The organism is Mycoplasmopsis lipofaciens ATCC 35015, assembly GCF_000686585.1.
Classification (GTDB): Bacteria; Bacillota_I; Bacilli_A; order Mycoplasmatales; family Metamycoplasmataceae; genus Mycoplasmopsis; species Mycoplasmopsis lipofaciens.
In genome coordinates, this window is the sequence record NZ_JMKY01000006.1 from 1 (window position 1) to 57,671 (window position 57,671).

General features: G+C 25.5%; 55 protein-coding genes, 2 tRNA genes and 2 rRNA genes (1 of these 59 running past the window's edge). 25 read left to right on the forward strand and 34 right to left on the reverse strand.

Annotation, left to right across the window (positions count from 1 at the left end):
- Window positions 1-591 (reverse strand): 23S ribosomal RNA (locus T388_RS0102200); the annotation flags it as partial.
- Between the two features lie 304 nt (window positions 592-895).
- Window positions 896-2,408, reverse strand: a 16S ribosomal RNA gene (locus T388_RS0102205).
- 232 nt (window positions 2,409-2,640) lie between these two features.
- On the opposite strand from T388_RS0102205, the gene T388_RS0102210 reads away from it, so the two are divergent.
- Window positions 2,641-3,321, forward strand: coding sequence for a hypothetical protein (locus T388_RS0102210; protein ID WP_027120694.1), 681 nt, complete (start codon window positions 2,641-2,643; stop codon window positions 3,319-3,321).
- Window positions 3,322-3,330: 9 nt separating this feature from the next.
- Here the strand turns inward: T388_RS0102210 and gap are convergent, their stop codons facing one another.
- Complete coding sequence (gene gap / locus T388_RS0102215) at window positions 3,331-4,341, reverse strand: type I glyceraldehyde-3-phosphate dehydrogenase (protein ID WP_027120695.1); 1,011 nt, start codon at window positions 4,339-4,341, stop codon at window positions 3,331-3,333.
- 195 nt (window positions 4,342-4,536) lie between these two features.
- Complete coding sequence (locus T388_RS0102220) at window positions 4,537-6,906, reverse strand: phosphoketolase family protein (RefSeq protein WP_027120696.1); 2,370 nt, start codon at window positions 6,904-6,906, stop codon at window positions 4,537-4,539.
- Window positions 6,907-7,709: 803 nt separating this feature from the next.
- On the opposite strand from T388_RS0102220, the gene T388_RS03715 reads away from it, so the two are divergent.
- Genes T388_RS03715 through T388_RS0102285 form a run of 13 tightly spaced genes read left to right on the forward strand, consistent with a single transcriptional unit; the run spans window position 7,710 to window position 19,854 of the window.
- Window positions 7,710-8,579, forward strand: a complete 870-nt coding sequence (locus T388_RS03715) for a DnaB-like helicase C-terminal domain-containing protein (protein WP_051586197.1) — start codon at window positions 7,710-7,712, stop codon at window positions 8,577-8,579.
- On the forward strand, window positions 8,566-8,724 hold the full coding sequence (locus T388_RS03890; RefSeq protein ID WP_156930248.1) for a hypothetical protein: 159 nt from the start codon (window positions 8,566-8,568) through the stop codon (window positions 8,722-8,724). Before T388_RS03715 ends, T388_RS03890 begins: the two co-directional genes overlap by 14 nt.
- Window positions 8,717-9,430: a DNA adenine methylase gene (locus T388_RS0102235; RefSeq protein WP_027120697.1), complete on the forward strand. Its 714-nt coding sequence runs from the start codon at window positions 8,717-8,719 to the stop codon at window positions 9,428-9,430. The genes T388_RS03890 and T388_RS0102235 overlap by 8 nt, the downstream gene beginning before the upstream one ends.
- Window positions 9,423-9,749, forward strand: a complete 327-nt coding sequence (locus T388_RS0102240) for a hypothetical protein (RefSeq protein ID WP_027120698.1) — start codon at window positions 9,423-9,425, stop codon at window positions 9,747-9,749. Before T388_RS0102235 ends, T388_RS0102240 begins: the two co-directional genes overlap by 8 nt.
- Before the next feature lies 1 nt (window position 9,750).
- Window positions 9,751-11,415 carry a hypothetical protein gene (locus tag T388_RS0102245; RefSeq protein WP_027120699.1) on the forward strand — a complete coding sequence of 555 codons (1,665 nt, stop codon included), beginning with the start codon at window positions 9,751-9,753 and terminating at the stop codon, window positions 11,413-11,415.
- Window positions 11,399-12,604, forward strand: coding sequence for a hypothetical protein (locus T388_RS0102250; protein WP_027120700.1), 1,206 nt, complete (start codon window positions 11,399-11,401; stop codon window positions 12,602-12,604). The genes T388_RS0102245 and T388_RS0102250 overlap by 17 nt, the downstream gene beginning before the upstream one ends.
- A complete protein-coding gene (locus T388_RS0102255; RefSeq protein WP_156930249.1) occupies window positions 12,597-14,642 on the forward strand; it encodes a hypothetical protein in 2,046 nt (681 codons plus the stop codon). The genes T388_RS0102250 and T388_RS0102255 overlap by 8 nt, the downstream gene beginning before the upstream one ends.
- Before the next feature lie 59 nt (window positions 14,643-14,701).
- Window positions 14,702-15,214 (forward strand): hypothetical protein, encoded by a 513-nt coding sequence (locus tag T388_RS0102260; protein WP_027120702.1) that lies wholly within the window; start codon window positions 14,702-14,704, stop codon window positions 15,212-15,214.
- 11 nt (window positions 15,215-15,225) lie between these two features.
- Complete coding sequence (locus tag T388_RS0102265; protein ID WP_036456884.1) at window positions 15,226-16,152, forward strand: hypothetical protein; 927 nt, start codon at window positions 15,226-15,228, stop codon at window positions 16,150-16,152.
- 21 nt (window positions 16,153-16,173) lie between these two features.
- A complete protein-coding gene (locus T388_RS0102270) occupies window positions 16,174-17,535 on the forward strand; it encodes a hypothetical protein (RefSeq protein ID WP_027120704.1) in 1,362 nt (453 codons plus the stop codon).
- A 10-nt stretch (window positions 17,536-17,545) separates the two neighbouring features.
- Window positions 17,546-19,288: a coiled-coil domain-containing protein gene (locus tag T388_RS0102275; protein ID WP_027120705.1), complete on the forward strand. Its 1,743-nt coding sequence runs from the start codon at window positions 17,546-17,548 to the stop codon at window positions 19,286-19,288.
- A gap of 2 nt (window positions 19,289-19,290) precedes the next feature.
- A complete protein-coding gene (locus T388_RS03895) occupies window positions 19,291-19,434 on the forward strand; it encodes a hypothetical protein (RefSeq protein ID WP_156930250.1) in 144 nt (47 codons plus the stop codon).
- An 18-nt stretch (window positions 19,435-19,452) separates the two neighbouring features.
- Window positions 19,453-19,854 carry a hypothetical protein gene (locus T388_RS0102285; RefSeq protein WP_027120706.1) on the forward strand — a complete coding sequence of 134 codons (402 nt, stop codon included), beginning with the start codon at window positions 19,453-19,455 and terminating at the stop codon, window positions 19,852-19,854.
- Window positions 19,855-19,892: 38 nt separating this feature from the next.
- Here the strand turns inward: T388_RS0102285 and T388_RS0102290 are convergent, their stop codons facing one another.
- Window positions 19,893-20,618: a variable surface lipoprotein gene (locus tag T388_RS0102290; protein WP_027120707.1), complete on the reverse strand. Its 726-nt coding sequence runs from the start codon at window positions 20,616-20,618 to the stop codon at window positions 19,893-19,895.
- Window positions 20,619-20,897: 279 nt separating this feature from the next.
- On the opposite strand from T388_RS0102290, the gene T388_RS03940 reads away from it, so the two are divergent.
- The 4 genes from T388_RS03940 (at window position 20,898) to T388_RS0102310 (ending at window position 23,064) form a co-directional block, all read left to right on the forward strand.
- Window positions 20,898-22,001 carry a tyrosine-type recombinase/integrase gene (locus T388_RS03940; protein WP_027120708.1) on the forward strand — a complete coding sequence of 368 codons (1,104 nt, stop codon included), beginning with the start codon at window positions 20,898-20,900 and terminating at the stop codon, window positions 21,999-22,001.
- Complete coding sequence (locus tag T388_RS0102300) at window positions 21,988-22,356, forward strand: hypothetical protein (RefSeq protein WP_245598351.1); 369 nt, start codon at window positions 21,988-21,990, stop codon at window positions 22,354-22,356. Before T388_RS03940 ends, T388_RS0102300 begins: the two co-directional genes overlap by 14 nt.
- Before the next feature lie 550 nt (window positions 22,357-22,906).
- A tRNA-Cys gene (locus T388_RS0102305) sits at window positions 22,907-22,981 on the forward strand.
- 6 nt (window positions 22,982-22,987) lie between these two features.
- Window positions 22,988-23,064: transfer RNA gene (locus tag T388_RS0102310), tRNA-Arg, on the forward strand.
- A gap of 16 nt (window positions 23,065-23,080) precedes the next feature.
- Here the strand turns inward: T388_RS0102310 and T388_RS0102315 are convergent.
- From T388_RS0102315 to T388_RS03720, 3 genes are all read right to left on the reverse strand, one after another.
- Window positions 23,081-24,475: an MAG0480 family ComEC-like protein gene (locus tag T388_RS0102315; RefSeq protein ID WP_027120710.1), complete on the reverse strand. Its 1,395-nt coding sequence runs from the start codon at window positions 24,473-24,475 to the stop codon at window positions 23,081-23,083.
- Complete coding sequence (locus tag T388_RS0102320; RefSeq protein ID WP_027120711.1) at window positions 24,400-24,891, reverse strand: MAG0490 family ComEA-like DNA-binding protein; 492 nt, start codon at window positions 24,889-24,891, stop codon at window positions 24,400-24,402. Before T388_RS0102320 ends, T388_RS0102315 begins: the two co-directional genes overlap by 76 nt.
- A gap of 217 nt (window positions 24,892-25,108) precedes the next feature.
- Window positions 25,109-27,274 carry an ATP-dependent Clp protease ATP-binding subunit gene (locus T388_RS03720; RefSeq protein WP_051586198.1) on the reverse strand — a complete coding sequence of 722 codons (2,166 nt, stop codon included), beginning with the start codon at window positions 27,272-27,274 and terminating at the stop codon, window positions 25,109-25,111.
- 129 nt (window positions 27,275-27,403) lie between these two features.
- On the opposite strand from T388_RS03720, the gene trmB reads away from it, so the two are divergent.
- Window positions 27,404-28,024, forward strand: a complete 621-nt coding sequence (trmB, locus tag T388_RS0102330) for a tRNA (guanosine(46)-N7)-methyltransferase TrmB (protein WP_027120712.1) — start codon at window positions 27,404-27,406, stop codon at window positions 28,022-28,024.
- A 54-nt stretch (window positions 28,025-28,078) separates the two neighbouring features.
- On the opposite strand, the gene T388_RS0102335 is transcribed toward trmB, so the two are convergent.
- The 8 genes from T388_RS0102335 to T388_RS0102375 form a co-directional block, all read right to left on the reverse strand.
- Window positions 28,079-28,444, reverse strand: coding sequence for an MG284/MPN403 family protein (locus T388_RS0102335; protein WP_027120713.1), 366 nt, complete (start codon window positions 28,442-28,444; stop codon window positions 28,079-28,081).
- A 49-nt stretch (window positions 28,445-28,493) separates the two neighbouring features.
- Window positions 28,494-29,930 carry a proline--tRNA ligase gene (gene proS, locus T388_RS0102340; RefSeq protein ID WP_027120714.1) on the reverse strand — a complete coding sequence of 479 codons (1,437 nt, stop codon included), beginning with the start codon at window positions 29,928-29,930 and terminating at the stop codon, window positions 28,494-28,496.
- A gap of 658 nt (window positions 29,931-30,588) precedes the next feature.
- Window positions 30,589-31,662 (reverse strand): aminopeptidase P family protein, encoded by a 1,074-nt coding sequence (locus T388_RS0102350; RefSeq protein WP_027120715.1) that lies wholly within the window; start codon window positions 31,660-31,662, stop codon window positions 30,589-30,591.
- Window positions 31,663-31,673: 11 nt separating this feature from the next.
- The gene (gene era, locus T388_RS0102355; protein WP_027120716.1) at window positions 31,674-32,543 is read right to left on the reverse strand and encodes a GTPase Era; all 870 of its coding nucleotides are present in this window, start codon (window positions 32,541-32,543) and stop codon (window positions 31,674-31,676) included.
- Window positions 32,543-32,932 carry a cytidine deaminase gene (cdd, locus tag T388_RS0102360; protein WP_318023984.1) on the reverse strand — a complete coding sequence of 130 codons (390 nt, stop codon included), beginning with the start codon at window positions 32,930-32,932 and terminating at the stop codon, window positions 32,543-32,545. Before cdd ends, era begins: the two co-directional genes overlap by 1 nt.
- A gap of 2 nt (window positions 32,933-32,934) precedes the next feature.
- Window positions 32,935-33,390, reverse strand: a complete 456-nt coding sequence (gene ybeY / locus T388_RS0102365; protein WP_027120718.1) for an rRNA maturation RNase YbeY — start codon at window positions 33,388-33,390, stop codon at window positions 32,935-32,937.
- Window positions 33,391-33,405: 15 nt separating this feature from the next.
- On the reverse strand, window positions 33,406-33,792 hold the full coding sequence (locus T388_RS0102370) for an MAG1140 family protein (protein ID WP_027120719.1): 387 nt from the start codon (window positions 33,790-33,792) through the stop codon (window positions 33,406-33,408).
- Window positions 33,770-35,830 (reverse strand): Mbov_0121 family peptidase domain-containing ABC transporter, encoded by a 2,061-nt coding sequence (locus T388_RS0102375; protein ID WP_027120720.1) that lies wholly within the window; start codon window positions 35,828-35,830, stop codon window positions 33,770-33,772. Before T388_RS0102375 ends, T388_RS0102370 begins: the two co-directional genes overlap by 23 nt.
- A gap of 212 nt (window positions 35,831-36,042) precedes the next feature.
- Here T388_RS0102375 and T388_RS0102380 point away from each other — a divergent pair, with 212 nt between their 5' ends.
- The 3 genes from T388_RS0102380 to T388_RS0102390 are packed head-to-tail and all read left to right on the forward strand — an operon-like array spanning window position 36,043 to window position 38,884.
- Window positions 36,043-37,299, forward strand: a complete 1,257-nt coding sequence (locus T388_RS0102380) for an MnuA family membrane nuclease (RefSeq protein ID WP_027120721.1) — start codon at window positions 36,043-36,045, stop codon at window positions 37,297-37,299.
- Between the two features lie 31 nt (window positions 37,300-37,330).
- A complete protein-coding gene (locus T388_RS0102385) occupies window positions 37,331-37,777 on the forward strand; it encodes an RpiB/LacA/LacB family sugar-phosphate isomerase (protein WP_027120722.1) in 447 nt (148 codons plus the stop codon).
- 48 nt (window positions 37,778-37,825) lie between these two features.
- Window positions 37,826-38,884 carry a YihY/virulence factor BrkB family protein gene (locus T388_RS0102390; protein ID WP_027120723.1) on the forward strand — a complete coding sequence of 353 codons (1,059 nt, stop codon included), beginning with the start codon at window positions 37,826-37,828 and terminating at the stop codon, window positions 38,882-38,884.
- A gap of 27 nt (window positions 38,885-38,911) precedes the next feature.
- Here the strand turns inward: T388_RS0102390 and T388_RS0102395 are convergent, their stop codons facing one another.
- The 11 genes from T388_RS0102395 to T388_RS0102445 all read right to left on the reverse strand — a co-directional run bounded on the left by T388_RS0102395 (window position 38,912) and on the right by T388_RS0102445 (window position 49,836).
- Window positions 38,912-39,577: a hypothetical protein gene (locus T388_RS0102395; protein ID WP_036456887.1), complete on the reverse strand. Its 666-nt coding sequence runs from the start codon at window positions 39,575-39,577 to the stop codon at window positions 38,912-38,914.
- A gap of 39 nt (window positions 39,578-39,616) precedes the next feature.
- Window positions 39,617-40,357 (reverse strand): copper homeostasis protein CutC, encoded by a 741-nt coding sequence (locus tag T388_RS0102400; RefSeq protein ID WP_027120725.1) that lies wholly within the window; start codon window positions 40,355-40,357, stop codon window positions 39,617-39,619.
- Window positions 40,358-40,380: 23 nt separating this feature from the next.
- Entirely contained in the window at window positions 40,381-41,034 is a 654-nt protein-coding gene (locus T388_RS0102405; RefSeq protein ID WP_027120726.1) for a phosphate signaling complex PhoU family protein, read from the reverse strand.
- A 5-nt stretch (window positions 41,035-41,039) separates the two neighbouring features.
- On the reverse strand, window positions 41,040-41,894 hold the full coding sequence (locus T388_RS0102410; protein ID WP_456298982.1) for a phosphate ABC transporter ATP-binding protein: 855 nt from the start codon (window positions 41,892-41,894) through the stop codon (window positions 41,040-41,042).
- The gene (gene pstA, locus T388_RS0102415; protein ID WP_027120728.1) at window positions 41,848-43,821 is read right to left on the reverse strand and encodes a phosphate ABC transporter permease PstA; all 1,974 of its coding nucleotides are present in this window, start codon (window positions 43,819-43,821) and stop codon (window positions 41,848-41,850) included. The genes T388_RS0102410 and pstA overlap by 47 nt, the downstream gene beginning before the upstream one ends.
- A 50-nt stretch (window positions 43,822-43,871) precedes the next feature.
- Window positions 43,872-44,981, reverse strand: a complete 1,110-nt coding sequence (locus tag T388_RS0102420; protein ID WP_027120729.1) for a PstS family phosphate ABC transporter substrate-binding protein — start codon at window positions 44,979-44,981, stop codon at window positions 43,872-43,874.
- A 237-nt stretch (window positions 44,982-45,218) separates the two neighbouring features.
- Window positions 45,219-45,731, reverse strand: coding sequence for an adenine phosphoribosyltransferase (locus tag T388_RS0102425; protein ID WP_027120730.1), 513 nt, complete (start codon window positions 45,729-45,731; stop codon window positions 45,219-45,221).
- 18 nt (window positions 45,732-45,749) lie between these two features.
- Complete coding sequence (infB, locus tag T388_RS0102430; protein WP_027120731.1) at window positions 45,750-47,555, reverse strand: translation initiation factor IF-2; 1,806 nt, start codon at window positions 47,553-47,555, stop codon at window positions 45,750-45,752.
- On the reverse strand, window positions 47,534-47,824 hold the full coding sequence (locus T388_RS0102435) for a YlxR family protein (protein ID WP_027120732.1): 291 nt from the start codon (window positions 47,822-47,824) through the stop codon (window positions 47,534-47,536). Before T388_RS0102435 ends, infB begins: the two co-directional genes overlap by 22 nt.
- Window positions 47,811-49,373 (reverse strand): transcription termination/antitermination protein NusA, encoded by a 1,563-nt coding sequence (gene nusA, locus T388_RS0102440; protein WP_027120733.1) that lies wholly within the window; start codon window positions 49,371-49,373, stop codon window positions 47,811-47,813. The genes T388_RS0102435 and nusA overlap by 14 nt, the downstream gene beginning before the upstream one ends.
- A 19-nt stretch (window positions 49,374-49,392) precedes the next feature.
- A complete protein-coding gene (locus tag T388_RS0102445; protein ID WP_027120734.1) occupies window positions 49,393-49,836 on the reverse strand; it encodes a ribosome assembly cofactor RimP in 444 nt (147 codons plus the stop codon).
- Window positions 49,837-49,996: 160 nt separating this feature from the next.
- On the opposite strand from T388_RS0102445, the gene rpsT reads away from it, so the two are divergent.
- Window positions 49,997-50,272 (forward strand): 30S ribosomal protein S20, encoded by a 276-nt coding sequence (rpsT, locus tag T388_RS0102450; RefSeq protein ID WP_027120735.1) that lies wholly within the window; start codon window positions 49,997-49,999, stop codon window positions 50,270-50,272.
- Between the two features lie 97 nt (window positions 50,273-50,369).
- Window positions 50,370-50,855 carry a Holliday junction resolvase RecU gene (gene recU, locus T388_RS0102455; RefSeq protein WP_027120736.1) on the forward strand — a complete coding sequence of 162 codons (486 nt, stop codon included), beginning with the start codon at window positions 50,370-50,372 and terminating at the stop codon, window positions 50,853-50,855.
- Here recU and T388_RS0102460 read toward each other — a convergent pair.
- The 7 genes from T388_RS0102460 to T388_RS0102490 all read right to left on the reverse strand — a co-directional run bounded on the left by T388_RS0102460 (window position 50,852) and on the right by T388_RS0102490 (window position 57,070).
- Window positions 50,852-51,127 (reverse strand): HU family DNA-binding protein, encoded by a 276-nt coding sequence (locus tag T388_RS0102460; RefSeq protein WP_027120737.1) that lies wholly within the window; start codon window positions 51,125-51,127, stop codon window positions 50,852-50,854. The two genes, recU and T388_RS0102460, sit on opposite strands and share 4 nt — an antisense overlap.
- Before the next feature lie 125 nt (window positions 51,128-51,252).
- On the reverse strand, window positions 51,253-52,560 hold the full coding sequence (gene der / locus T388_RS0102465) for a ribosome biogenesis GTPase Der (RefSeq protein ID WP_027120738.1): 1,308 nt from the start codon (window positions 52,558-52,560) through the stop codon (window positions 51,253-51,255).
- A complete protein-coding gene (gene cmk, locus T388_RS0102470) occupies window positions 52,550-53,221 on the reverse strand; it encodes a (d)CMP kinase (RefSeq protein WP_027120739.1) in 672 nt (223 codons plus the stop codon). The genes der and cmk overlap by 11 nt, the downstream gene beginning before the upstream one ends.
- 67 nt (window positions 53,222-53,288) lie before the next feature.
- Window positions 53,289-53,759 carry a hypothetical protein gene (locus tag T388_RS0102475; RefSeq protein ID WP_027120740.1) on the reverse strand — a complete coding sequence of 157 codons (471 nt, stop codon included), beginning with the start codon at window positions 53,757-53,759 and terminating at the stop codon, window positions 53,289-53,291.
- 50 nt (window positions 53,760-53,809) lie between these two features.
- Window positions 53,810-54,919 (reverse strand): DnaJ C-terminal domain-containing protein, encoded by a 1,110-nt coding sequence (locus tag T388_RS0102480; RefSeq protein ID WP_027120741.1) that lies wholly within the window; start codon window positions 54,917-54,919, stop codon window positions 53,810-53,812.
- Window positions 54,920-55,043: 124 nt separating this feature from the next.
- Window positions 55,044-55,622 carry a thymidine kinase gene (locus tag T388_RS0102485; protein WP_027120742.1) on the reverse strand — a complete coding sequence of 193 codons (579 nt, stop codon included), beginning with the start codon at window positions 55,620-55,622 and terminating at the stop codon, window positions 55,044-55,046.
- A gap of 77 nt (window positions 55,623-55,699) precedes the next feature.
- Window positions 55,700-57,070, reverse strand: coding sequence for a M17 family metallopeptidase (locus T388_RS0102490; RefSeq protein WP_027120743.1), 1,371 nt, complete (start codon window positions 57,068-57,070; stop codon window positions 55,700-55,702).
- A gap of 225 nt (window positions 57,071-57,295) precedes the next feature.
- Here T388_RS0102490 and T388_RS0102495 point away from each other — a divergent pair, with 225 nt between their 5' ends.
- Window positions 57,296-57,671 carry the 5' portion of an ECF transporter S component gene (locus tag T388_RS0102495; RefSeq protein WP_027120744.1) on the forward strand. Its footprint extends 605 nt past the window's final position, so only the first 376 of its 981 coding nucleotides appear in the window; it begins with the start codon at window positions 57,296-57,298; its stop codon lies beyond the right edge, outside the window.

A 57,671-nucleotide genomic window follows, 5' to 3' on the forward strand; every position in this document is an offset into this window, starting at 1 on the left:
CCCATAAACGGGCTCTGACTAATTGTAAGTAAGTGGTTTCAGAATCTATTTCACTCCCCTCTCGGGGTTCTTTTCACCTTTCCCTCACGGTACTAGTTCACTATCGGTGTCTGGTTAGTATTTAGCCTTACCGGGTGGTCCCGGCAGATTCAGACAGGGTTTCACGTGCCCCGCCCTACTCAGGATACGATCAAGAGATTTAACAATTTTGCATACGGGGATATCACCCTCTATGTCACTTCTTCCCAAAAGCTTCTGCTATCATTAAATTTTGTAACTCTATGTAGATCGTCCTACAACCCCACTTAAAAGTGGTTTGGGCTCTTTCTCGTTCGCTCGCCGCTACTAAAGAAATCATTATTTATTTTCTGTTCCTCATGCTACTAAGATGTTTCAGTTCACATGGTGTCTCACTCTTAATCCTATGTATTCAGATTAAGGCAGCTAGGCATTACCCTAGCTAGGTTTCCCCATTCGGAAATCCCCGTTTCATAGCACATATCCGGCTCCACGAGGCTTATCGCAGGTAATCACGTCCTTCATCGACTTCCAGACCCAAGGCATCCACCACAAACTCTTCCTTATTTAAAAGTATTTTCCTATTGTTTTAGTTTTGTTGATGTGTATTTTAAGACATTTCAATGAATCATATGTGTTATATGATTACTCGATGAATCAAAACAAATTAACCAAAATTAATTTATTTGATGTCGTTGTAAATATTTTAAAATAATTTACTATTCAGTTTTCAAAGAACAATTTTGAGAGTTTTGTTCTCTCAAAACTAGATATAAAGCTTTTAGACCTAAAAAAGCACATGACAATTATTATATAAGTAGGTCTAGTAAATTAAGGTTAATGTCTTTTAAAATAAAAAGACTGTTGTACTCCGTAGAAAGGAGGTGATCCATCCCCACGTTCTCGTAGGGATACCTTGTTACGACTTAACCCCAGTCACCAGTCCTGCCTTAGGCAGTTTGTTAATAAACCGACTTCGGGCATTACCAGCTCCCATGGTTTGACGGGCGGTGTGTACAAGACCCGAGAACGTATTCACCGTAGCGTAGCTGATCTACGATTACTAGCGATTCCGACTTCATGTAGTCGAGTTGCAGACTACAATCCGAACTGAGAAAGGTTTTTTGAGGTTTGCTCCATGTCGCCATTTCGCTTCTCTTTGTACCTTCCATTGTAGCACGTGTGTTGCCCCACTTGTAAGAGGCATGATGATTTGACGTCGTCCCCACCTTCCTCCCAATTACTCGGGCAGTCTCCTTAGAGTGCTCAACTAAATGTTAGTAACTAAGGATAAGGGTTGCGCTCGTTGCAGGACTTAACCGAACATCTCACGACACGAGCTGACGACAACCATGCACCATCTGTCATTCCGTTAACCTCGACTATGTCTCCATAGCTTTGCGGAAGATGTCAAAAGTGGGTAAGGTTCTACGCGTATCTTCAAATTAAACCACATGCTCCACCGCTTGTGCGGATCCCCGTCAATTCCTTTAAGTTTTATTCTTGCGAACGTACTACTCAGGCGGATCATTTAATGCGTTAGCTGCGCCGATGAGTTCCCCATCAGCTAATGATCATCGTTTAGGGCGTGGACTACCAGGGTATCTAATCCTGTTTGCTCCCCACGCTTTCGTCTCTCAGTGTCAGTATATGTCCAGTAAGCTGCCTTCGCCAAATTGGTGTTCTTCCTTATATCTACGCATTTCACCGCTTCACAAGGAATTCCGCTTACCTCTACATAACTCTAGCTTGCCAGTATCCAACGCGGTTTGGGGTTGAGCCCCAAATTTTGACGCCAGACTTAACAAACAACCTACAGACGCTTTACGCCCAATAATTCCGGATAACGCTTGCAACCTATGTATTACCGCGGCTGCTGGCACATAGTTAGCCGTTGCTTTCTAATAAGGTACCGTCAGAACAATATCATTTCCTATACTGTTTTTTCTTCCCTTACCACAGCAGTTTACAATCCATAGGACCTTCATCCTGCACGCTGTGTCGCTCCATCAAGCTTTCGCTCATTGTGGAATATTCCCTACTGCTGCCTCCCGTAGGAGTCTGGGCCGTATCTCAGTCCCAGTGTGGCGGATCAGTCTCTCAACCCCGCTAAACATCATCGCCTTGGTGGGCCTTTACCTCACCAACTAGCTAATGTTGCGCACCCCGATCCTTTAGCGGTCCAAACGGACCTTTTGTATCATCTTCATGCGAAAATGATAGGTATTTGGTATTATCAAATGTTTCCACTTGCTATCCCAATCTAAAGGGTACGTTGAGTACGTGTTACTCACCCATTCGCCGCTAAGTTCCGAAGAACTTCGCTCGACATGCATGTATTAGGCACACAGCCAGCGTTCATCCTGAGCCAGGATCAAACTCTCGAAAAAATTGACTGTCATGTTTATATATATCTAGTTTTCAAAGAACAAATTGTGCGTAATGTTTGTAAAACGCTTAATTAGTATAACACATAAAATATCAAGACAAAACAAAAAAATAAAAATTTTTCTTATTTTTAAAAATATGAATTTTTTATTAAATTTAAATAATTTTTTCTTATTTTTTTTGCAATGCGTTTTTTCTTACAAATATATATAAAAGAATTAAGGAGAATAAAGCATGAAATGAAACAATAAAAAATTTAAAAAACTATTACTAAAATATTTTAAATTTTTAAATAATTTTAAATCCATTAGCGTTTATATGAATGAAAATGTAAACAAAATTAAACCAAGATTAAGAATAATATTTCCAAAAAATTTTATTTTTCATTCTTTAGGGATTCAGTATTGTACAAAATTAAGATATAGATATAAAAATAAAATAGAAGATTTTGTAAAAGATTTAATTAATGATCAAATTAATTTTGATGAAATATTTAAAAATATTAAAAAACCAAACATTAATAAATTTTTAAAAAAATTACTAGCTCTAAAAATATTTTTAGAAATTACAGACAATCATAATGCTAAGTATAATAATGTTTTTTCTGGTTTTGATTTTTTTAAAATAAAACCAAGTTTTGATATTAACGGAACATATAATCATTCACAACTTTTACTAGCAAGCAAATTGGATAAAAATAATAAGCGTTGCGTGATCTACGGAATATTAAATAATCTATATGGCCTAAATAATAAAAATGATTTTTTCTATAATGAAAATAAACAAATTATAAATTCCGTTTTTGTTCCTATAAGTTTGAAATATCAAAATGATAAAAGTATTAATAAAATGAATTCAATGAAAATTTCATATTGTTTTTTAAATAATAAAAATGGGGTACAACCCCATTATTAATAAAATGAATTATTTTGAAAGTTTTGCAAAATAGGTTAATGTTCTTACCAATTGTGCTGTATATGACATTTCATTGTCATATCATGCAAACACTTTGTATAATTTTTTGCCATTTGCTTCTTTAACTTTTGTTAATGTAGCATCAAAAATTGAACCATAGTGTGAATTAATAACATCTGATGAAACAATTGGATCTGTTTCATATTTTAATGTTTCATTAGCAGCTTTTTCAAATGCTTTGTTTAGTTCTTCAACTGTTGGTTCTTTTTCTAATTGAACTGTTAAGTCAACAAATGAACCTGTAATTGTAGGAACACGTAATGCAAATCCATCTAAAATACCGTCAGCTTCAGGAACAACTAAACCAATAGCTTTTGCAGCACCTGTTGATGATGGAACAATATTTTGTCCAGCTGCACGAGCACGACGCAAGTCACCTTTACGATGTGGACCATCTTGTAACATTTGATCACCTGTAAATGAGTGAACTGTTGTCATGTAACCATTTTGTAAACCAAAGTTGTCAACTAAAACCTTAACAACTGGTGCTAAACAGTTTGTTGTACATGAAGCACCTGAAATAACTGTATCATCTGCTTTTAAAATGTCGTGGTTAACATTGTAAACAACTGTTTTTACGTCTTTTCCAGCAGGAGCAGACACTATAACTTTCTTAGCACCTGCTTTAACATGTTTTGATGCAAGTTCTTTTTTTACAAAAAAACCTGTACATTCTAAAACAATGTCAATTCCTAATTCTTTTCATGGTAAGTTTTCAGGGTCTTTTTCTGAAAATACTTTAATTTCTTTTCCATTAACAAAAATTGAGTTTTCTTTAACTTCAACTTCTGCTTTTAATGGACCAAAAGCTGTATCATATTTTAATAAATGAGCTAACATTTTTGGATCTGTTAAGTCGTTAACTGCAACAAGTTCAACTTCTTTATTGTTTGTTTCTAGTAAGTAACGTAATGTTAAACGACCAATACGGCCAAAACCGTTAATTGCAATTTTTTTCATTCTTTCTCCTTAGATGTATAAAAAATTTTTGCGTTACTATATAAAATAGTGAAACGCTGTATTTTTTGCTAATACAATTTAATTATATATTTATTTTTATTTTCCATGTTTCTAATAGTAATTATATTGTTATAACTTTATGGTAATGTTTTTACATAAATAAAATAAAGATCAAAAAACTTGATCTTTAAATTTTTATTTTATATTTTCTCATTTTCAAGATTTAACTTCAGGGATATCGGTACCATATTCACGTATATATTGATTATGATATTCAATAGTTTTTTCCATTTTTTCAACAAATGATTTTGCTTTTGAACCATAAACTGCTTTAGCTGCACTAGCTGCCATATGGAAACGGTCCATTTGTGATAATTGACGAATATCAAACGAAGTTGTAATATCACCATTTTCTCTATAACCATGTGGAATTAATTTGTGATTATGACGATCAAAGAATATATCTCTTAAAAGTCCTTCATAAGCATGGAAAGCAAAAACAATTGGTTTATTTTTAGTAAATATTTTATCAAATTCAATATTTGTTAATCCACGAGGATCATGTTTTGGATGTCTTAATCTTAATAAATCATTCACATTGACAAATCTAATTTTTAAGTTTTTAAATTCCTTATTTAAAATAGTTATTGCTGCTAATGCTTCTAAGTTAGGTTCTGTACCTGCTGCAACCATAACAACATCTGGTTCTTCATCGTTTTTTACATTTGAAGCTCAATCAATAATTTTTAAACCTTTTTCGACTATTTCCTTAGCTTCCTCAACACTATAAAATTGATTTCTAGGTTGTTTTGAAGCAACAATTAAATTAATAACATTTCTTTCAGACAAAGCCTTATCCATAGTTGCTAATAATGTATTTGTATCAGCTGGTAAATATTCTCTAATTAAATCTGGTCTTTTGTCAGCTAAATGAGATAAAATTCCAGGATCTTGGTGTGTATAACCATTATGATCTTGTTGGAAAGCTGTTGAAGTTGCAATTAAATTTAATGATGGATAATCATTTCTTCAATCAATTTCTTTTGCTTTTCTTAATCATTTCATATGTTGTGTAACCATAGAATCAACAACTCTTAAAAATGATTCATATGAAGCAAAAATACCATGACGGCCTGTTAATACATAACCCTCTAAAAATCCTTCTGCTTGATGTTCTGAAAGTTGTGAATCAATAATTCTACCTGCAGGACTTAATGCTTCATCCAAATCATTATCAATTCTTTCCATTCATTGTCTATTTGTTACTTTGAATAAATTATATAGTCTATTTGATTTAGTTTCATCTGGTCCGAAAATTCTAAAATTATCTGGGTTTTTTTCAACAACTTCTGAAAGATAACTTCCTAGTTCTACCATATCTTGTGCGATTTTTTCGCCAGGTTTAGCAAAATCTAATGAATAATTAGTTCAATTTGGTAATAATAATTTTTTAGGATTAATTCCCCCATTAGTAATTGGATTTATGCCCATTCTTTTATCTCCAAGAGGTGAAATAAAGAACTCATCTTTTAATTTTCCGTTTTCATCAAATAATTCTTCTGGTTTATAAGATCTTAATCAATCTTCTAATTTATCTACATGTTCCATTTGTTCTGCACTAACAGGAATTGGAACTTGATGAGCTCTAAAACTTCCTTCAACTGCTTCATTATTTCAAGTTTTTGGTCCTGTTCAACCTTTTGGAGTTCTAAGAATAATCATTGGTCAAACTGGTCTTGTTGCTTTTTCAGCAGAATTTTGACGAGCTTTATTTTGAATAAATTTAATTTCTTCAATTACTTTATCTAAAGTTTTTGACATTTTAGCATGCATAACTTTAGGTTCATCGCCTTCAACAAAGTAAGGTTTTCACCCCATACCTTCAAAATATTTTGTTAATTCTTTGTTTGTTTTACGACACAAGATAGTAGGATTTGAAATTTTGCCACCATTTAAATGTAAAATAGGTAAAACAGCTCCGTCATTTACTGGGTTAATAAATGAATTTGAAAATCATGATGCTGCCAAAGGTCCAGTTTCACTTTCTCCATCCCCCACAACTGTTGCTGCTATAACGTCAGGATTATCTAAAATAGCTCCTGTTGCATGAGATAATGAATAACCTAATTCACCCCCTTCATGTATTGAACCTGGAGTTTCTGGTGCTGCATGACTAGCTGTACCGCCAGGAAATGAAAAGTACTTGAATAAATGTTTCATACCTTTTTCATCTTGAGTTACATTAGGAAATAGTTCAGTATATGAACCATCTAAGTATGAATTTGATGTCATAACTTGACCACCGTGCCCTGGTCCTTCAATATAAAACATGTTTAAATCATACTTATTAATAACTCTATTTAGATGTGCATAAATAAAATTTTGTCCACTTATTGTACCTCAATGTCCAATTGGATAAACTTTAACATCATCTTTTGATAACTTAGTTTTTAATAATGGGTTGTTTCTTAAATAAATTTGACCAACAGATAAATAGTTAGCCGCTCTTCACCAAGCATCTACTTTAGTCAAATATTCTTTAGAATCATATTGTGTTTTCTTCATATTTTTCCTCTCTAATAATATTAATAAAATAATAAAAATTTATACTCATAAGATCTTATTACTTATATAAATATGTGTTTCTATTATATATAGATTAAAAAAAACGACATATTGTAATTATATTTTTAACATAAATTAATGGTAATGTTTGCATTATGGTTAAATTTAATAAAAACTTTAAAAGTTCATAAAAATGAAATTAGATTAAAATTTAATTGTGGCTTTAAAAATGCTAATTTATCACGATAAAGGTTGAACTTATAGCGGGCCCAGCGTAGTCTTTTGGCTACGCACTTTTTTAATACATCATAAAACACATACTAAAAACAAAAAAATCATAAAATTTAAACTACTTTTTTGTTTTATTTATAGTGAAATTAAGGAGTTTATTTTTTTAATGTACTTTATTCAGTAATAGAGTACATTTTTTATTCTCTTACTTCATAAAGATCTTTCTGTATTAATTAAAAACTAAATCTGCTTATAAGTTTTATGTTTGAAACTTATATATATTTAAGCATTAAATATATATAAAAATTTGAAAACATTATCTTCGCTTCAACATTCGGTTGCTCCTTCGCTTCGATAACGCTTTTCAAATTTTTATTCTAATTTCAAAGGTAAACAATATATAAGTTTCAAACATTTACAAAGAAATACCAGCAAGAATGCAGGTATATTAAAAATGTAATATACTTTTTCGCTCAATTAATATACTTTTTTTCGAAATTAAAAGTTTGTTAGGGGGCGAAAAAAAATAGACCCTTTTTAGATTTAGTTAAAAGACAAAAAAGGAGTAGTTAATGGAAATCCAGAAAGAAAGTACATTGGGCTATCACTGACTTGATAGTCTTATAAAAAACAAAAATAAATTTATGATAAACAATGAAGACACATTTAAAACAAATGTTTTAGGATTAGATGAGAAAATTCATGGACTTGTTCAAGGCCAACTTTATGTTTTAGCTGCAAGACCAGCAGAAGGAAAAACGACATTAGCAATTAATTTAATATTAAGGTCTTTGAAAAACTTAAAAGAAAATGAAATAATCATTTTTATTTCGTTAGAGATGAGCGCTAAAGAGATATTGAATAGAATTCTTAAAATTTTAAATAATTACGAAATAGGTATCTCGTTGCAAGAATTAATGAATACTAAAAAACTTTTAATAATTGATTATTCACATTCAAACGTTTCAAATATTAAAAAAATTATTCAAGAACAGCAAAAAACAAAAATAGTTAAATCTGTTTTTATTGATCATTTACAATTGCTAGAAACCTCAAATATTAATTTGCCACGGTATGAAAAAATGACACAAATAACAAGAGAATTAAAAATAGTTGCAAGAGAAACAAACATTAATATTTTAGCTGTTTCACAATTAAGTAGAGATGTTGAAAAAAGAACAAACAAAAAAGAAAGTTATGAAATTCAACTTTCAGATTTAAGAGATTCAGGTTCTATAGAGCAAGATGCAGATATAGTTTTATTTTTATATAAACCGAAAACAATTAAAACAAAAGAAGGAAAAAGCATTCAAAATAAAAACCAACATATTATTCAAATAGGAAAAAATCGAAACGGTTCACTCGGAATGATTCCAACAATCTTTTTTAAGGATAAATGTTTATTTACTTTTTTGGAGGATTATAAAAATGAAAAGAAATAGAGGTAATTTTTGTGTTATCTGTGAAACTAATTTGAACGATGTTGAAAAAAAATATGAATGAAATAAATATAAAGTATGTTCAAAAGATTGTTTAAATATTGTTCAAAGTTGAGCTATGGAAATAGATTTACCAAATTATGAATAAAATTAAACCTATTTTTAGATTAGTTGGTTCTAAATACAGAATGCTCGACTGGCTTTTCGAAAAAATGAAAATAGAAAAGTATACAAAATTTATTGATTTGTTTGGTGGAACAGGAATAGTTGGAGTGAATGTAAAAAAATCGTTCAAAAACATTCAAACAGTTTTAATAAATGATTTTGATAATATTTTGGAACCATTAGATATAAAACATGCTGTTTTATCACAAGTTTGTTTTAATGGTTTTGGTTCAGTTACAGAGCGGGCTTTGAGTTTTTTTAGTACCAAAATAAATAACGGTTATTTTGAAAATATAAAAGCATATAAAAATGTTTTAAAAAACTGTAAAGTTACACATTACGAAGCAACAGATTTTTTAAATAGAAAAAAAGAATATTTAAAAGAACATCAAAATGAACTTTTAATTTATATGGACATTCCTTATTATGACAAAAAACACAAAAATTCTTGTTTTTATAAAAACAAATTAAATATAGATTATTTTTTAGAAGTTATAACTAAGCTAAATGAAGATATTCCAGGCTTATCGATGGCTTTAAGTATCGACGATAGTAATCAAAAAGTTTTAAATAAATTATCACATTGAACAAAACATACCAAACAAATTAGTAAAGTAAACGCTTCACGCTCGGGCGTTATTAAAAAAGGAAATGAATATTTATTGATATGAGGAGAAAAAAATGATTAAAATAATTTGTTCTAAATGTAATTATGAAATGATTTTTGAACCAAAAATAAATCATTTGTCCAATATAGAAAAAGAGTCCGAAATTGATAAAAAAATTGAATGTAAAGAATGCACTGAATTAAAAAAACAATGAACAATTAATTTTCAAAAATTTGTAAATTCAACAAATGAAAAAGAAAGAAAAGAGATAGAAAAATGGGAAAAAAATGTTTTTTGAAACCATAGAGTGAAAATTCATGGTGAAATCTCTGCTTATGACAATAAAAGATATGGATACCAAAAATCGTTAACAAAGAAAATAAAAACGAAAGAAAAATAAAATGGAGAAAAAAGTTTTTAAAGAAAAACCTCCTATTTTCACAGAAGAAAAATTAAAAGAGATTTTACATTATACAGATTGCAATGAAAACCCTGCTTGAAACAGTTTTTTATCAAAAACAGTTTTTGAATTACATTCAGGCGCTAAAGGAGTATCAAAATCTTTTGGTCAAGCTGTTATTACTATTTTTCGTTTAGTTAATGATATTCGTTTTTGCAGTATGTGAACTCGTAATCAATATAACCATATTAAAAAAACATTACGACCTACTTTTGAAAAAGTATTGAGTTTCTTAAAAAACGAACATAATCTGGATTTTACGCCTTACGTGTCAATATATGATTCGGGTGTTTATTGAGATTATGACGATGGAGGATTAGGAAGAGCAATTTATTTTGAGAATTTCGAAAAAATTCAAGCATTTCAAGGAATTACTTTAAAAAATAATGATTTTCTTTTTGGAGAATTAGTTTTAGATGAACCGATAGAAGATCCTGCTGATACTTTAAAACTTCCTCATCAACTAGAAGAATTGTACAAATTGCAAGAGAGCAAATTGCCTTTATTAATTGCAAATACAGTTTCTCGTTTAAAAGCGCCTGATGATTTTCAAATAAAAATAAAATTTCTTTACAACATTTTTACTACTGACCACTGAATTATTAAAAATTATCATAATAATATTATTAATTTAGTTTTACCTAATGGAACACTTAACGAAGTAGTTAAAAAAGAATTAATCGAAAATAAATTTATCCAAGTGATTAATGAAGAGTTTAAGTCGAGTTTAGGAATTAGTTGCACAATGTATTCTAAATTTTTTGTTCCAAAAAAAGAATTAAGCGATTATCAAATAAAACAATTAGATTCTTTAGAAAAAGAGAACTATAAAATGTGAGTAATAACTGTATTAGGTTTTGCTTTTGAAGATCCAAACAACAAGCCTAATTATTTTTTAAGACCATATTTATATACTCCTAAAAACAAAAAATTAAATCAAATAAAAGTGATTAGAAATTTAGAGGAAATACCAGATAAAAGCATTGTTGCAATTTATGATGGTTTTGATCCAGGTTTAAGTGATAAATCCGCTTGAGTCAGAACTTTATTGTTAGAAAGCGGACACATAATAATATTGAATGCAATAGATAATTTAGGACAAAAAATAAAAAAGAAATCTTCTAAACCAAGAACTCAAATAAATGAATTATTAATTAATTTAATTAAAAAATCAAATGAAGAATTATTTATTAAATATAAAAATAAGTTCTTTAACAGTGATTTTAAAACGGTTATTTTAACAGATAATGACATTATAGCTGAATCGTTAAATTTATTAATTATTAAAGAAAACATAAATGCTTTTTGCATGTTGGCAAATCGACGAGATACAAATAAACAAAAATTTGGAATTATTAATAGGCAAAATTGACAAAAATGAATTTTTAAAAATCAAATGATTTTTTTAACAAAAAATTCTGCATTCATTATTGATTATTTAGCTAAACAAATGATATTGCCAGATGAAACAAAAAGAGATGAAACCATTAACAAAGAAATTTATGATTTAGTCAATGCTTTTGAAATGTCTTGCTCTATGTTATATCAATACCAATATTCAATGCAAATGAAAATAAATAAGGAGAAAAATGAACGAATTAAATAAAATGCAGATAACTTTAAGAGACTTGATGGAAAAAAGCAATGATATGACAAAAGATATTTTTGATATTCCAGGTTATTTTAGACCAAACTCTAAAAATGTTTATTTATCATTAGGAGCCAAAATTCAATCAAACACACTCGCTTTTAAAGTACCAGAAGTTAAATTTAAAAATGAATCGATTCAAAAACTTTGAGATTTAGATATTAAAAGAAATAAATTTTTAGAATTAATTCAACAATTAGAAACAAATTTATTCTTAAATGGTATTTATGGTTTAGGTATAACAAAAACTGGAAGATTCAAATTAGGAAAAGTTGATGATTATAAATATAGAGATTTTAAACTAATAAAACTTTCTATTGTTGTAGATAATGTAAACGATGAAAACGACTCTTATGAAATTATTAAAGAATATGATTTAACAAAACCAAAAAAAGACACAAATGATATTTATGTTTCTGTTTTTGCAAGAAACAAAATTAGCAAAGAAATAATTTCAATAGAAAAGTTAAAAAATTATGATTCTGAATATTTAACAGAAATAAAAGAAGAATTTATTCCTTGAATTATTTTTAAAAATAACTATTTGGGCAATAGTGAAATTGAAAATGTAGACAATTCTTTGTTTCAAATGTTAGACAATTCGCTTGAGTGTATTTTAAGAGATAATTTTTGGTCAAATCCCTTCATATTTATAGTTAATAATTTCGCTTCCGATTCTTCAAAAGACATTACTGATTCAATTTATGATTTTGGAAAAAGAGTAATTAGTACAAATTCTCTACTTTCAAATTCTGTTGCAAATCCAATTGAGTTTTATCAAGGAGTTTCGAATACCCAAAATATAATGCAAAAAATAGATAAATTAAACTATTTAATTAAGGATCAAATGTTTTTTAAAATGAATTCAGCAGATTTTGGAACTAAAAATATGCATAATGCTGAATTTGAACATTTAAATTCTAATTTTAAGGATTATTTCGAATCAAAAGCGAACGTAAGAGAAGAATATTATTGAGATTTTGTCGATTTGTGATTAACTAAATTAAAAATTGATGAAAAAGAATTTGAAATCATGGTTCCAAGTTCTACAAAATACTTAAAAAGCAAAGAATCAATTTATACAACTGATTTAAATGGAGTTGTTATTAATAAAAATAATAATTTTAAGGAAATTTCAAATGATTAAATTAGAAGAATATTTAGAAGATAATCAAATAAAATTACACAAATATAAAGTTAAAAACTTGAAAAATAATTATTTAAATTTAAGTTTGAAAGAAACTAACATAATTTTTTTAGAATACATTGAGGAAATTAAAGGAAATGTCGAAAATTCTAGCTTAAACATTAAAGAATTACCTAATGGAGAAAATAATGTCCTGCTTGAATATGTAGAAGATTTTACTTTTATTACAAATGAAGAGATATTTCAACCTCTGGACGAAAACGAAATAGATTTTTATTTATTCAGTTTTAAAGATCCGAATAATATTGATGTAAAGAAAGATAATTTTTATTTTATTCAAGCAAATTCTAATGTAACTTATGATTTATCAGAATATGAAAATCAATATTTGTTTGAAATAAATTTTTCAAATATAAAGCAATTAAAGAATTTTGATAGTAATAATGTCATTTTTAAATTTCGAAACAATGAAGATTACACAAGAAAAATAGAATTAAAAGTTCCTAATTCAGTAATTTTTTCTGATTTAGCTTTTATAGGAACTAAAACTAAAAGTAATGGAGAAAAAATAAATAATTTTTTAGCTAATGTAACATTAGAAAATGATATAAAATTTTTTCCTCATTTAATCCATCCTGTTGCAATTCAAAGTGATTATGTTTATTGATACGATTCATTTAATAATTATTTAGTCAGTTTATTTAATTTGTATGGAAACACACTATCTTTAAATGATTTAAAAAGAATAATTATAGATAAATTGAAAATATCTTTTGATGAAGCTAAAAAAATAGTTGAATCCTTTTTTAAGGTTTTACAAGATAGTCAACACGTTTTAAATGTTTTAATGTCAAATTTCGCAGTATTCAATAATGATGAACAAAAAATAAAAAAGTTTAAAGCTGATTACTATAATGGAAACAATCCCAAAGAATACATTGATTGAAAACTTAAAGAATTTTTTGATGAAATAGACACTTATAACGATTCGAGATTAAAAAAAATATTTGAAACATTAATATTAATGATGTCGAATTTATTGTTGTCCTCTTTTTGTTTCAAAGGTGGCTTTACACATGAACATGAATTATTTTTACCTCTCTATATTTCAAGTTTTAATAAATCTACGCAAAATTTTACTTTAGATTCGCATTATTTTTCATATCTAAACCAAAAATGAATTCCTAAATTTTTTATAAATAATCATAACGTTTTTGATTTCAGAACTAAACCAATAACACTTCCATTATTTCCGGAAAAAATAGAAGAATTAGATATTACAAATAGCCCTATTGATTTTAATACTTCAAACAGCTTAAATTTTAATTATTTAGGTTTTGCCCCAAGTAAAAAACAAAATTTAACTGATTATATTAATAAAACAATTTTAAAAAAGTCTTCAACAGGAATAATTAAAAGAACAATAACTTGAGATATAGACGATCCTGATGGAGTAGAAAGAACATACACAAATGTAAGAGGTGTGACAGAAGAACCAAATGTTTCGAATTTAAAAATACTAATAAATAAATATTATGATTGTTCTGTTTACAGGAATAGAGAAGACTTCTATAAATTAAAAGTACAAGAAGAAGCAAATAAATTTGTAGATGGTATTAATTCAAAAATAATAGTAGATTCTATTCCTGACAATGTCTCTGGCTATTTTTATGACGGAGAAATAGTAAGAACTTATTCTAGTGGTTCAAGAGGAAGAACAAAACATACAGTTGTTAAATTTAGAAAAGTTCATTTTGAAGTAGAAATAAGTATAGAAATAATAAATAATGATTTAGAAATTTATCAACCACAATTTTTATATAAAAATGAAAATGAATATTTAGAAACTTTTAATAACTTGGAGGAAGAATTAAATATTACATTTACTTTTCCAACAAATTTTCAGCTAGAAAAAATAATAATTAAATCTATTTTTGCAAAAAACATAAAAATAAAATTGAATGATGAAAATTGAAATAATTATAAATTAGCCTATTCAAACAACAAATTAAACACGACAACAAAAATAATTTTATAAATACAAAAAAACGAACTACTGCGTTTTTAAATAAAGATAGAAAAAATAAGGAGATTATAGTGAAAAATATAATTCAAAATTTAGCTACTGCTTTTGATATGACAATCGAAGAAGTAGAATCAAAATTAAAATTAAAGGAAAATTATACTTCAAAAGATTTTGCTAAATCTTTAGGAGCATATTCTGTATTCCCAACTAAAGAAGAACACGGAAATTATATTAGTGAAAAATTAGCTAATAAAGAAGAAATGATTTTCCAAAATGAAAAAACGATTTTAGAGCTTAATGAAAAAATCAAAAATGCAGAATTGGCTCAAAATCAAATAAAAAATTTAATTAATACAGAATGAAAAAAATTAGGTATTAAAAGACCGATTGAAAAGGAACAAATTGATTTTCAAAATTTAGATTTTGGAAATTTAACAAAATCTTTAATAGATTATGCAGAGCGAGAAGGCTTTTCATATCAAAAACCGGATTTTAATACATTTGCAAATGAAAAGAAAAACACAGAAATAACAAATAACGAGAACATTGATGCGATTAGTGTTAATGGAGCCGTTAAAAAATAAAGGAGAAAATTATGAAAATTTTAGATCAAATTATTGCACAAGCTTGAGAATCGGAATCGGGCGGGAACACAACCTATTCACAAGTTAAATTGACCGAAGTACAAAATGCCGAATTGTTAAAAAATTTTGTTTCAAAATCTTTAATTATGGAAGCAAGCAGAAATATAACATTAAATAAACAAGATATGACATCTGTTTGATTTTCTGACTTGTTAGGAGGAACAAAAAGAAAAAAAACAAAATTAGGAACAGGAGAATTCGACAAATTTTCTATTTCAAAACCTATCAAAATTGATTGAGAAGAACCTTTTTGTTATGCAGAAGGTTTGCCTGCTTATGCAAAGGATAATTTTCCAGCAACAGTTAGTCAAAAATTAGAAGCATTTTTAGAACAGGATTCAAAAGATTTTGAAAGAGATGGATTTAAAAAATTAGAAGCAGTAGCAAAAGCTAACACAACTTTTCAACCAATTTATGTAGATTTTAATAAAACCAATGGAGAAGAGTTATTTTCAAAAATTGTTACTGCTTGCGATGCTATAACTCAATTAGTTGATAAAAAACACGGAATTGATTTTGTAGAACCAGAAAAAATTATCATTTTTGCAAAACCAAGTGTTCTAAATAAAATTTCTGGTTATGCGATGAAAGGGGATCATACTACAGCAAGTTTAAAATTAGGATCTTATGACATTGGATCATTAGGTGGATATAGAACATTAGCGTGTCCTTATTTAAAGGATACTAACGTTGTTATTACAACAACTAATTCAATGGCTAATGCTAGAAAAATCATTGCTGCTTCAGCTGGAAAAATTGATAATTTATCTGCAGATTTGGGTGCTTATTTAGAAACTACTTCTTTATCAGAAGTTGTTAAAAAAATGATTCCTACTGCGTTAATTCACAGAGATTCAACACAAGAAAAAGACGCTTAAAACAAAACAAAATAACAAACAATGATTTCTTATGGTTCAAATTTAGAATTAAAAAAACCCTTACCAGAATTATTAAAAATTCAAAAACCTGAAGAAAAAGGATTTTTATATTATTTACATTCATTTTTAGATTTTGTCGGAGAAGTTGTAATCGATGTCATTAGTGAAGCAGTTACAATTGCAACTTTTGGAAATAAATTTATTGGAGAAACAGTTGAATTAGTTTTAGGATTTGTTAAAGATGTCATTATTGATTTGGCAATTTATCAAAAAGTTGATTGAAAAAACGTCCTAGTCAATGCAGCATGAAGATTAGGAACCATCGCTTTTATGAATGGTTTAAGAAAAACTAAAAACTTTATAAAACAAATTAATAAAGGTAAATATGCTAAAACAATTTCAAAAACAACCAATTTTGTTAAAAAAAGTATTAGTTTTATTAAAAATCCTCAAAGTTTATACAAATATTTTTTAAACAAAGTTTCTTACAAAATACAAAAAACTTTTTTTAAATCAACGAAGTGAAGCAAAATTCAAATTAAAAAAATTAAAAAAATTATTAAAAACATAATTAATTACGGAACATATTGAACCAGTTTTGGAATTAGTTTTTACAAAGCTGATGATAAAGCTAAATTTTTATTCAGTAGGACAAAAAATTTAGCAAGAATTAGATTTAAGAAATTAACTAAAAAAATAACTAAAGATATTTATGACAAAAGAATAAAAAATTTAGCTAAGAAAAATCCTAAAAATATTTACGAATATCAAAAAATAATGAAACAACATAATCAAACTTGAATTCAATTTTATGATTCAAATTGAATTGATGGTTTGAAAATAGCTTCTACTGATTGAATCGAAAATAAAAACGAACAATTTTTGTCTTATTATGTTTTTTTTAATCGTTTAACAACAAACAATAAAAATGCACTTTTATTTATTGACAGACCTATTGAAGAATTTAATAATTTTATAAATTCTTCTTCAAAAGGTAAATATTATTTAGACAATTTAGCATGAGGCTGAAACGTTGGAAAAGCAATAAGAAATCAAAATAAAACAGGAAAATCTAAATTCTGAATTAGCAAATTAGAAAAAACTGCAAATAAATATGATATTCATTTTTTAAAGTCAATCAGAGAATTCGATAAAACAAGCAATACAACAATTGAAACTTTTCGAAATCAATTTAAAGTTTTATCTTCTACTAGAAATAGAAAATTAGGAAATAGAATTGCAGTTGAATTTAATAATAAAAAAGTTGTTTTTTACAAAAAGAAAAATGAAGAACAATTTAATAAAACATTTAAAAATTTTAACAATATAAAAAGAACGAGCAAGGGAATAAATTTAATCATAAAAAAACCAAAAAGACTATAAAAGGAGAAAAATGACAAAAGAATCTATTTTAGAAATAATAGGAGTTAGCTTAAATGGTTATAACCGATATTTTAATATTGCAAAAGAATTTCGAATTCCTAGTAAATTAAAAAAATTCTATTCTAATAATACAGAAGAAGAAATAAATGATTGTTTTATTAATATAGCAGGAAATATTTTTAATCAAATAGATGTTTTACTTTCTATGAGACTTTCCTGAGCCGTAGAATTATCAAAAAGAAATGACAAATTCATTCTTTTTGTTTCTCCACAAAGAGCTGAAAATTTAGTAAAAGCTATTTATGAAGAAATTTCCTTTCGAATACTTTCTAATTCTTTTCCTGAATTCAACAATAAATTAGATTTATTGATAGGAGGTTTAAATCGTGTTGGTTTTGCTAGAGATTATTCATCCATTGAAAGTGTTTTAAGTCCTATTCCTGCAGGTTTAATCATTAATTCTGCTTGAAACAAATTTAACATTGAACAACAAAAATTAAATTCAAAATATTTAGAATATATTGAACAAAAAATTCAAAATATTGAAAGAAATTTAAATCAAAATGAAGATGATGATACTTCGCAAAGCACAAAAATCGAGGCTAATAAAAATAATATAGAAAACGCAAATAATCTAATAAATGTAAATAAGCAAGAAATCAATACATTAAAGCAACTGAATAATAATTTTGTTCAAGAACAGCAGGAACAAAATTCCAAAATAGCTAATTTAGAACAATCAAAAACTCTGCATGCATCTAAAATAGCAAGTATTGAAAGTTTAAATCAAGACCAAAGTAATTTAATTAATCAATTAAATTTATCATTACAAGCAAATAGCAATAATGATGCTGATACATTAAAAAAATTCAATCAATTAAGCACAGAATATATTTCTAAAAATGCAGAATTAAAAACAGAAATAACAACAAATAAAAATACAATAGAAACAAAATTAGATAAAAATATTTGAGATAATAATGCTCCGTATGCGCCATTAAATAAATTAGCAAGATTTAATGCAGATATTTTTATAGACAATAATGCCGGTCAAGCTGTTAATAGATTAAAATTTATTAGGAAAGATAATAACACACTATCAGAAATATTTTACGAAAACGACAATATGATTTTTGCAAGTTATGATGCAAATAGCAAGGTATGAAAACCTTTAATTTCTTTTCACAAAGGTGGTCATTTTAATGAATGTGAATTGAAAAAATATATCGACGATAGTAATCAAAATTTAACTAATAGATTAAATAGTTTGTCAATAACTCCAGAATTAACAAATAAATGAAACAATTTAGAAAATTCTATAAATCGGTTGGATGAAGAATTGCGGGTGTTAAAAAATAAAACTTATTCTTTTAAAGCTAAAAAAATTTTTTCTAGTTCGTGATCAGAACCGAATGGATTTCAAAATGGTTGATATAAATTTTTAGTAATAGATGACGATTTTTCTATTGTTGAAATAATTTTGAAAAATAACAATAATCAATATTCAGGAACACAAATAGTTCAGACACAATTTAATGATGCTGATTATAAAAACGTTTTTAATATTGATTTTCCTTGAGTTGGCTATAACAATTCTAATAATTATGGTTCAAAACTGTCGCTTGCTCATTTTACATTAAGCGACAAAAAATTGACATTTAATTATGTCGGTAAGATATATGACAATGAAACCGACGGAATTAAAATAACGGAAATTAAAGTGAATGTTTATTCTTTTGAAATAAGGAGTTAAAAATGAAAATATTTAATTTTATATTATTAATTTTTTTAATAAGTTTAATAATTTTATTTATTTTATTAGTTTTGAATGCAAATTATGATTTGCCAAATTGAATGTCAAAAATAATAAATTGAATTCCATTAAATAAAACAAAATAAATAAGGAGATATATAAATATGTTAGAAACAATAGAAAAAATTTTAAAAATTGCTGGTTCTACAGCATCAATTGTTGGTTTTTTTGTAGGTATATGTTTATTCATTAAAATTAAATTAAAATCAAAACCAAACAAATTAGAAGCATTAGGAGATATTGTTAAAGAAATCCCTTTTTTTATAGATAAAGCGGAAAAATTATTTCCTTCAAATAATGAAGTGAAAATGGGTAATTTTAAATTTAATTGAGTTCTAGAACAAATTGAAAAATTAGCTGGAACAAAAAAATTTAAAAAAGCAAAAAATGAAATTAAAAAAGAAATAAATGATGTTGTAGACAAGAAAAATGCGGGAATGTTTATTCCTGCTTCTAATACATCAAATATGCCTTCAAATCACGCAGAACCAATTAAATGAAATTAGACTTTAACAAAAGAAAAACAAGCCTAAATAGGCTTGTTTTATATTATTAAATCAAAGTTAAAAACTTTTTCATCTAAACGTTTATAAGTTTCAAAAGTATAACCTGGAATTTTCACAAACATAACTGCATTTTTAATGATTTTGGTTCCATCAGGTTTTGTAATTAAATATGGCTTAAAATCATATTTTCATATGCCCATATAATCACTTTTTGCATTTGTAATAACATCTATTGTTAAGAGAGGTTTAGGTGGAGAAAAATTTTTATTATTTTTATTTGTGTGGTAAACATCCCATGTTTCTTTAATTTGTTCTTTTGTAAAATGTTTAAAAAATAATTTAGAAATAATTAGAGTAAATTTAGAAAGTTCATTTTTATTTTCAGGTTTTTCAAAATATTTAATTTTATCTAAATATCATTCGTAAGTACCTACTTGTTGCAAATCAGGGAATTTGGTAATTCTTGGGTAAAATAATCATTCAAAATCTCCTGGAAAAACAAATGTTTTATTAGGATTCAGGTAATCTTCTATTCATTTATTTAATTCATTTTTATCATTAAAATTGACAAAATTATTGTTTGATCTAGTTTTATACTTATTAAAAAAATCATCTAATTTTCAAGTTTTTGGAATTTCATTAATAAAATTATTCAAACTATTATTTAGTTTTTCGATTTTTGAACTGTTATCACAAGAAATTGTAATTAAAGGCAATGAAGCTGGCAATACAGAACCTAAAAATAAAATTTTTTTCTTTCACATAATTAAATTTTATTAAATTTTTTATTCTATTTGAAATAAAAAGCTAAAAAAGTACCTTACAAAAAATAATATACTTTTTCTAAAAAATGTGTAAAATAATGTTAGTAGGAAAACGCACTTCCTTACATTAATTTTTCCTACTAAATAATAAAAAGAAACCTAGGAAAACGCACTTCCTAGGCAAGAAAATTATAGCATATATAACGCTTGTTTATTTGCATTTTTTGCAAAACCTTTCTTGCCTTAGGCTCGTGCTGCCTAGGCAGGAAAGGTTTTTTTATGTCAATAAAAAAAGATATTCAAATGTTCTTAAATCAAAACTATAAAAATGAACAAACTAGAAGAAATGCATCTATGGCTTTAAGAAGAATTGAGCACTTAAATAAAATAGATGTATCTGAAATAAACGAAATATATAAAAATATTCCTATGAACGCATTATCAGGCTCAAGTAGAAACACAGAATTAGCGTATATAAGAAAATTTATAAAAGTAATGTCTGAAATAAATAATTCTTATTACAACGTACATCAATTAATAGATTTTGAAAATGATAGCAAGCCAAAAAAAGTTTTTACAGAAGAAGAAATGGAAATGATTTTAAAGGAATTAAAAAACTTTAATCATTCAACTTTTGAAATGGTATTTAAACTTTTACTTTATAATGGTTGCCGATTAGGGGAGTTTGTAAAAGTTCCTTGAAATAAAATGATAAATATGAATTATGAATTTCAATTAAAAGCGTCAAAACATGGTAGATTCAGAACTATCACAGTTCCTTATGAATTACAAAAAGATTTTAATGAATTTGGTGTTGATTTATCATATAACACAATACAAAACTTATTTAATAAATTTAATAAGTTTGTTAAACAAAATAATCCAGATTTTAACAAAAATATAACAGCTCACGTTTTAAGAGCACAATTAATAACAAATATGCACTTAAGAGGAATTGGAATTGATGAAATACAATGTGTAACAGGTCATATGAATCAATCAACTATAACTACACATTACATTAAAACAAATGCAACTTATCATAAACAGTTATTAAAAATGGCTAATATGAAAGCTTTTGATAGTATGGAATTAAATAAAGTAAAAAGTCATGCACAAATTCAAGAAAAACAAATTAGTTATTTAGAATTGCAAAATGAAGAACAAAAGGAAATAATCAAAAAGTTAAAGACTAAAATTTCTAAATTAGAAGGAAAGGAATTATATGAAGAACAATCATCTGAAAATGCCGACATGAAAAGAACTAAAAATGAATATAAAACAAATACTGATAAAAACTTCTCCAACTTCATTTTCAGTTTGAAAAGCAAAATATCAAAAACAATTTTTAACAAAATTGAAAATATGAATGAAAAGAAATAATAAATCCTTTGATTTAATTCCTGAATATTACAATGTCTTGTTTTATTGATCTTTTATTAATTTTCAAAGAGAGAAATTACTAATAGAAGAATTGAATAAAAATAATTATAGTGTAAATAGAAGTTCGATGAAAGAAGATGGAATTCATAAAATAGATTTGATAGCATGTAAAAATAACATTAAATATTTTATTCAACTTAAAAATCGAAAAAGTAATTTAAAAGAAACTGAAAGAAAGATTTTAATACATTACTCTATTTCTAAAAATGCAATTCCTATTTTAGCTACCAAAACACTAAAAGATTTTAATTTTATTAATCTTTTGAAAAATGAAGAAATTAAATTATTTAATTAATAAATCGAACGCAAGCGTTTAAAGCATTGCGTTCGATTATATTATTATCTCTATTGTTATTAGTGTAAAAATGTTTTTAATTTTTACACTAATAACATATATTTATATTTATTTTTTATAAATAAATATAAATATTATCACTAATATATTAATTTAATAGCTAAAAATTAAATAATAAAAACTCAACGAAAACTTTAAATGTTTCGTTGAGTTTAATAATACAATCTATTTTTTTCTTTTTGTTTATCAATTTTTATATAAAATAAGAATAGAAAGATTTTTATTTTTAATATTTTTTTACTCCAAAATAAAGTAAAAAGTATATTAAAAAAGTATCTTATAAAGTACATTATTTTTTTAATCGCGAAACATACAATGTAAAAAAATGAGATGGATATGATAGATTCATTAATAGTTTTTATAAATTTTGGATAAAACTATTTAAAATTTTATTTATTTTATTTTTGCATTGATATATAATGAATATACTTAAATAAAATAAGTGATTTTTTAAATAAAAATGAAAAACAATATATAATAAATAGGCACTGGCACCATAGCCAAATGGCCAAGGCACGAGTCTGCAAAACTCTGATTACGGGTTCGACTCCCGTTGGTGCCTCCAAATTATGCGCCCATAGCTCAACTGGACAGAGTGTTTGGCTACGGACCAAAAGGTTAGGGGTTCGACTCCTCTTGGGCGCGCCATTTCATTGAAAAATGACTAAATTAACAGCTTTTGCTGTTTTTTTATTTTATTTGTATAAAGAAAATAAAAAGATAAATATCAAATAATATTTCATGTTATTAATGTTCAAATATTAATCATTTTTGTGAAATAAATATAATAACTAAATTTATCTGAAAAATTCATAAGTAAGTCGATGAAATAATAAATATATTTTAAAAAATCAGGGCTTCAAAATACTAATATAGATACTATATAAGTAAATTCAAATATAGGTATATAAAAAATGGAATATATTATGCCAACGATGTTGACACTACTATTTAATAAAATAATAATAGGTATATTGTAGATATAAATAAATAGAATTAAAATTAATGATTTTCATAATTTTTTTATTGTTAATTTTTTTAAGATTAAATTAATACTTTTAATAAAAAAAATAGACAAAAAAGAAATAATAAAACTAAATGAAAAAATGCTATTAAAGTTAATTAGAAATAATATTATTATACTTAGGAATATTGAATCGTAGTATTTTCAAAGTTGTTTATTATTATTTTCTTTTATCAATAGCATTATAAACGCTCTTAGTGCTGAAATATGTTGGAAAAGTAAAGTTAAATATAAAAAACAAAATAAGTATAAAATTGCTTTAGAAATTTTTTTATTTTTTACAAAAAAATTTAAAGTAGAGTTCAGGCAAAATATTAAGATATCAAAATGAAATCCAGATATTGCTATTAAGTGAGTAATGTTTAAATTGTTTGTTTTCTTTAAAATATCAATTGAATTATTTTTATATCCAAAAACAATTAATGATCAATATTTTTCAAATATTTTTGAAAATTTTTCACCATATTTAATAATTTCATAATATATTGAAAAATTGTTTCGATATATTGTTTCCACGGTTGCATTTTTTAAAATGTATGAAACACTATTTGATAGTAATCACTGTTTATTTATGTTATTTATATCATTAACATTTAAAATTTTAGCTTTAATCTCGACATATTGATTTAAATAAATTTTTTGTTTTGATACAAAGTCATTTGTAAAAACTAAAATATTATTTTTATTGTTAGATACTATAAAATAATGATTTTCGGATTTTATCACAGATCCTCTAATGTTATAATAATCATTAGCGTTATATTTTATTGGCAAATTTGAAAAATATGAAATAAGATATATAAATGTTAATAATATAGCGAATATAAAATATCAATAGGATAATCACATTAAAAAAAATAATATAAAAATAAATATTAAAATTCATAATATTCTTGTTGATTTAGTATTTGCAATTAAATGCATTAATAATGGTGTTAAAAAAATTAGTATATTTAAGCTTAAATATTTATTATTTTTTGTAATAAGTTTAGTGTCACTTTGCCAATTCCAGAAATTTTTTCAATATCTTTTCATATTATTTTGTCTTTCTTCTTACGCAGTTCAATTATTTTTTTTGCAATACTGGTTTTAATATTTCTACTAATTAATTGATCAATATTATTTAAGTTTTTTCATTGGATTTTATTTCTACTAGGAATAAAAATTTTTGTTGATTGCTTAATTAAACTAAATATATTAAATTCAGCAATATTAGCATCATTTTTAAGTTTAACTATAGAAAATAGTTCATTATATGTAATTGGCTGTTCAAAATAATATGTTTTTGGAAACAAAATTGCACCTTTTACATTTACTTCAATAAGTTTATCGTTTTCATTTTTTATTTTTCTAATCGAAGTTTGTGATTTACTAAAAGCAATGGAAGTTGAAAAAGACACAACTGAAATTAATGAAAGAGATATTCATAATAAAAATTTAATTTTTTTCATGTTTTTTATTGTTGCTTTTTTTATTTAAAAATGAATTTAGGAAAAAAATATAATTTTTTATATCTTTTTATAAAAATTAATAGTTATTAAAGAGTGGCGAAAAAATATTATGAAACAAAAAAGCGTAGTTCCTAAACTACGCTAGAAAAGCAATTTAATTCTTCTAGTGAACTTGCATATTTAATGCTAAATTCTAAAAATGTTACTAAATTGTTTTTTATTTTTCTTTGATTATAAAATTTCCAGTAAATACATCAATAATATATGTTTTGCCAGTTCTCATTGAACCATTAATAATTTTATATGCTAATAAACTTTCGATTTTATTTTGAATAAATCTTTTAATAGGTCTAGCACCAAAATTTTCATCATATGCTGAACGACTAATAAATTGCAATGCTTTATCAGAATATTCTAACTGGATATCTTTTGTTTCTTTTATTCTTGTGATTAATTTATTTAATTCGAGTGCAACAATTTCATTTATTGACTCTTCTTCTAAAGAATTGAATTTAATAATTTCGTCTATTCTATTTATAAATTCTGGAGTCAAGAATTTTAACAACGCTTCTTTTATATCAAAAGTAACGTCTATTTTTTTAAGCATCATTTCTGACCCCAAATTGCTTGTCATAATTATTATTAAATTTCGACAATTGATTTGTCTTCCTTTAGAATCCGTAATTATCCCATTATCTAACATTTGTAGCAAGATGTTTAATACATCTTTGTTTGCTTTTTCAATTTCATCCAATAATAAAATAGTATAAGGATTTTTTCGAATTTTTTCAGTTAGAGAACCATTTGTATCAAAACCAATGTATCCTGGAGGAGCACCAATGATTTTTGATACTGAGTGTTTTTCCATAAATTCAGACATATCTAATCTAATCATTTGTTTTTCACTATCAAAAAGTGAATAAGCAAGTTGTCTAGCTAATTCGGTTTTACCAACCCCAGTTGGACCTGTGAACAAAAAACTAGAAAGCGGTCTATTAGGATCATTAATATCTGCTTTAGCACGCAAAATTGCTTTTGTCACTAATGAAATTGCTCTATCTTGACCTTTAATTTTGTTTTTTAGATCTTTTTCTAAATTTAAGAGCTTTTCTTTATCAGATTCTAATAATTTATTAATTGGAATTTTAGTTCATTTAGAAACAATTGAAGCTATCTCTTCACTTGTCACATTATCTTTTATAAGACTAGAATTAGAATTATTAATTTCTTTTTCTAATTGTTCTATTTTCTTTTTGGTTTCAGGTATTTCAACATATAAAACTTTTGATGCTTTTTCATAATCAGTTTCTTTTTGATAAATATTCAAAGCATGACGTAAATCATCTAGTTTAGATTTTAGATTTGAAAGACTTTGTAACCTCTTTTTTTCAATATCTCATTTTTTATTTAATCTGTCTATGTCTAAATTTATTATTTTTATTTCTTTTTCAATTTCATTAATTCTTTCAGAATATTTTGATTTATTTTCTCCACTTATTGCAATTTTTTCCATTTGCAATTTTGCAATTTTTTGTTTAGCTTTTTCTAATTCTTCAGGTTGAAAATTAATTTCTGTTTTTATAGTAGCTGCAGCTTCATCAACTAAATCAATGGCTTTATCTGGTAAGAAACGATCTGAAATGTATCTTGAACTTAATCTAGCTGCTGCAATTAACGCATCATCTTGAATTTTTACATTATGAAAATTTTCAAATCTATCTTTAATACCTCTCAATATGGTTATTGTGTCTTCAATAGTTGGTTCTAAAACATCAATTTTTTGCATTCTTCTTTCAAGTGCTGCATCTTTTTCAATATATTGTCTATATTCATCAAAAGTTGTTGCTCCTATTAAATGCATTTTTCCTCTAGCCATTAATGGTTTAATAATATTAGCCGCATCCATTCCTCCGTTAGCATTTCTACCAGTCCCAATTAACATATGAATTTCATCGATAAATACAATAATATCTCCATTAGAGTCCTCGATTTTTTTTAAAACATCTTTTAATCTTTTTTCGAATTGTCCTTGATAAGATGCACCAGCAATCATGCTTGCTAAGTCTAATTCAATAATATCTTTACTTTTCAAATTTTCAGGAACCTGACCTTCAACGATTTTTCTAGCTAAACCTTCAACAATAGCGGTTTTTCCTACTCCGGGTTCACCAACTAAAACGGGGTTATTTTTAGTTTTTCTACTTAAAATACGAATCATTCGTCTTATTTCATCATCACGATTTATAACAGGATCTAATTCGTTTCTTGCTGCAAGATCTGTTAAGTTTCTTCCATATTTTTTTAATGGATCATCATTTGTATTTTTATTATTAGAATTATTTATTCCAAATATATCTTTTATATCATCTGAGTTAAAATTCATTTTTACCTCCTTAGTAATTTAATATATTATATTTTAGCACTTTTATAGTTAGAGTGCCAAAAATAAAAAATATTTTATTTTCTTTTGGTATATTTTGTTAAAATTAAGAACATAATATACTGAGGTGTTATGAGATTAAGAAACGATAACGAAGCTCCGAATAAATTATTAAATTCCGGAATTTTGGTTACAAAAGAATGTTGACCCATAAAAATTGATAACAATACATTCATAGAAATTGGTATGGGTAAGGGAGAAATGATAGTTGAATTAGCAAAAAACAATCCCTCAAAAACATTTTATGGAATCGAAAAATATGCAACAGTTGCTGCAAAATGTTTAAAAAAGGTAGTTGAATATAAATTAACTAATTTTAAAATAATTTTAACTGATGCTATGTTAATTAATGAAATTTTTTATGGTACATGTAACACAATTTGATTAACTTTTTGTGACCCTTGACCAAAAAAAAGACATTTAAAAAGAAGGCTAACTTATGTTGATTTTTTAGACAAATATAAAAATTTAATGTCAAGTGAAACTATTTTAAAATTCAAATCTGATAATGATAAACTTTATAATTTCTCATTGGAAAGTTTATATAATAACAATTGAAATATTATCAGTTATGGAACAGATTTACATAATAGTAAACATGCAAAAGACAATATTATGACTGGTTACGAAAAAAAATGATCAGAGAGAGGTAAAAATATAAATTATATTTTTGCTAAAAAACCTATTTTATAAATTTATATACAAAATGAAACACTACTCAAAGGTAGTGTTTTTAATTTTATTTTTTTAGTCTAAATAAAAATACAAGAATTCATCAACAGCTTCATTTCTTCTTTTATAATATGTTGTTTTAGACATAAAATCTTCATATCAAAATTTGTCATTATTTTTTTCTAAAAATTCTTTTTGCAATATAAATCTATTGCTTTCAGTCATACATAATAAAACCTTTGTAAATTTTTCACTATAATAATCAGCTAATGTTAAATTTTCTCTTGAATTAAAAGCTTGATTTTTTACTTTTTTAATAAAAGCATCATGACGAGCAACTTTAGCTCTTCCTAATTCTAATTGGCAAATTGTTTTAACACTTTTAAAGCGTTGTAATTTACTCATATTGTAATTTAATGCATCAAAATTAAAATAAGTCATAAGCACATCCTTGATTTTTAAATAAAAAAGTCGCATTCAACGACTTTTATTAATAAGCTTTTGCAAATACAACATATCTTTTAGTTTTATTCTTACATTTTGGAAAAATACATTTCATTTTTTCTACAGGTTTTTCAAAATGCTTTGGAATACATCTAGTTGTTGCACCGGTATCTTCTTTTATATATTCTTCTGCTCTATCTAAACAGCAAAATGGCGCTATAACAAATTTAGAGTTATTTATTTCTTTTTTAAATTCATCATAACTTTTAACAAATATTGTATTTTCTTCCAATCTTTTTTTAGCTTTTTGATAAAGGTTATTGTGAATATCATCTAATAGTCGTCCAATTGTTTTTTTAACATTGTTAATTTTTACATTTGTTTTTTCTAATGTGTCTCTTCTAACAATAGTAATTTCATCATTTTCTAAATCTCTAGGTCCTACTTCAATTCTAATAGGAGTACCTTGTATTTCAGAATTAGATGCTTTAAAACCAGGATTTTTATCAGTGCTATCTAAATAAACTCTAAATTTTCTTGATAAATCCTTAAATAAAGAAACAGCGATTTTATGCACTTTTTCGTTTTTATTGGCGAATAATTCTAAAATATCGATTTGCGTTGGGGCAATTCTTGGAGGCATAACTATACCTCTATTGTCGCCATGTGACATTATGATTGCCCCAATCAATCTTGTTGAAACTCCTCATGATGTTTGGTAAACATATTCTTGTTCATTTTTTAAATTTTTAAATTGAATATTAAATTGTTTTGAAAAATTTTGTGCTAAATAATGACTTGTTCCTGCTTGCAATGCTCTTCCATCTTTCATCATTGCTTCCATAGTATATGTTGAGCATGCACCTGCAAATTTTTCTTTTGGAGTTTTTTTTCCAACGATTGTGGGAATTGCTAAATAATTTTTAGCAAATTTGCTATATAGAGAAATCATAGTTTTTGTTAAATGTCGAGCTTCTAATGGGTCATTATGACATGTGTGCCCTTCTTGTCATAAAAATTCTCTACTTCTTAAAAATGGGTTAGTTGTTTTCTCTCATCTAACAACATTAGCTCATTGATTATATATAATTGGTAAATCTTTATATGACTGAATAGATTTTTGAAATAAATCTGCAAACAAAACCTCGGATGTAGGTCTAATAAATATTTTTTCTTCTAATTTTTTATCTCCAACTTGAGTTATAGTTGCTAATTCAGGATTAAATCCTTGAATATGCTCTTTTTCTTTATTAAATAATTTTTCAGGAATAAATAAAGGAAGATAAACATTCTGAATATTTTTTTCCTTAAAAAGAATATTTAAATTTTTTTGTATTTGTTCTCATATTCCATATGAATTCGGTTTAAATATAAGTGTACCTTTTACTGGCCCATATGCAATTAAATTTCCTTGTTTTACAACATCTGTATACCATTTAGCAAAATCTTTTTCCAATGGAGTAATTTTATCTAATTCTTTCATAATTTAATTATAAGCAAAAAAACAAAAAAGCGCAAAATTCGTTCAAAAATATACTAAAAATAAATAAATAGTCAATTTGTTTAATAAATTTTTTAATTCATTTTATTTTTTTCTCAGTATAAGAGTGTTTTGCTAAATTTGTATCCATTTTTTTTCTTCAATAAAAGGATTTAATATTACTAAAAGATTCGAAATCTGCATATCCATGACATTTTCCGTTTTCTGAACTACCAACACCTCCAAAAGGAAGATATGGATTAATTAATTTGTATGAAATTCAGCACAAGCTTTAGAAACTTTTGTACCTATTGTTTTATTTCCTGTAAAAAACATAATCAAATTTACAATTAAGCAATTCAATTATGTTTTTCACATCGTAATTTATAGCATGAATGTAATTTTGATTAAAAGTTTTATTTACTTGTTCAATAATTCATTTGGATGTTTATTTAAATCTCTTTTTAAAACTTCATATATTTCCTCTTGATTATTTAAAATCAAATTTTTAAGTTTTTTAAATTTGAGATTCTTTCTTTGTAACTCACAAAAAAATTATTTAGAACTACCCTTTTTGTAAATCATATATTTCTTTATTGTTCATTTTGTTACTTATTTTATAAAATATAAAAAATCACTAAATTAATAGTGATTAATTATTTTAATTTTTTTCTTCTGGTCTTGAAAATACATATCTACCTGTTTCGGTAACTAATACATCATCTTCATTTCTGGCTCCACCTAATCCCTCAATATAAATTCCGGGTTCAACGGTTATAACCATGCCAGGTTCTAAAACATAATCATTATTATTAGATTGTCTTACATATGGTAATTCATGAACATCAATTCCTAAACCATGTCCGGTAGAATGAGCAAAATATTTTCCATATCCTTTTGATTCAATATATTCTCTGCAAATCTTATCAATTTCAGAAACATAAATACCAGGTCTTACTGCATCTCTACCTTTTTTAGCAGCTTCCATAACAATTTTTAAAATTTCTTCTTGTTTCTTATTGTTACAAATATATTCTTTTGTTTTTCTATTTGGGTTTTGGAAAATAGTTGTTCTTGTTATGTCTGCACTATATCCTTTATACAATGCACCGAAATCAATTTTTAATAAATCTCCTTCTTGAATTTTTGTATCCGTAGGATGATGGTGTGGTTCTGCTGAATTAGCTCCTGTTGCAACTATTTCATCAAAACTTTCTTTATCCGCACCATTTAATTTCATTAAATAATTTAATTTAGCAGCAACTTCTTTTTCAGTCATTCCAGGCTCAATTTCTTTCATTAATTGTTCATATGATTTAAGTGAAATATCTATAGCCTTTTGCATAATTTCAATTTCATCCTTAGATTTAAGGATTCTTAATTCTTGGCCACTTATTCAGTATAAAGTTTCAGGTTTTATTAATTTCTTTAAATAATCTTCAATTTCTCAAATCAAATAATCTTTTTCAAAAGCTACACTTTTGTATTCTTTTTGGTCAAAAAATTTTTTTAGAGCATTAGCTTCTAACAAAATAACTTCAACATTTTTAGCATTTTTTCTTGCATATTCTATATATCTAGCATCCACAAACAAATATGCTTTATTTTGTTCTATAACCAAATAACCATCTGTTGTTTGTATTTTAGAATATCATAATCTGGTTTGAGGTGCATTTGAAACAATAGCTTCTATTTTTGTGTTTGAAAACACCTCATTTAAATATTTTTTATTCATTTTTATCTCCTTTAATATCCAAATTTTTTTAATTTCTTATTGTCGTTTACTCATTTTTCGGCGATCTTTACTTTATTATTAAGTATAACCTTTGTTCCAAATTGTTCAATCAATTTTTTTCTTGCAATTGTACCAATTTGTTTTATCATAGATCCGTTTTTACCAATAAGCATTCCTTTTTGACTGGGTTTTTTAACATAAATTATTGCATTTATATTTATTTGATCTTCTTCTTCAATAAAATCAGATATTTCTATAGCAATAGAATGAGGTAACTCTTCACGCAATAGATTTATAGCACTTTCTCTAATTATTTCCTTTGCAATAAATCTCATCGATTTATCAGTTATATAATCTGGATCATAATATGGTTCGCCTTCATAAGAAAACTGTTTAACTACATTAATAAGATCCTTTCAAGTTTTTGGATTTTTTGTGCTAAAAGAAATTATATTTTTAAAATAAAAATTCTCTAAATCTTTTATTTTTTTTGCAACATTCTCAATGTTTGTGTTTAAATCCATTTTTGTAATAATTGCTATTTTATTTGGATGGTTTTGAATTTTTTCCAATATTAATTTATCCCCTTCAGCAATTTCCTCATTAATCGGTGTTAAAAACAATACACAATCTGTTTCTTTAATTGAATCAAATGCATTTTTGTTTAATGATTCACCCAACAAATTTAAGGGTTTGTGAATACCTGGGGTGTCTTGAAAAACAATTTGTACATCTTCTTCATTATATATTCCTATTATTTGATCTCTAGTTGTTTGAGGAACATTTGAGACAATTGATACATTGTACGATAAAATAGAGTTTAACATCGAGGATTTGCCGACATTAGGTCTTCCAATTATACTAGCAATACACACCTTCATTATTTAATTTGTTCCCCTCTAATTGGAAATGGTACCAACTCAATAATTTTATTTATTCTCATTTTATCGCCCTCATTATTGTATTGATAGACAAGAGCATCATTTTTCATAAATTCTGTCATAACTTGTCTACAACCCGCACATGGACTTATTATTTCTTCACCACTAGAAATTATGTGTATTTCCTTTATATCTCCTACTATAGCTCCTTGAGCTACTGATGAAAATAAAGCGCATCTTTCTGCACATAGCCCTGATGGAAAAGCAGCATTTTCTACATTAACACCAGAATATTTATTTCCTTTTGCATCAACCGCTATAGCAGCAACATGAAATTTTGATCATGGGGCATAAGATTTTTTTAATAATTCTTTCAATTCTTTTACCATTATTATTCCTCTCTAGTAATATTTAACGGATTAAATATAATATCAACTATTTTATTCATCTCTATTCTTTCTTCTTCTTTTTCATGATCATAACCCATCAAATGAATTAATCCATGACTAAATAAATAACAATATTCTCTTTTTAACGAATGTCCAAAATCATTTGCTTGTTCTTCTACTTTTTGGTAGCTTATAACTAATTCACCTAAATGTATAAAAGGTAAATCATTATAAATTAATTTATTCCCAAAATCAAAGGATAAAATGTCTGTTGCGTAATTTTTGTTTCTATATTTTTTATTCAACTTTTGAATCTCTTTATTATCAGTTATTCTTACATCTACAATAATAGTTTTTTCAATCTTAAAAAAATCTTTTAGATTTTTTAGTATAGCTTCATATTCACTATAGAAATCAAAATTATTTCCTTTTTCGATATCAATATTTAATTCAATCATATTTAATATTATAATCTAAATATGAATAATTGATTCTAGTAGATTTGTTTTTGAATATAGTAAAGTGCCAACAATATTTGTGTTAGGTATTAACTGCAAATTTTTAGGTAAATAATTGATTTTTAGAAAAATTAAATTATTTTCTATATTTATGTCTGTGATTTTTAAATCAAAGTATTTCTTGTTTATTTCTAAAACAATATTTTGATTTTTCTTTAAAAATATAGCTGCCTTATCATTTGTAAATATACTAAGCTCTTTTTTATTGTCAACTCTAATATTCATTTTTATTGTTTTATCTATTTTATAAGTTAACAAAAATGAAAATAATATAACTGTAAATATCACAATTAATAAAATAAATATTCAACACCAAACATTAATTCTTATTAATTTTTTCAAAATTCACCTCGTTATCTTTAAAAATATAATTTTTATTATGACTCGTTTCAATAAATATTCCTTCATTTTGATATTTTTTAATTTCAGATTTCAAAATTTTAACTATTTTAGAATCTAAATTTTCAAAAACTTCATCAAGAAGTATAACGTCATATTTTCTTGTAAATAATTTCATTATAATTATTAATTGTCTTTGTCCTAAGGATATATTTGATCCATTATTTTGGAGCACTTGGGTTAAATTTAATTTAAGAGAATTAATAACTTGAGCAAGTTTAGTGTTTTGCAAATTATTTGTAAATTCCTCAAGATTTTTATTATTTTGATTTGTTATATAATCAATCACTTTTATTTCAGGAAGAAAATCTTTATTATTAATATAGATAAGTTTATTAGAAATTGTTTTTTGGCTGTAATTATTAATATCATTATTGTTTATTTTATATGTTCCAGAATAATTACTTAAAGCATTATTTAATAGCAACATAAAAGTACTTTTACCAGTCCCATTATTTCCGAAAATTTGAATGTTTTTATCAATTATCATTTCTGGAATATTTAGAATTGTCTTATTTTGTTCGAAACCAAATTTTATATTTTGTAATTCAATTTTTTTAATTTTTTTGAATTTTAAATTTCCATTATTTTTGTGTTCTTTTAGATTTAAAACAAAATTAATCATATTAGAATTTTTGTTAATTATTGAAGATTGAACAATTAAATTGCTTATTGAAATTATTGGATTAACAAAAAAAGTTGTACATGTAAGAAACATCATTATTTCTCCAATAGAAATTTTGTTTTCAAAAAATAAAAAAGAAGACACGAAAATAACTATGATTGATAAATTGCCTAAAATTATTTCATTTATTAAGTTTTTATTGTTTGTTCAAAAAAACATTTTATATTCATGTTCTTTAAATGTAATCATTTTTTCTATTCTTCTAATAGTCAACATTTTTTTATATTGAGCAGATTTAGAATTTTTAATAGATAATATTTCATCAAATTCTGTTTTATTTTTATTAATACTATTTTGTATAAATTCTTGATATTGTTTTTCAATTAAGTTTTGATAAATAAAATTTATTAAAAAACATATAATTGTTAGTCCTAAAACCAATGAAAATAAAATGTAATTTAGTCATAATAAAAGTAATGCACCTCCAATTATAGAAAAGATTTGACTTAAAAATGTATATGTGAAATTTGCTTGATAATTTGCTATTAAGTTTATAAAAGAAATTCTTTTTAAATAGTCACTTTCTGTTAATTTATTTAATTCATTTAGAGAGCAATTGTTTAATTTTTGAAAATATGAGTTTGTTAATGAAATTTCAATTTTGTTTGCTATTTTTTTGGTTATTATATTTTTTAAATATTGATTAAAAAATCTTAAAACATTTATTCAAACAAATAATATAAAAATAATTATTAAATTAGTTTTTAAAAAATTTGGCAAAATATTATCGAAAACTATTTTTACAAAAAACGTACTTCCAAAAGTTAGAAATAATGAAATAAGCGAAGAAATTAATAATGGGTATGTATATTTGTTACCTACAAATAAATCAGAAATTTTGTTTGAAATTTTATTTACTTTTCCAATTTCTCAATTAGTTGTGTTTTGCATCTTATTAACAAAAATTACAACATTTTTAAAATTTGGTTTTAGTTCTTCTTCAGATATTTTAATTTTTTTGCCAAGTGCTGAATCTTGTATAAAAAAAGTTTTGTTTTGAATTTTCTCAATTATTACATAGTGTAAATATCCATCCTTATTTATTAAAATAGCAATTGGAAAATTACTTTGATGCAAAGAATACAAGCTTTCGAAATCTCCATAATATGATTCTAAATTTAAATTATATTTTTTTGCAATTGAAGCTAATGACGATAAACTAATACCATCTGCACCATAATCAGCAATCATTTTTAAATAATCTATGTCCAGTCTAGATTTTGTGTATTTTTTTATAAAATATTGTAAAACATATAATCCACAATCTTTTTGATCTATTTGTTTTTGTATTTTCATAGCAAAATATCTTGTTTTAAAATTGATTTTTTAATTCAAAAAAGTAAAAAACTATTAAAAAAGACATTTTTTTATAAATTGATAAATATAATAGTAATATATTTTTTAAACCAAAATATAAAGATTATTAAACTTAAGTTTTAGTGATTATACTTTACAAAGATAAAAAAATATATTCTTTAATTTTTAGAATATATATAGTAGGAGGCAATGTGAAAAAAACTATTAAAAGAATTTTTTCATTAATTTCGTTAGTACCTGTCGCTGTCATGTGTGTTGGTGGTTATTATGTTTACAAATATTTTAAATCTAAAAATTCTGCTAATAATAATGTAAATATTGATAAGTTAGATAACAAAGGTTTCTATGCCAAAAACGAAGAAACATTGAGAGTTATGCACTGAAATATTTTAAATTTTGGTGGTTCAACCTCAACACAAAACTCTGCAAAAGTTTATAATATTGCTGTATCAATTTTTAAAAGCAATGCAGATATAATTGGATTAACAGAAATAAACTATGGTGATGCAAATAAGGTTGATAGAATAATTAAAGTTTTAAATTCTTTTGATCCTAATATTTCTTTTTCATATGTTTATCAAGATAAAAACGAAGCCCTAAATCCAGAATATAAAAATAGTAAAGAACAAATAGTTATCATTTATAAAAACAAAATAGTTGAACCAAGAAAATTTAATAATAATAAAATTGGAGACAGTTTTCTTGGGCCCATAAAAAGCGTTCAACAAAGCAACAGCAACATTGTTTTTGCAAAAGAAGATAGCTATGTAAGACCACTTTTTGGTTCTAAATTTTTTATAAAACCTTTTAATAAAACCATAACTACATTTTTTGGTCATTTTGATAGTCCCAATTCAAAAGAAAATAGTGGTGAAATAGACATAAATGGAATTTTTCAAAATAAATATATTATAAAAAATCAAGGAAGTAAAGAGGTTTCTGAAGCTTTAGGACTTTATGATGCTTTTTTATATTTTAAAAACATTAGTAATAATGATAATATTATTTTTGGAGGAGATACAAATATAAATTCAAAAGGTTCAACAATTTTTAATTATTTAACCGACATAAATAATTCAATAACAAGTTCTGAAAGATTGCAAACCTATTACAATAGTTCATTAGCAAATGAAGAAAAATTTTTAACAAGTTTAACAACTGAAACTACTTATAATAAAAATAAAAAACATTCGGGATATGCAAATAGTTATGATAAATGACTATTTTATGAAAAAGATTTAAATATTTTAGATAATAAAGAGAATCCTACTTACATATATAAAATAGACATTGTAAAAGGATTTGAATCAGGACTTTTTGATAAAACCATTACAACTAAAAAATATTTACAAACATATAAAGATGAAAGGTCCGTATCAGATTTTAAACTTATTCGAAAGGGATTAAGTGATCATGCGCCAATAATTATTGATGTTATAAATAAATAAAATATTTTATAAAAAAATGAAAGGAAATAATATGAAAAATATAAAAATAGCCTTGAGTAGCGATCATGGTGGGTGTGATTTAAAAAACGAAATGATTGAATACATTAAATCACAAGGCTACGAAGTAATCGATTTAGGTCCAAAAAACTCTTTAAATCCAGTATCGTATGCTCAACAAGGACATAAATTAGCAAATTACATAAACGAACATGATAATGTTATTGGATTGGGATTTTGCGGTACAGGTTTAGGAATTTCATATGCATTAAATAGGCATAAACATATTAGAGCAGCAAGAGTAACAACTGTTGAGGACGCAAGACTAGCTAAATTGCATAATAATGCTAATGTTTTGGTAATGGGTGGAAGGTATGTTCCCCTAGCTGAAGCTAAAGCGATGTTTAATGAATATATGTCAAATGAATATGAAGGCGGAAGACATCAACAAAGAATTGATGACATAGACAATTTCTTATAAAATGCTTAAAATTAGCATTTTTATTTTAATTTTATATAATATTTATCTATGAATAAAAACCAAAATGATATCCTTTATACCGGCTTAAATACAAAACAAATTAAAAAGGCATATAGAAACAAATTAAAAAAATCTTGGTTGTCTAAAAACATTTTACCAAGAAAAAATTATAAAAAATCCTGAGACGAAAAACTTATCAAATTTTTTATCAAAATTATTTTATGAATAGCAACTCCTAGAGCTAGTTGAAAAAATAAAAGTAAAACATCAGAATTAATTAATAGAACTTATTTAAAATTTTCAGGACGCGATTTTACTTTTATACCTATTTCATTGGCTTTTTACTTTCTAATATCATTTGTTCCAATAATAACGATTGTTGTCATGTTATTGTCTTTAATTTCCAATTATAATCAAATTTTTATTGATGAAATCTTAGCAAGAATTATTCCTGGAGTTAAAGCAATTATGAATATTCCTGATTCTATTAAACAATCGAAAGCACAATACACATCAATTATTTTATTGATGTTGGCTTCTATTTGAATAGCTTCTAGCGGGTTTGGAAAATTTATATATAGCCAAAATTATATTTACGGACACGAAAATCTAGGTAATTGATTGACAAATAGAATAAAAGGTTTTATTGTAGTTATTGGTATAAGTATTTATTTATTTTTATTTATTAGTTTATATATATTTTTTCACAAGGCTTTTAGTTATTCTATTAACGAAAAATTCACAAAAAACACAATATTTTATATTAGCTTTTCTATTTATTTAATAATAAATCTCTATTTTGGTTTTACTTTAATGTTTAAACTTACGCCAAGTTTTAAATTATCCTGAAATATGGTATTTCCGGGGGTTTTAATTTCATCTATTCCAGTTATGATTTTTATAATGTTATTTGGTTATTTAACCTCAATAATTGATTACAACAAATATGGTGTTATTGGAACTTTTATGTACATTGCTATGTTTGTTTCTACATTGAGTTATTTTATGTATTTAGGAATTATTGTTAACGAAGCTTATTACAAAACTTATTTTTCGAGTTATACTATTGCAAAAAGAGATTGAATGTTTAAGAAAATAAAATTTTAAAAAGCACTATAAATAAGTGCTTTTTAATTATCAAACTATTTTATTAATAGTTCCTTTTTGTTTTTCAATTAATTGAATTAAAACATATAAAGCAACACTAATTAGCGACGCTAATATAGGCTCAGCAACAATGTTGAAAATATGTACAATAATTCATTCCTTAAGACCTAAAACACCTTTAGGTAAACCTCATATTGAATTATGTATGTATTGAGAAGATAAAACTAGTGCTTGATTTAGTAAAGTAGCAATAATTGCTAAAAAAATAAACTTTCATAATCTAGGATTGCTTTTTGATTTTAATAATCTAAAAATTCCATATGTGATTAAACTCATTATAATCCTTGGTAAAACCGATATATCTGGATATTGATATTTTATAATTCCATAAATTACTGCTGCAATAAGCGAGGACATTCCAAATGATATCCCCCCTACTAGTGCTCCAATAAATCCTAAATGAAAAATCATCATTACAACAATAACTGGTAAATATGTTAATTGTGTAAAAGAAAGAGGAATATATCCAAAAATCAATAAAAATGAAGCTAAGAAGAATCAAGATATATAAAAAGCTAAATAAGTCATTTTTAAAGTTTTTGTAAATGTTGGTCTACTATTGTTATATTTTCGATTAATTATATTAATAAAATTTTTTTGTAATTTATTATTTTTATTATTCCTTTTTAGCATGTGCAAATTATATAGTTTTATCATTTTTTAAAAAATAATCTATTTAAATAAATCTATAATCTCTTGAATATCTTTAGTTTTAGAAATAGGAATTTCATTTTCTTTTAATGTTGCTGTATTATATGAAACTTTATTACTAATTTTTGCATTGTTTTTATATATGCTTTTGGCGCTAAAATGAATTTCATTACATTTTGTTTCTTCAACAATTGCTTTAGCTGTATTTTTATTTATTCCTGCCCCAGCCATAAATATAATTTTGTCTCCAAATTTTTGATTTAAATCAAAAATTAGTTTTCTTCCTTCATAAGCATTTTTTGCCTGTCCTGAAGTTAGTACTCTAATAAAACCTAAATTTATTAATTCTTTAGTTGCTTTAAAAGGATCTTGAACTTGATCAAATGCTCTATGAAATACCAGTGGAGTATTATTAGCAATTTTTTTAATCTCCTTCAAAAATTCAATGTCTATTTCAAAATCGTTTGTAAGAGCCCCCACTACAAGACCATCCACATTTATATTAATTAATGATTTTATTTCTTCTAAAATTACATCTTTTTCGCTTTGATTATAAATAAAATTTCCAACTCTAGGTCTAATTAGAGCAAAAACTTCTAAATTAGTATTCATCTTTACTAATTTAGTTAAACCAACAGAAGGCGTCAAGCCTCCTGCATCTAAGTTGCTACATAACTCTATTCTTTTAGCACTTGTTTTTGTTACATTTAAAGCAGATTCATAAGAGTCTACACATATTTCAAATTGAATATCTTTTGACATAATTATTTCTCCTGTCCCTTTATTTACATTTTAATGTATCTTCCATTAATTATGTAATATATAGAATCACAAATATTAACAACATGATCTCCGGCACGTTCTAAACCATTAACTAAATTTAATATATAAAGTCTTTCATGAACTTCTTTTTCAGAGTGTTGAGAAGTTGAAAAAGATACAACAAGTTCTTTATTAACTTCAGTACATTTTATATCAACCAAATCATCATCATTTATCAATTTTAATAATTCTTTGTTATCTTCTATTTCAATATTATGACTAAGTTGTTTTAACATTTCTAACACTTTTGAATATATATCTTGAATTCTTCTAATTGAAGATTTACTAGGTTTTTGAATTTTTTCTGTAAAACGTGCAATATGTTTAGCATAGTCAGCAATTCTTTCAAGTTCCTTAGAAATTATTAAATAAGAAATAGCACGTCTTAAATATTTTGCTAAAGGTTCTTTAGTTAAAATAAAACTAATTTCATTTTTAATGTTTACGGCTTCTAGATCTATATCTTCTTCAATTTCATAGATATTTTCCACAATTGCTTTGTCATATTTATTTAGTAAGTGAAAAGCTTTTTTATGTTGCTCTAAAACATTATTTGATAAATTAATAATTCTTTGTTTTATACTCAAAATATCATTTATTATTATTGAATTTTTCATATCTCTTACCCCATTTTTCCATTAATATAATCTGCAGTTAATTTTTCTTTTGGATTTGTAAATATTTTTTGTGTGTTATTAAATTCAATTAATTCACCCATATAAAAAAATGCTGTTAAATCAGAAATTCTTGCCGCTTGTTGCATTGAGTGCGTAACTATAATTATTGTGTATTTTTCTCTTAACGAATTTATTAATTCTTCAATTTTAGCTGTTGCAATCGGATCAAGAGCAGATGTAGGTTCATCCATTAACAATACATCGGGTTTCATTGCAATTGCCCTAGCAATACATAATCTTTGTTGTTGACCACCACTTAAACCTGTTGCATCATCACCTAATCTGTCTTTTACTTCTTCTCATAATGCAGCATTTTCTAGGGACTCTTTAACAATAATGTCTAATTCTTTAGAATTTTTTATTCCATTACTTCTAGGTCCATATGCAACATTGTCATAAATAGATAGTGGAAAAGGAGAAGGTTTTTGAAACACCATTCCAATTTTTGTTCTAATTTCAATTTCCGAAATATTTTTATTAGTTTTTTTAGTTTTTCAATTTTTTATTTTGTTTCAAATTGAGTCGTTTTTATTAACAATATTTGTATTATTGTAAAAAATGCTTCCCTCAATATTTATATTAGGTATTAAGTTATTCATTAAATTAAAGCACCTTAAAAATGTACTTTTTCCGCAACCACTAGGACCAATAAATGCTGTGACTTTATTTTTAGGAATATTTATATTTATGTTTTTTAATGCATGAACAGTTTTTTTATTATAATAAAAGTTCAAATCTTTGACTTCAAAAATATTATTCATTCTTACCTCCGATATTAATATACTTTTTCTTGTGTTTAATTTTTTTTATTCATTGAATTAAAGGATTGATGCTATAAGATATTGTGATTAATAAAGTAATAATAATTATTGTAGCTAAAGCATATTTATACGATGAAGCAATTCTTGCTGATTCGTTTTGAATATCATAAATTTGATTTCCTAAAATATGTGTAGTTAATGTTTGACCATGTTTTAATAAACCAAATTTTGGATTGTATGACATACCTAGTGTTAAAAATACAGGCGCAGTTTCTGAAATAATTCTACTCATCGATAAAATCGTTCCCGATATTATTCCTGCAATAGCTTGTGGTATTATAATTTTTCTAATTGTTTCCCATTTCGTTGCACCTAATGCAAGTGAAGCCTCTCTCATTTCATAAGGTATGTTTATGATTACTTGCTCCACACTTCTCGTATAAGTTGGTAAAATAACTAACATCATTGTTAATGCACCTGCTAAAAGACTACTTTGACCCCTTGCTTCTTTTATATCAAGAATTTGTATAAATAATACCATACCAAAAATACCAAAAAGAATACTTGGTGTTCCACCTAAGGAATCTAAAAAAAATTTAACAATTTTACCAAATCAGTTGTTTTGTGCATATTCCGATAAAAATATAGCTGTAAATAATGCTAATGGTAATGCAATTATAATTGAAACAGAAATCAAAATTAATGTTCAAATTAAAGCATTCATTATTCCGTCTTTTTTTATGTCAAAATCTTTAGAATTAATATTAGGAACACCTTTAGTAATTATTTCGATTAATATTCAGAAAACAATGCTTATAACTATAAGTGCTGAAATTATTTCTCAAAAAATAGAGTAAATTACAGCGATTTTTTTGGATCTTAATGTAAAGTTATTTTTATACTTTATAAACCTATCAATAAATAAGAATCTTATTTTATACAAAATTTTAACTATAAATAATTTAATCTTCTTAATAAGATAAGAAATTGAATATGTTACATAATATAAAAATGTGAATGGTAATTTTAATATGTCAACAAAAATATACTTAAATTCATTTTTTGCAAAAGGTTTATTTATAGATATTTTTTTCTTATTGGAAATTCTTGTTACTATTGAAACCAAAATCATTATAAAAATAAATAAACTTAATCCCATAGCAAAAGCATTTTGAACAATTGCATCATCGCTACTATCTGTAAACATATAATTTGCAATAGCAGAAGCTAAATTGCTATACCCTTGATTAATAAAACCAAATCCTTCTTTAAAAATATTTGAAGGAGTTGATGATGTTAAAATCATCGATGTTGCCATAGTTTCACCAATTGCTCTTCCTAAAGCAACAATCGCTGCAACATATATTCCTGATTTAATGTTTTTTAAGGCTATTGAATAAATTGCTTTTGTTTTTGTATTACCTAAAGCTATAGAAGATTCTAAAAGAGTTGGTTTTACTAAAAACAATTGATTAGTTATTAAAGATACCATGGTTGGTATTACCATAATAGCTAACATCAATGTTGCATTAAAAATAGTTAAAACGCTTTTAGTACCTGTAATTAAACCGGCGAATTTTCCCAAAGAACTTAATGCAAAAACACCATAAACCACTGAAGGTATTCCTGCTAATATATCAATTATAATTCTTAACGGTCGTCCATATTTTTCTAACCTATATCGAATTAAAATAGCAATACGCTTAGAAATAGGCAATGCTATTAATATAGCTCCCACACTTGTTATAAAAGATATGCTTAGAGCTCCTCAAATTCCAAATTTGGTTATGTCGCTTGTGAAGAATATGTTTACAAATCCTTTGCCTTTGAAAGCTGGAAATGCTTTGAAAAGAATGAATGAAAACATAATTATTAAAATAATTATTGAAAATGAAGCAACAATAAAAATAGTATTTTTTATAAGGCTGTTTGCAACTTGTTTCTTTTTTAAAATTTTTGAATTCATAATTTTCCTTCATATTTATAAAATGTATAAAATAAATTGAATTTTAATAGCTATATGTTTAAACCTAAAACTATTTTTTCGCCCTTAGTATAAGCAAACTTAGCCAATTTTTGAGCACTGCTTTTTATGTCTTGATAAATATCTTCATCTGATTTTCATACATCTTGTTGCAGTTCTTTTTGTTCTTTTGATAATTTAATAAAGTCTTTTTGTTTTATAAATTCTTGAATTTCTTCACTTAATAAATATTTAACAAAATTTCTTGAATCAGAGTCTGCCGAGTCATATATTATATTAAAAGGTCTTCTTCATTTATATAAACCATTTTCCACATTTTCAATTGATGGTTCCCAAAATTCATTGTCATTAACTTTTATGACTGCTAATTTAATATTTTCATTTTCATTTTTTAAACCATAACCTAAAGAAACATAAGTTAAAGAACCTTCGTTATTTTTAATGGTTGTATAGGCGTTTGTATTTGCCTCACCAGTTAATTGATCATTTGGCAATGTTTCATGGTTTTCAATTGATTTTTTTTCTTCTTTAGAAAAAGTGACACCTTTTAATAATGTATGCATAAAACCCTCGGCTGTTCCAGATGCTGATTTTCCTTTATTTCTTCCATAGACTTTGACATTTGAATTATTTGTATAATTTTCTAAATTAATAATTAATTCATTTCATTTAATTGCTTTGCCACTATAAGCATCTCTTAATTTGTTTATATCTATAATTGGCCTTTTTGCATTATTTTTTAATGTTAAATTGGATGGCATATGTATCGCTATTGCTATTGCATCAATAGCTCATGTAATAGTTCTAATACTATTTTTTAATCACTTATCATTTTTTGGATGTTTTGTAGAACTTGTCATACCAAATTGTTTTGCAGGTTTCACTTTATCCATTGCTTTTAGTCCAGAACCAGAACCGGTGGGACTATATGTTAGTTCTCCTTCAGAAATCCCTACAATTGCATTAATAATGGGATATACAGACGAAGAACCTTCACCATTAACACTTTCTTTTACATTAGCATTATCTCAATTGAGAAAATCGTAATTTTCATCATTATCTTTAAAACAAGAAATTGTAATCGAAGACATTGCTATACTAGTAATTATTGTTGAAGAAAAAAGTAATGATATTTTTTTCATTGGTTAATTTTTATCTCCTTAATAAAACGTTTAGGTAATCAGCATTATTTTTCTACGCTTACAATTAGAATAGCATAAAAAAATTCTTAAAAAAACAAAAGAATAAAAAACTTGTTTTGACTAAAAAAATATTCCATTATTTTAATAAATAAAATAAACAATCAAACATTTTAGTTTTATCATCTTCAAAGATAAAAAAATAGAAATATCATTTACTTTAAACGATATTTCTATTTTTTAAAATTTCATTAACGAAATAACTTCCACATTTTCTTTTTCTAAGACTTTTCTTCCATTTAAATCTTTTAATTCTAATAATAGAATTACTTTTTTTACAATGGCTCCTTGTTCTCTTAATAAAGAAATAATTGCATTTGTTGTGCCACCGGTTGCTAAAACATCATCAACTATAGCAACTGTTTGCCCTTTTTTAACAAATCCTTTTTGAATTTGTAAAACATTATTTCCATATTCTAAATCATAATGTTTTGAAAAAACTTCTCCGGGTAATTTACCAGGTTTTCTAACCATAATAAATGGTTTTTTTAAAAATGCAGAAACAGGTGTTCCAAATAAAAAACCTCTTGCATCTGGTCCAACAATAATATCAACATCATTAGCAAATTCCGACATTGTTTTAATTGTGTAATTTAATGCTTCTCCATTAGCTAATAAAGGTGAAATATCTTTAAAAATTATTCCTTTTTTTGGAAAATCTTTTATATCTCTAATGTATTTTTTTAGTTCCATAATAAATCCTCAAATAAATTATATTGTAACTGGAACATCTTCAAAAAATTCTAAGATATCATCTTCTCTTATATCATTAAATTTTTTGATATGTGTTCCAAAATCTTTACCTTTTTCAACTTCTTTAGCATCATTCATTTCTCTTTTTAAAGAATCGATTTGGCCTTGGTGTATCATTTTTCTTCCTCTAAAGACTTTCACCTTACAATTGGATTTTACAACGCCTTCATCCATCATACATCCAGCAATTGTACCAACTTTAGAATAAGTAAATAGTTTAATGATATGAGCCGAACCAATTTTTCTCTCTTCATACACAGTTGTTTTTTCGCCATCTAGAAGAGATTGCATATCCTTAGTAACATCAAAAACAACTTTATAATAAATCATTTTAACACCTTGTTGTTTAGCACTTTGTTTAATACTTGGTGCAGGTTTAATATTAAAGTTTATAATTAACGCATTTGCTGTTTGTGCAAGTAATAAATCAGCATTGGATACTTGTCCTGCTTGTGCTCCTATAACTTTTATAATTGCCTCATCATTATTCATTCCATGAATTGAACTTTTAATAGCTTCAGCGGTTCCTTGTACGTCAGAACGAATTATTATGTTTAAAACTTTTTTACCATCTTCACTTATTGATGAATTTGTTCTTAATGATAGTTCACGAGTTTTATCCATCATTGCTTTTTCTTGAGCAATTTTTTTAGCAAATTTTTCATCTTCCATACCAACAAATTTATCGCCTGCTAAAGGAGCAACATTTAGTCCAGAAACAACAACTGGTGTTCCAGGATGAGCATGAGCCATCTCATTACCTACAGCATCATGAAGTGATTTTATTCTTCCGTAACTTGAACCAGCAACAATAAAATCACCTTTATAAAGAGAACCATTCTCAACAATAAGAGTTGATACAACACCAACACCTTTGTCTATTCTGCTTTCAATAACAGTACCTAATGGTTGTCTTCTTCTATTAGCTTTTAAATCCATTAATGAAGATAGGAGAGTAATAGCTTCTAGAAGTTCTTCAATACCTTGTCCTGTTTTAGCAGATCCATACACAACAGGTGTATCTCCGCCATATTCTTCAATAATTACATCATTTTCAGATAATTCTCTTTTTATTTTTTCAACATCTTTTGACTGTTTATCCATTTTATTAACAAAAACTATAATTGGAGTTTCGGCCTGTTTTGCATGTTCAATTGCTTCTTTTGTTTGTGGCATAACACCATCATCAGCAGCAACAACTAAAATTACTATATCTGTTATTTTTGCGCCTCGAGAACGCATTTCTGTAAATACTTCATGACCTGGCGTATCAATAAATGTAATTTTATTACCTTTATGGAGTGCTTGATATGCTCCTATATGTTGTGTTATTCCTGAACTTTCACTTAAAGCAACTTTTGTTTTTCTTATGTAATCAATTAAGGTTGTTTTACCATGATCAACATGCCCCATTATTGTAATAACAGGAGGTCTTGATACTAACAATTTAGGATCATCCTCAAAAACAACATTATTTAAAAAATTTGCTGCATCAATGCTTTGTTCCTTTTTAAAATCTAAATTATTTTCAACACATATTTCTGCAATTTCTTCTTCATCTAATACATGATTGATTTGATACATTTTTCCTTTTAACATAAATTTTTTTATTAATTCATTTGGGTTTATGTTAATTTTTTGAGCAAATTCTCCCAAAGGCATTTTATTTGTAAAAACAAATACACCATTTTTTATTTCTGTTTTTACATCAATTAATTGTGTTTTAATTGCTTCAACATTACTTACTCTATTTTTTTTAGGCATTTATTGTCCTCCAATTCTTTCTCTATATCTAAATAAACATTTTTGTTTACTGCAAATCTAAATGTGCGATTTAAACCCTTAGTTTTAACAAGTTTTTGTCAATTTTCAATAGTTGGGATGAAATAGGCACCCCTTCCTTTTTTAGTTTTATTAATATCTAGAGATATTATATTGTTTTTTTTATCAAAATCTATACGAACCAATTTATTAATCTCAACTATTTCGTTTGTTGCGATGCATTTTCTCAAATATTTTTTATCAGTCTTCATCATCAATATCATTAAAGTCAAAGTTTGAATCTAAACCAAAATTTTTCAAATCTTCATCAACAACAAAATTTTTTGCAACTTCTTTTGCTTTTTTATAATCATCATTTGAGGTTATTTCATCAGTTATTATTTGTTGTTTAACTGTTTCTTTATCATTTTGTTCTTCATATGTGTCAGGATTTTCTTCTTTATGTTTTGCAAATAAAGCATCAAAATCTAGATCTGCATATTTATTTTCAAATGATTCTTTTTCTTGCGCTTCAAATGCTTGAACATCATTTTCAAAAACATCCATATTAATGTTAGTGTTATTAAATGTAACTTGTGGTTTAGTTCTTCTATTTGAATATCTTTGCGGTTTATAAGATTTGAATGTCATTTGTTGTAATTCTAACAATTTAGATTCGTTAAAGTTAATTCCTTTTTCTTTAGCGTCTTCAACACTAATAATATCCAAACTTGTTCCAGTTAAATTTGATGCAAGAGTTGCATTTACACCTCTTTTACCAATTGCGGGTGTTAAGCCATTTTGTGTAACTATTACATAAAATGCTTTTTGTGTAGAATCAGATTTTTCAACAACATCAAGTATTCTAGCAGGTTGCATTGCATTTGTTATATATGTTTTTATATCATCGCTATATAAGATAACATCAATTTTTTCTCCATCAATTTTTTTACTTATAGCATCAATTCTTTTTCCATTTTCACCTATAATTGCACCATATGGATCAAAACCATCTGTTAAACTGTTTGCTAATTCTGTTTTTTGAATAGATACTTTTGTTCTTTCTCCTGGTTGTCTTACAATATTTTTAATTGATATTAATCCTTGATTAATTTCAGGTATTTCGTTCTTCAAGATATTTTCAACAATTTTAGGTGAATCTAATGAAACTGTTATTTGACTTAGTTTGGTATCTGGACTTACTTCTTCAATTACTACATCATGATAGCTACCTGGGTTAATATTTCTTTTAGAACTAATTAAATGTGGAGGTAAATAACCTGTAACATCATTTTCAAATTTAACATTTCAAGAATTATTATTATTATTTTTTGATGTAAAAATAACTTTTACCGATTCTCCTATTTTAGAAATAAATTCATTATAAATCATTTTCTTTTGTAGGCTTGATATTCCTTGTTTTAACATTTGAGTAAATATTTTTAACAAATTTTGTTTTGATGACTGATTCAATACGTTGGTTATATCAATTTCAAATTTGATTAAATCACCAATTTGTGCTTTTTTTTGTATTTTTTTAGCATCTGCCAAATGTACTTTTGAAACAATCTCATCTGGTGTTATTTCTTCTTCATTATCAACAACTTCCATATTTGTATTGTATATATGAACTAATTGTTTTTCTTCATCAAGTTCAAAAACAATTTCAGCCTCTGGGTCTATTTTATTATTTATTATTTTGTTAGCCTCATCATTAAACACTTGTATTAAATCATTTAGTTCAAAATTATTTTTATTCTTATATTCCATTATTACTTTGAATCATAATTCAGTATTATCTGGTTTTTTATTAGCAGGCATATTTTTGCTCCTTTTATTATTAAATATTTAGATATTTTTCTATTTTTTGAATATTTTCTTTTTCAAGTTGAATTTTTCTCATTTGACCTTTGTTATTCCATAATAAAATTAAGAAATCGTTATTTTTTTCAAGTAATTTACCGATAAATTCATTATTTTTATATTGATTCTTTTTTAATTTAATTTTTAATTTTTCACCATACATTTCTTGACATAAATCTTCAAAAACAAAGTCATATTTTACTCCAGGTGATAATATTGAAAGATTATCAAAATTAATTTTATTTTCAAAATTTGCATCAATAAATTCATTAATTTGTTTTGTAATATTTTCTATTTCTTTAATATCATGAGAATTAACAACAACTTCTAAAACTTCTACATTTAATTCCTTATCATGATTTATTTTGGCACTTATAACTTTTTCTTTAAATTTATCTTTTAAAACTAAGTTTCAATTCATTTATACTCCTTAAAAAACAACAAAGAGTTGCAAGCAGCAACTCATATATATTCAACTTGTGAAATTATTATAACATATTTTATTTTTAGTATATAATTTCAAATGATTTTTTCTACTATTATTTTTTAATAGTAAATTTATGAAAAAAGGGAGGCTTATTATGGCAAATATTAAATCAAAAGTAAAAAGCATTGCAAAAATGGAAGAATTTAGAATTCGTAACAATGCTATGAAAACAAGAGTTCGTAAAGCAATTAGAGCTGCAAGAGAAGCAGTGTTAGCAAAAGATGAAAAAACTAAAGAATTAGTTCAAAAAGCACATTCATTAATTCACACAGCAGTTCAAAAAGGTGTATTTCATCCTAACAAAGGTGCAAGAAAATCATCACGTTTAGATAAATTTGTGAACGAACAAAATGCTAAAAAAGAAGCTTAATAAGTTTTCTAACATGAATCAACTTGTAAAAAAGTTGATTTTTTTATAATTTTATTTTATTTTCTTAAAAATATGGATTTTATAATCAATTATGTTTATGAATAGTAAAAATAGAGGAATGTTATTAGAGCAAATTATAAATCAAACATTAAGTTATTATTTTGAAAATAATATTGCGTATATAGAAAAAAAGAACTTACCAATAAAATTTTTTAAAGTCGATAATAGAACACTAAAAGATGCATTTATTTATAAAAAAAGTACTGTGGATTATATAGGATGCTTTAAAGGCAAATTTGTTGCATTTGAAGCTAAAACAACAAATTTGCCTAAATTGCCTAAAAATAATATTTTGCAACACCAGTGAAATTATTTATTAAATATTGATAAAAATGGTGGATTAGCATTTTTTATTATTTTGTTTAGTTTTTGTGATGAATTTTATTTAATTTCAGCTAGAAAACTTAGTGAAATTATTGGAACTTCTGTTTCTTATGAACATATAAAAAAAATAGGGTTTAAAATCGAATTAACCTTTCCAGGAATTATTGATTTTTTACCCTATTTGAATAAAATTAATTAGAAATTAACAATGTCTCTTAAATATTTAGATGGTGTAAATTTAACAACACGTTTTTCAGGTACAATCATATCTTCACCGTTAAAACTATTTTTAGTTTCACGTCCAGCTCTTATTCTGGTTTCAAATATACCTAAATTAGATAATTGAACTTTGTCTTCTGCAATTAATTGTTCTTTTAAAACAAAAACAAAAGCATTAAAAAATTGATCACCAACTCTAACGGGAACATCCATCATTTCAGATACTTTTGCTACAAATTCTTTTTTTGTCATAATATTTCCTTTCATATTTTGAGTTATTTAATATGTTTTTGAAACTCGTTTATATATATAATACTATAAAATAAAAATTGTTTTACTTTTTTTGCTATTTTATAGGCACAAAAGTAAAACAATTTTTATTCTAATCCAGATTTATTTTTAAAAATTAAATTAATTGGACATCCAGAATAATCAAGTACTTGTCTAATTTGTTTTTCTAAATATCTTTCATAACTAAAGTGAATATATTTTCTATTATTAACAAAGAAAACAAATGTAGGAATTTTATCTTGAGTTTTTCTTGCAAAATAAATATTTAATCTTCCGCCATTATAAGGCGCAGCGGGTTGAATCATTTGTGTTTCTCTTATCATATTTGATAATACAGATGGTTTAACATCTCTTTCTAAATTTTGTTTTACTTGCATAAATTTGTCTAAAAGCTTTTCAATACCAAATTTAGTTTTTACAGAAACAAAACAAACAGGAACTCATGGAACAAAATGAAATCTATTTCTTAACATTTTTTCATAAGTATCTTTATTATATTCTTCTTTATTAATAATGTCTCACTTGTTAACAACAATAATAATTGGTTTATTATTTTCTAAAGCATATCCAATAATACGAGCATCAAAATGTGATAGTGGTTTTGAACAATCAAGCATAATTATCGATAAATTGGATTCGTCTAATGAACTTATAGCCCTCATTAAAGCATATTTATCAACTTTATCTTCTATTTTACTTTTTTTAGTAATTCCAGCAGTGTCAATAATTTCGAATTCCTCATCTTTAATTTTTACAACACTTTTAACACTATCTCTTGTTGTTCCTTCAATTTCTGAAACAATTGCTCTATTTTGTCCAGTTAACAAATTTACCATTGAACTTTTACCTGAGTTAGGTCTTCCAATTATTGATAATTTAAACAATTTAGATTCTTGTTCATTATCTAATGTTAAGTTTTTTAAACATTCGTCTAATACATCACCAACACCGTTACCATGTTGAGCCGATATTCTAAAAATTTTGTCTGTGCCTAAACCATATCATGAGTAGTTAAACGCAGAAATATTATCTAATTTATTTGCTACTAAAACAACTGGTTTGCCAGTTTTTCTTAACATATTGAATATCATAGCATCGTCATTAGTTATATCAGACATTCCATCAACCATAAATATAATTACATTAGCTTCTTGAATTGCAATTTCTGCTTGAATTCTAATTTGTTCTTGGAAAGGTTTATTTTCAATTTCAATCCCTCCAGTATCTATAACTTTTATTTCTTTACCATTTCACATAAAGGTTTCATATAATCTATCTCTTGTAACTCCGGGTCTATCAAAAATAATTGAACTTCTTTTTCCAACAAGTCTATTAAATAAAGTACTTTTTCCAACATTAGGCTTTCCTATAATTGCAATTACATTATTTCTCATTAATTCTCTTTTCTACAATATCAATTATTTTATTTACAACTTCTTCATAGGTCATATTTGTGCATTCTATTTCTATTGCATCTTCTACTTTATGTAATGGATCAACTTCTCTATGACTATCTTGATAATCACGTTTTCTAACTTCTTCTAATACTGTGTTGTAATCTTCTTTGAATCCAAGTTCTTTATTTTGTAAAATTCTTCTTCTAGCTCTTTCTTCCGCTTTAGCTGTTAAAAAGATTTTCACTTCTGCATGTGGCATAATTTTAAATGTTGTGTCACGGCCATCCATTATATAGCCCTTGCCTATTTTTGTAATTTCTTGAATAAATTTTACAACGTATTCACGAACATTTTTATATTGTGCAATTTTTGAACTGCCCTTTGATATTTCATCGTTTCTTATATCATGAGATACATCAATATTTTGTAAATAAACATGTTCTTTTTCATCAATTTGAATAATATTATCAATTAAAATATTATTAATTTCACTTTCATTTTCTCATGAAATATTTTGATTTTTTGCATATAAAGCAATAGCTCTATAAACACTTCCGGTATTGATAAAAGTATATTTTAGTTTTTTTGCTAATTCTTTAGACACGGTCGATTTACCTGCTCCTGCAGGACCATCAATAGCGATGTTTATTTTTTTCATAAAACCCCTTTAGCTTATTTTGTTTATGTATATTTTAAATTAATAATTATAATATCGTGAATTTAATTTATAAATTTACTTTATTTACAACTAATTCAGTTGTAGATTCCAATGATATATTATCAGTATTATTAAATGCTGATTCATCATTTAGAAAATCTCCTTCATTTTTGTATATATTTTGATTTTCGATTAAGTAATCAAGATCATTTGATTTAAAAGAAATATTTTGAAAATAGTTATTTTTAAACTCTTTTGAGTTAATATCAAAAGAGTTAATTTTATCTAAGTAAAAAATGAATTTTTGATTATCAATTGGATTTAATATATTTTCAACACGTTTTTTAATTGGCAACATACTATCAATTTCATTATTTTCAAAAATATCAAAATTAGATGTTAATTTTAAAAAAAGTTGATAATTTTTATTCAATATTTTATCTTCCTTTAGTAGGTTAGTAAATAAATCTTTTTGAGAATATGGTAAATAAGATTTATTAGATGTTTTTACTTCTATTTTATTATTCGATTTTGTCATATTATGATTATATAAAAAAACTCTAGTTTTTGTTGCATACTAGAGTCTAATTATTTTTTAAATTGTTTTACAAAATTTAAATTTGTATCATCACTGAAGTTATCTAACAATTTAGCCATTTCATTAATTTGTTTGGTTTTGAGTTCTGGTATAACAATTTCAAGTTTAATTTTTAAATTACCAACACCTTTTTTAGATTTTATACCCTTATTGCTTAAATTTAAAATTTTTCCATTTTGATATGACTTTTTAAGTCTTATTTTTTCACTACCATATGGAGTTGGAACTATAACAATATTTTCTTTAATAATATCTAAAAATGAAACAGGAAAATCTAAATATAAATCCAAATTATCTCTTTTGAAAAACTTGTGCGGTTTTACTTTGATTATTATATATAAGTCTCCAGATACTCCTCCATTGAGGCCTTTTTCGCCATAACCATCAATTCTTATTTTATCTCCTGTTTGAGCTCCATCAGGTATTTTAAAAGTAACTTTTTTAATTTTTCTTTCGTATAAATCACCGTGGCATTTGTGACATACATTTTTAATAGTTTTTCCTTTTCCTCTACATTTCGGACAATATGACATAGATTTTATATTACCTAGTGGAGTTCTTGTGACACTAGCAACTTGCCCACTACCATGACATGTAGAACATGTTTCAATATCTTGTATAGACTCAGCACCATTCCCGTTACAATTGTCACACAATTCATATTTTACTAATTCTTCTGTAAATTTTTTTCCTTGAATTGCGTCATCGAAGTTTACAAGTATTTCACTTATTAAATCTTCACCACGTCTTTTTTTGTTTGCGTTTTGTTGTCTTTGAGATCCACCAAAATTAAACATACTTCCAAAAATGTCATTATTAAAGAAATCAGCAAATCCTCCCATACCAGCTCCAACGTCTTCAAATCCTCCCATTCTAGGACCTTCGGCAGAACCATATTTATCATAATTAGATCTTTTAGTAGAATCTCTTAATACCTCATATGCTTCGTTTAATTCTTGCATTTTTTGGTCTCCATCGGTTCCTTTATAAACGTCAGGGTGGTATTTCATTGCTAATTTACGGTATGCAGCTTTTATTTCTCTTTCGGTTGCATTTTTATTAATGCCTAATACTTCATAATAATTTTTTTTACTTGCCATAATAATTACTATTTTAGCATATTCATATTAAGAGTGCTAATTTTTATGAAATATTTTATAGAAATATATGATAATGAATAATAACTTTAAATAAAAATGTGCAAAGCACATATAATTAAAATTTTTATCTTGATTTTTTTATTTTTTCTTCTTCACCTTTTATATGACATATTCTACAACGCGCTTCATATGTTTCATCACCAAGACAATTTAAATCGTTTACATTTATTTTTCTAAAAGAAAAACCAGCATTTTTCTTACATTTTAAACAAACTGCTTTTAATTTAGTTACCTTATCTGCAATAGCTAATAATTTTGGTGTTATACCAAAAGGTCTTCTCAAAAAATCCATATCTAAACCGGAACATATAACATTCACACCTTTTAATAATAATTCTTCTATAACAGGGATTATATCTTCATTTAAAAAATTAATTTCATCAATTGCAACTGCTCTATATTTGTTATTTCATAATTTTAAAATATCATCAGCCTTTTCAATATTTTTAGCTTTAATTTTTGCTCCAGTTCTGCTAACTAATTCTGTTTCGCTAAATCTATTATCAAATTTAGGCTTTACAACAAGCGTTTCAATTTCTGCAATTTGTAAAATTTTAATTCTCTTGAGTAGTTCCTCAGTTTTCCCAGAAAACATTGGTCCAGTTATAACTTGTAAAAAACCTTCTGAATTTTTCAATAACATAATTTCTCCTAACACTAACAATAAAAATAAAAGCCCATAAAACAAAATTAAATTTTTAAGGACTTTTATTATTAATTTTAAATTAAAGCAAGTTCAGCAAGAGTTTTAACTAAAACTCCTTGAGGTTCTTCATTTATATCTGCTGTACCCGCAACATCACAATGTATAAACTCTACATTTTCAGTAAATTCTTTTAAGAACATTGCAGCTGAAGATGATCCTCCCATTCCTGATAGATCTGTGTTTTTTAAATCAGCAACTTTAGATTTTCTAATGTTTTTAGCAAATGATTCGTCAAATGGCATTCTTCAAACAAGTTCTCTTGCATTTTTTGCTGCTGTTGATAAATCATCTCAAGCTTTATCGGTTGTAGCCCATATACCAGTATATGTTTGACCTAGGGCTGATAACATTGCTCCTGTTAATGTAGCAACATCCACTAAACGTGTTGCGTTCAATACTTTTGCTCCATATGTTAAACCATCAGCCATAACTAAACGTCCTTCTGCGTCTGTATTATTAATTTCAACACTTTTGCCATTCATAGCTTTTCAAACAGAATCAGGTAATGATGCATCTCCGTTTACACGGTTATCAGTTATACACATAACTGCTGAAACATTTTTATTTGGTTTAGTTTGCGCTATTGCTTTCATAGTTGCAGCAACAATAGCTGAACCAGACATATCAAATTTCATTCCTAACATATTTCTTGGACTTTTAAGTGAATAACCACCAGAATCAAATGTAATACCTTTACCAACCATAACTGTTTTTTCTTTTGAATTTTTATCACCTGTATATTCAATAACAACAACTCTAGGTTCGTACATACTACCACGGTTTACTGAAAGCAATAATCCCATTTTATTTTCTTCAATTTCTTTTTTGTTTAGCACTTTAACAGTTAAATTTTTATATTGTTTAAAATCATTTGCAACATATTCAGCTAAATATTCTGAATTGCAAATGTTTGGTGGCATAATTTGTAAATTACGAGCAAAATTAGTTGCCTCTGCATAAATCATTTCCTTATTAAATCTATCTTCCACAAAACTTGGAATGTTTTCTAAATATGGTTCTAAACCAAAATTTTCACATGAGCATTTTTTAGATTTTTCATTATATAAATCTGCTTTTGTGAAATACACAGCTCTAGTTAATGCTTCTGTTACCCCTGCTACACAAATATTATCTGTTGCAAAACTTTCAATATCTATTTGATAATTTCTTCCTAAATTTGTTGATAATGATTTAAAAAATGAAAATAATTTTTCAAAATTTAATTCATTTTTTTTGCCTAAATATACATAAGCTAAATTTTCATTTAAATATTCGGTAATTTCATTATTTTTTTCGATTAAATATTCTTTTTTAGAATCTCCTTCAAAAAAAGCTTTAAGCAATAAATCACCATTTCTTTTTGTATTAATTTTTTTAAATAACATATTTTCTCCTTAAATTAAATTAATTAGTTATTTATATTTTAGCATTAAGGGAAAAAAAGAATTAATTTATTATTTTTTTTATAAAAAATATTTTGATTTTTTGGACCTCAATTACTATAAAAAAGAATTTTTAGTCAAAACATAAAAAGAAAAACTTATTTAAATATCTTACCTAGAATTTAATTATTTATATATAATATTATTATTAAATATAATGAGGTATAAATGAACAAAAACAATAACAGTGATTTTAGCATGTTTTCTAAATGAACAATTAGAAAAATATCATTTATTGGCATATTAATAGCAATATCAGTCGTATTTTTAATTATTGGTGCTACTTTTATGCCTCTTATTACAATTCCTTCATATAAAATAAGTTTTATTGGTTTGCCAATAAAAATAAGTGGTTTTATTTTTGGACCACTGATCGGAGGATTAGTTGGTTTAATTAGTGACATTCTCTCATTTATGTTTTTGCCTACTTACTTCAATCCTTTGTTTACATTGGCAGCAGTTGTAGATGGTGTAGTTGCAGGCTTAATTGGTTGATTATTTTTAAAATTACTCAAATACTATTTTGGTGGAGATTTTCAAAATA